The sequence below is a fragment of the Streptomyces sp. NPDC079020 genome (assembly GCF_044542225.1).
Taxonomy (GTDB): domain Bacteria; phylum Actinomycetota; class Actinomycetes; order Streptomycetales; family Streptomycetaceae; genus Streptomyces.
This window is the reverse complement of sequence record NZ_JBITUB010000005.1, coordinates 396,618-452,588: the sequence shown is the minus strand read 5'-3', so window position 1 is coordinate 452,588 and position 55,971 is coordinate 396,618. Positions and strand designations below refer to the sequence as shown.

General features: G+C 72.1%; 49 protein-coding genes and 2 pseudogenes (1 of these 51 cut by a window edge). 30 read left to right on the top strand and 21 right to left on the bottom strand.

Going from position 1 to position 55,971, the window contains the following annotated elements; genetic code table 11:
- The first annotated feature begins 121 nt into the window (after nt 1-121).
- The gene (locus tag ACIGJO_RS13780; RefSeq protein ID WP_399956797.1) at nt 122-685 is read left to right on the top strand and encodes an SMI1/KNR4 family protein; all 564 of its coding nucleotides are present in this window, start codon (nt 122-124) and stop codon (nt 683-685) included.
- A gap of 126 nt (nt 686-811) precedes the next feature.
- Here the strand turns inward: ACIGJO_RS13780 and ACIGJO_RS13775 are convergent, their stop codons facing one another.
- Complete coding sequence (locus ACIGJO_RS13775) at nt 812-1,816, bottom strand: alpha/beta hydrolase (protein WP_399956794.1); 1,005 nt, start codon at nt 1,814-1,816, stop codon at nt 812-814.
- A gap of 93 nt (nt 1,817-1,909) precedes the next feature.
- Here ACIGJO_RS13775 and ACIGJO_RS13770 point away from each other — a divergent pair, with 93 nt between their 5' ends.
- Together ACIGJO_RS13770 and ACIGJO_RS13765 are read left to right on the top strand one after the other, a co-directional pair.
- Nucleotides 1,910-2,326: a MerR family transcriptional regulator gene (locus tag ACIGJO_RS13770; protein WP_399956792.1), complete on the top strand. Its 417-nt coding sequence runs from the start codon at nt 1,910-1,912 to the stop codon at nt 2,324-2,326.
- A gap of 129 nt (nt 2,327-2,455) precedes the next feature.
- Nucleotides 2,456-3,658, top strand: coding sequence for an MFS transporter (locus ACIGJO_RS13765; RefSeq protein ID WP_399956789.1), 1,203 nt, complete (start codon nt 2,456-2,458; stop codon nt 3,656-3,658).
- A 171-nt stretch (nt 3,659-3,829) separates the two neighbouring features.
- Here the strand turns inward: ACIGJO_RS13765 and ACIGJO_RS13760 are convergent, their stop codons facing one another.
- Nucleotides 3,830-4,441 (bottom strand): hypothetical protein, encoded by a 612-nt coding sequence (locus tag ACIGJO_RS13760; protein ID WP_399956786.1) that lies wholly within the window; start codon nt 4,439-4,441, stop codon nt 3,830-3,832.
- A gap of 431 nt (nt 4,442-4,872) precedes the next feature.
- Here ACIGJO_RS13760 and ACIGJO_RS13755 point away from each other — a divergent pair, with 431 nt between their 5' ends.
- Nucleotides 4,873-5,787, top strand: a complete 915-nt coding sequence (locus ACIGJO_RS13755; RefSeq protein WP_399956783.1) for a diiron oxygenase — start codon at nt 4,873-4,875, stop codon at nt 5,785-5,787.
- A gap of 34 nt (nt 5,788-5,821) precedes the next feature.
- A complete protein-coding gene (locus tag ACIGJO_RS13750; protein ID WP_399956781.1) occupies nt 5,822-7,471 on the top strand; it encodes an FAD-dependent oxidoreductase in 1,650 nt (549 codons plus the stop codon).
- Between the two features lie 170 nt (nt 7,472-7,641).
- On the opposite strand, the gene ACIGJO_RS13745 is transcribed toward ACIGJO_RS13750, so the two are convergent.
- The 6 genes from ACIGJO_RS13745 to ACIGJO_RS13720 all read right to left on the bottom strand — a co-directional run bounded on the left by ACIGJO_RS13745 (nt 7,642) and on the right by ACIGJO_RS13720 (nt 13,932).
- On the bottom strand, nt 7,642-8,730 hold the full coding sequence (locus ACIGJO_RS13745) for a hypothetical protein (protein WP_399956778.1): 1,089 nt from the start codon (nt 8,728-8,730) through the stop codon (nt 7,642-7,644).
- A 302-nt stretch (nt 8,731-9,032) separates the two neighbouring features.
- Nucleotides 9,033-9,998 (bottom strand): aldo/keto reductase, encoded by a 966-nt coding sequence (locus ACIGJO_RS13740; protein WP_399956979.1) that lies wholly within the window; start codon nt 9,996-9,998, stop codon nt 9,033-9,035.
- A 179-nt stretch (nt 9,999-10,177) separates the two neighbouring features.
- Nucleotides 10,178-10,981 (bottom strand): class I SAM-dependent methyltransferase, encoded by an 804-nt coding sequence (locus ACIGJO_RS13735; RefSeq protein ID WP_399956775.1) that lies wholly within the window; start codon nt 10,979-10,981, stop codon nt 10,178-10,180.
- Between the two features lie 143 nt (nt 10,982-11,124).
- Complete coding sequence (locus ACIGJO_RS13730; RefSeq protein ID WP_399956772.1) at nt 11,125-11,856, bottom strand: response regulator; 732 nt, start codon at nt 11,854-11,856, stop codon at nt 11,125-11,127.
- A complete protein-coding gene (locus tag ACIGJO_RS13725) occupies nt 11,849-13,216 on the bottom strand; it encodes a sensor histidine kinase (RefSeq protein ID WP_399956769.1) in 1,368 nt (455 codons plus the stop codon). The genes ACIGJO_RS13730 and ACIGJO_RS13725 overlap by 8 nt, the downstream gene beginning before the upstream one ends.
- Before the next feature lie 74 nt (nt 13,217-13,290).
- A complete protein-coding gene (locus tag ACIGJO_RS13720; RefSeq protein ID WP_399956766.1) occupies nt 13,291-13,932 on the bottom strand; it encodes a hypothetical protein in 642 nt (213 codons plus the stop codon).
- A 310-nt stretch (nt 13,933-14,242) separates the two neighbouring features.
- Between ACIGJO_RS13720 and ACIGJO_RS13715 the strand changes: the two genes are divergently transcribed.
- Entirely contained in the window at nt 14,243-16,240 is a 1,998-nt protein-coding gene (locus ACIGJO_RS13715; protein ID WP_399956977.1) for an APC family permease, read from the top strand.
- A 90-nt stretch (nt 16,241-16,330) separates the two neighbouring features.
- Here the strand turns inward: ACIGJO_RS13715 and ACIGJO_RS13710 are convergent, their stop codons facing one another.
- Nucleotides 16,331-17,044: a class I SAM-dependent methyltransferase gene (locus tag ACIGJO_RS13710; RefSeq protein WP_399956763.1), complete on the bottom strand. Its 714-nt coding sequence runs from the start codon at nt 17,042-17,044 to the stop codon at nt 16,331-16,333.
- Between the two features lie 445 nt (nt 17,045-17,489).
- Here ACIGJO_RS13710 and ACIGJO_RS13705 point away from each other — a divergent pair, with 445 nt between their 5' ends.
- A complete protein-coding gene (locus tag ACIGJO_RS13705; RefSeq protein WP_399956761.1) occupies nt 17,490-17,741 on the top strand; it encodes a hypothetical protein in 252 nt (83 codons plus the stop codon).
- 13 nt (nt 17,742-17,754) lie between these two features.
- Here ACIGJO_RS13705 and ACIGJO_RS13700 read toward each other — a convergent pair whose 3' ends face one another.
- Nucleotides 17,755-19,401: a fatty acid--CoA ligase gene (locus ACIGJO_RS13700; RefSeq protein ID WP_399956758.1), complete on the bottom strand. Its 1,647-nt coding sequence runs from the start codon at nt 19,399-19,401 to the stop codon at nt 17,755-17,757.
- Between the two features lie 51 nt (nt 19,402-19,452).
- Nucleotides 19,453-19,575 (bottom strand): hypothetical protein, encoded by a 123-nt coding sequence (locus ACIGJO_RS13695; RefSeq protein WP_399956755.1) that lies wholly within the window; start codon nt 19,573-19,575, stop codon nt 19,453-19,455.
- A gap of 325 nt (nt 19,576-19,900) precedes the next feature.
- Between ACIGJO_RS13695 and ACIGJO_RS13690 the strand changes: the two genes are divergently transcribed.
- Complete coding sequence (locus tag ACIGJO_RS13690) at nt 19,901-21,115, top strand: PucR family transcriptional regulator (RefSeq protein ID WP_399956752.1); 1,215 nt, start codon at nt 19,901-19,903, stop codon at nt 21,113-21,115.
- Between the two features lie 27 nt (nt 21,116-21,142).
- Here the strand turns inward: ACIGJO_RS13690 and ACIGJO_RS13685 are convergent, their stop codons facing one another.
- Nucleotides 21,143-23,032, bottom strand: a complete 1,890-nt coding sequence (locus tag ACIGJO_RS13685; RefSeq protein WP_399956749.1) for an ABC transporter ATP-binding protein — start codon at nt 23,030-23,032, stop codon at nt 21,143-21,145.
- 158 nt (nt 23,033-23,190) lie between these two features.
- On the opposite strand from ACIGJO_RS13685, the gene ACIGJO_RS13680 reads away from it, so the two are divergent.
- The 3 genes from ACIGJO_RS13680 to ACIGJO_RS13670 all read left to right on the top strand — a co-directional run bounded on the left by ACIGJO_RS13680 (nt 23,191) and on the right by ACIGJO_RS13670 (nt 25,849).
- Nucleotides 23,191-24,309, top strand: coding sequence for a P1 family peptidase (locus ACIGJO_RS13680; RefSeq protein WP_399956975.1), 1,119 nt, complete (start codon nt 23,191-23,193; stop codon nt 24,307-24,309).
- Between the two features lie 126 nt (nt 24,310-24,435).
- Nucleotides 24,436-25,086: a DUF6629 family protein gene (locus ACIGJO_RS13675; protein WP_399956746.1), complete on the top strand. Its 651-nt coding sequence runs from the start codon at nt 24,436-24,438 to the stop codon at nt 25,084-25,086.
- A gap of 58 nt (nt 25,087-25,144) precedes the next feature.
- A complete protein-coding gene (locus ACIGJO_RS13670; protein WP_399956743.1) occupies nt 25,145-25,849 on the top strand; it encodes a ribonuclease H in 705 nt (234 codons plus the stop codon).
- A gap of 130 nt (nt 25,850-25,979) precedes the next feature.
- Here ACIGJO_RS13670 and ACIGJO_RS13665 read toward each other — a convergent pair whose 3' ends face one another.
- The gene (locus tag ACIGJO_RS13665) at nt 25,980-26,345 is read right to left on the bottom strand and encodes an ATP-binding protein (protein ID WP_399956740.1); all 366 of its coding nucleotides are present in this window, start codon (nt 26,343-26,345) and stop codon (nt 25,980-25,982) included.
- Between the two features lie 215 nt (nt 26,346-26,560).
- On the opposite strand from ACIGJO_RS13665, the gene ACIGJO_RS13660 reads away from it, so the two are divergent.
- From ACIGJO_RS13660 to ACIGJO_RS13645, 4 genes are all read left to right on the top strand, one after another.
- The gene (locus tag ACIGJO_RS13660; protein WP_399956737.1) at nt 26,561-27,397 is read left to right on the top strand and encodes a helix-turn-helix transcriptional regulator; all 837 of its coding nucleotides are present in this window, start codon (nt 26,561-26,563) and stop codon (nt 27,395-27,397) included.
- Between the two features lie 99 nt (nt 27,398-27,496).
- Nucleotides 27,497-28,588, top strand: a complete 1,092-nt coding sequence (locus ACIGJO_RS13655; RefSeq protein ID WP_399956734.1) for a PP2C family protein-serine/threonine phosphatase — start codon at nt 27,497-27,499, stop codon at nt 28,586-28,588.
- 120 nt (nt 28,589-28,708) lie between these two features.
- Nucleotides 28,709-28,963: a WhiB family transcriptional regulator gene (locus tag ACIGJO_RS13650; RefSeq protein WP_399956731.1), complete on the top strand. Its 255-nt coding sequence runs from the start codon at nt 28,709-28,711 to the stop codon at nt 28,961-28,963.
- Between the two features lie 123 nt (nt 28,964-29,086).
- Complete coding sequence (locus ACIGJO_RS13645) at nt 29,087-29,404, top strand: DUF1232 domain-containing protein (protein WP_399956728.1); 318 nt, start codon at nt 29,087-29,089, stop codon at nt 29,402-29,404.
- A 61-nt stretch (nt 29,405-29,465) separates the two neighbouring features.
- On the opposite strand, the pseudogene ACIGJO_RS13640 reads toward ACIGJO_RS13645, so the two are convergent.
- Nucleotides 29,466-31,790 (bottom strand): annotated as a pseudogene (locus tag ACIGJO_RS13640) (alpha-amylase family glycosyl hydrolase).
- 272 nt (nt 31,791-32,062) lie between these two features.
- Here ACIGJO_RS13640 and ACIGJO_RS13635 point away from each other — a divergent pair.
- The 6 genes from ACIGJO_RS13635 to ACIGJO_RS13610 all read left to right on the top strand — a co-directional run bounded on the left by ACIGJO_RS13635 (nt 32,063) and on the right by ACIGJO_RS13610 (nt 38,121).
- Nucleotides 32,063-32,479 carry an acyl-CoA thioesterase gene (locus ACIGJO_RS13635; RefSeq protein WP_399956973.1) on the top strand — a complete coding sequence of 139 codons (417 nt, stop codon included), beginning with the start codon at nt 32,063-32,065 and terminating at the stop codon, nt 32,477-32,479.
- Between the two features lie 505 nt (nt 32,480-32,984).
- Nucleotides 32,985-34,181, top strand: coding sequence for a cytochrome P450 (locus tag ACIGJO_RS13630; protein WP_399956971.1), 1,197 nt, complete (start codon nt 32,985-32,987; stop codon nt 34,179-34,181).
- A 13-nt stretch (nt 34,182-34,194) separates the two neighbouring features.
- On the top strand, nt 34,195-35,331 hold the full coding sequence (locus tag ACIGJO_RS13625) for a type III polyketide synthase (RefSeq protein WP_399956969.1): 1,137 nt from the start codon (nt 34,195-34,197) through the stop codon (nt 35,329-35,331).
- 104 nt (nt 35,332-35,435) lie between these two features.
- Entirely contained in the window at nt 35,436-36,632 is a 1,197-nt protein-coding gene (locus tag ACIGJO_RS13620; protein WP_399956725.1) for a S8 family serine peptidase, read from the top strand.
- A gap of 97 nt (nt 36,633-36,729) precedes the next feature.
- The gene (locus ACIGJO_RS13615; RefSeq protein ID WP_399956723.1) at nt 36,730-37,047 is read left to right on the top strand and encodes a cupin; all 318 of its coding nucleotides are present in this window, start codon (nt 36,730-36,732) and stop codon (nt 37,045-37,047) included.
- Between the two features lie 147 nt (nt 37,048-37,194).
- Entirely contained in the window at nt 37,195-38,121 is a 927-nt protein-coding gene (locus tag ACIGJO_RS13610) for a YihY/virulence factor BrkB family protein (protein WP_399956721.1), read from the top strand.
- 125 nt (nt 38,122-38,246) lie between these two features.
- Here the strand turns inward: ACIGJO_RS13610 and ACIGJO_RS13605 are convergent, their stop codons facing one another.
- Nucleotides 38,247-39,533: an MFS transporter gene (locus tag ACIGJO_RS13605; RefSeq protein ID WP_399956719.1), complete on the bottom strand. Its 1,287-nt coding sequence runs from the start codon at nt 39,531-39,533 to the stop codon at nt 38,247-38,249.
- A gap of 80 nt (nt 39,534-39,613) precedes the next feature.
- Between ACIGJO_RS13605 and ACIGJO_RS13600 the strand changes: the two genes are divergently transcribed.
- Nucleotides 39,614-40,513 (top strand): LysR family transcriptional regulator, encoded by a 900-nt coding sequence (locus ACIGJO_RS13600; protein WP_399956717.1) that lies wholly within the window; start codon nt 39,614-39,616, stop codon nt 40,511-40,513.
- 18 nt (nt 40,514-40,531) lie between these two features.
- Here the strand turns inward: ACIGJO_RS13600 and ACIGJO_RS13595 are convergent, their stop codons facing one another.
- Complete coding sequence (locus ACIGJO_RS13595; RefSeq protein ID WP_399956715.1) at nt 40,532-41,368, bottom strand: M12 family metallo-peptidase; 837 nt, start codon at nt 41,366-41,368, stop codon at nt 40,532-40,534.
- Nucleotides 41,369-41,546: 178 nt separating this feature from the next.
- On the opposite strand from ACIGJO_RS13595, the pseudogene ACIGJO_RS13590 reads away from it, so the two are divergent.
- The 7 genes and pseudogenes from ACIGJO_RS13590 to ACIGJO_RS13560 all read left to right on the top strand — a co-directional run.
- Nucleotides 41,547-42,101 (top strand): annotated as a pseudogene (locus ACIGJO_RS13590) (ABC transporter substrate-binding protein); the annotation flags it as partial.
- A gap of 159 nt (nt 42,102-42,260) precedes the next feature.
- Nucleotides 42,261-43,202 (top strand): carbohydrate kinase, encoded by a 942-nt coding sequence (locus ACIGJO_RS13585; RefSeq protein WP_399956713.1) that lies wholly within the window; start codon nt 42,261-42,263, stop codon nt 43,200-43,202.
- A 268-nt stretch (nt 43,203-43,470) separates the two neighbouring features.
- Nucleotides 43,471-44,472 carry a beta-ketoacyl-ACP synthase 3 gene (locus ACIGJO_RS13580; protein ID WP_399956711.1) on the top strand — a complete coding sequence of 334 codons (1,002 nt, stop codon included), beginning with the start codon at nt 43,471-43,473 and terminating at the stop codon, nt 44,470-44,472.
- Nucleotides 44,456-45,706: a beta-ketoacyl-[acyl-carrier-protein] synthase family protein gene (locus ACIGJO_RS13575; protein WP_399956709.1), complete on the top strand. Its 1,251-nt coding sequence runs from the start codon at nt 44,456-44,458 to the stop codon at nt 45,704-45,706. The genes ACIGJO_RS13580 and ACIGJO_RS13575 overlap by 17 nt, the downstream gene beginning before the upstream one ends.
- A 74-nt stretch (nt 45,707-45,780) precedes the next feature.
- Nucleotides 45,781-47,841, top strand: a complete 2,061-nt coding sequence (locus ACIGJO_RS13570; RefSeq protein WP_399956967.1) for an acyl-CoA dehydrogenase — start codon at nt 45,781-45,783, stop codon at nt 47,839-47,841.
- Nucleotides 47,842-47,963: 122 nt separating this feature from the next.
- A complete protein-coding gene (locus tag ACIGJO_RS13565; RefSeq protein ID WP_399956963.1) occupies nt 47,964-48,233 on the top strand; it encodes an acyl carrier protein in 270 nt (89 codons plus the stop codon).
- On the top strand, nt 48,230-49,453 hold the full coding sequence (locus ACIGJO_RS13560) for a beta-ketoacyl-[acyl-carrier-protein] synthase family protein (protein ID WP_399956707.1): 1,224 nt from the start codon (nt 48,230-48,232) through the stop codon (nt 49,451-49,453). Before ACIGJO_RS13565 ends, ACIGJO_RS13560 begins: the two co-directional genes overlap by 4 nt.
- A gap of 318 nt (nt 49,454-49,771) precedes the next feature.
- Here ACIGJO_RS13560 and ACIGJO_RS13555 read toward each other — a convergent pair whose 3' ends face one another.
- Complete coding sequence (locus ACIGJO_RS13555) at nt 49,772-50,782, bottom strand: PRC and DUF2382 domain-containing protein (RefSeq protein ID WP_399956705.1); 1,011 nt, start codon at nt 50,780-50,782, stop codon at nt 49,772-49,774.
- A gap of 353 nt (nt 50,783-51,135) precedes the next feature.
- Between ACIGJO_RS13555 and ACIGJO_RS13550 the strand changes: the two genes are divergently transcribed.
- Nucleotides 51,136-51,843 (top strand): adenosylcobinamide amidohydrolase, encoded by a 708-nt coding sequence (locus ACIGJO_RS13550; RefSeq protein WP_399956702.1) that lies wholly within the window; start codon nt 51,136-51,138, stop codon nt 51,841-51,843.
- A gap of 3 nt (nt 51,844-51,846) precedes the next feature.
- On the opposite strand, the gene ACIGJO_RS13545 is transcribed toward ACIGJO_RS13550, so the two are convergent.
- The 4 genes in view from ACIGJO_RS13545 to ACIGJO_RS13530 are tightly spaced (at most 50 nt apart) and all read right to left on the bottom strand, a layout consistent with a single transcriptional unit that may run on beyond the window.
- Nucleotides 51,847-52,329 carry a nuclear transport factor 2 family protein gene (locus tag ACIGJO_RS13545; protein WP_399956699.1) on the bottom strand — a complete coding sequence of 161 codons (483 nt, stop codon included), beginning with the start codon at nt 52,327-52,329 and terminating at the stop codon, nt 51,847-51,849.
- Nucleotides 52,330-52,379: 50 nt separating this feature from the next.
- Nucleotides 52,380-53,720 (bottom strand): sulfite oxidase, encoded by a 1,341-nt coding sequence (locus ACIGJO_RS13540; protein WP_399956697.1) that lies wholly within the window; start codon nt 53,718-53,720, stop codon nt 52,380-52,382.
- The gene (locus ACIGJO_RS13535) at nt 53,717-54,904 is read right to left on the bottom strand and encodes a homoserine O-acetyltransferase (protein ID WP_399956960.1); all 1,188 of its coding nucleotides are present in this window, start codon (nt 54,902-54,904) and stop codon (nt 53,717-53,719) included. The genes ACIGJO_RS13540 and ACIGJO_RS13535 overlap by 4 nt, the downstream gene beginning before the upstream one ends.
- Nucleotides 54,901-55,971: the 3' portion of a bifunctional o-acetylhomoserine/o-acetylserine sulfhydrylase gene (locus ACIGJO_RS13530; protein WP_399956694.1), read on the bottom strand. Its footprint extends 291 nt past the window's final position; only the last 1,071 of its 1,362 coding nucleotides appear in the window; its start codon lies beyond the right edge, outside the window; its stop codon occupies nt 54,901-54,903. The genes ACIGJO_RS13535 and ACIGJO_RS13530 overlap by 4 nt, the downstream gene beginning before the upstream one ends.

Here is a 55,971-nt window from a genome sequence, read left to right as displayed (position 1 = left end):
TTTTCTTGACGCCAGGCCCGGCCGGCCCCGCGGTACGGCGGTAGGCCGCGGTGCGCCCCGGCCGCACGGGCAGGTCGCAGGGCCTCGTACGATTGCGGGCGCATACGCGAAGGAGAACGTGGTGGGGTACTTCGAGGGCTTCGACAGCACCGGCTTCTGGGAGGACTCGGCGTACGCGCTGGACCACTACGTCGAGGGCCCGCCGTCGCCGGAACAGGTCGCCGCCCTGGAGAAGGACATCGGCGGCTACCGTCTGCCCGCCTCCTACATCGCCCTGATGCGCGCGCACAACGGCGGTATCCCGTCCCGCGACTGCTTTCCCATGACCGAGCCGACGTCCTGGGACGAGGACCACATCGCCATCAACGGGATCATGGGCATCGGGAGCACGAAGCCGAACTCGCTCGGCGGCGAGTTCGGCAGCCGTTTCTGGATCGACATGTGGGAGTACCCTGACATCGGCGTCTATTTCGCCGACACACCCTCGGCCGGTCACGACATGCTCGCCCTCGACTACCGCGCCTGCGGCAAGGACGGCGAGCCGTCGGTGGTGCACGTCGACCAGGAAGGCGATTTCGCCGTCACCCCGGTCGCGGAGACCTTCGAGGCGTTCATCGAGGGACTGGTCGAGGCGTCCGTGTCACCCGGGGCGCCATCGTGGAGACGGCCGAAGGGCACCGGATGACCGGGGCCGCCGTAGCCGTGATGATCGAGGAACTCACCGCCGCGGACCCGCTCGGCGGCCCGGCCCCGGCCGGGCGTCCGTGAGGCGCCCGGCCGGTCCATGGGTCCGGCGTACCGGCCGGTGGGGCTACCGGCGTGTGCCGGGCGGGGTGTTCAGGGCGCGGGCCAGGGCGTCCGTGCGGTAGCCGACGATGCGCGCACTGAGTTCGGCGTCGGGGGCGAGCAGTTCGCCGGCGTGGATGCCGCCGGGGTAGACGTGGAGCTCGACCGGAACGCCTGCCTGCATGAGCCGGTTGGCGAAGGTGATGTTCTCGTCACGGAACAGATCGAGTTCGCCCACGTCGAGAAACGTGGGCGGAAGGCCGCTCAGGTCCTCGGCGCGGGCGGGCGCGGCGTACGCGTCGACCTCGTCGGTGCCGGCCCGCTCGCCCAGCAGCGACTGCCACCCCTGGAGGTTGGCCGCGCGGTCCCATATCCCGATGCCGGTGATCTCGTGGCTGGACGGGGTGGTGTTGCGGTCGTCGAGCATCGGGTACGGAAGCATCTGGAACGCGAGCGGCGGAGTGCCGCGGTCACGCGCCAGCAGGGCCACCCCGGCGGCCAGACCGCCGCCGGCGCTGCCTCCGTACAGGGCCAGCCTGCCGGGGTCGATACCGAGAGCGGAGGCCTCGCCGGACATCCAGAGCAGAGCCGCGTAGCAGTCCTCGACCGGCGCCGGGTGGGGGTGCTCGGGAGCCAGCCGGTATTCGACGGAGACGACGACGGCGCCGATGGCCTCGACCAGGGGGAGCACCTGGCGGTGGTCCGTCGCGATGCTGCCGGTGATCATGCCGCCGCCGTGGATGTAGAGGATGCCGGGGAGCGGGCCGGTACCCCTGGTGCCGGTGGGCCGGTAGACCCGTACGGCCACATCCGGTGCGCCGGCCGGGCCGGGCACGGTGAGGTCTTCGAACTCGACGCGGTCGTTGGGCGGCAGCGCCGCCAGGGCCGCCCGGTTCATCTCCTCGTACAGCTCCCGCTGGCGCGGAATGGTGAAGCCGACCAGGCCGCGGGGGCCGGTCAGCTCGTGGAGGGCGTTGAGGCCTTGGTGGACCTGGGGGTCGATACGGCGGGTGATGCTGGGCTCGGACATGTGAGCGCCTTCCCTCGGGGTGACGTTGCCGGAGTAACGTAGAACCCTGACGTTGGCGTGAGGGTCAATCGGAGCATCCGTGAGGTGGGCCACATGAAGATCGGGGAACTGTCCCGGCTGACCGGGGTGAGTGTGCGGGCGCTGCGCTATTACGAGGAGGAGGGGCTGATCCTGCCCGCGCGCGGCGGCAACGGCTACCGCGACTACTGCGACGGTGCGGACGAGATGGTCCGGCAGATCCGCGGGCTGATCGAATGCGGACTGCCGACCCGGATCATCCGCGACATCCTTCCGTTCCTGGACGGTCCGGCCGACCTGCTGCCCCAGGTGCCCTGCCCGCGGATGCTCGACCAGGTGGCGGCGGAACGGGAACAGCTCGACCGCCGGATCCGGTGTCTCACCCGCAACCGGAAGGCCATCGACGCCTACTTGAGGGCCGCGCGGACCGCGGCCTCGGAGGCCGGGGGGCTCCGGAAGGAGGGCCGTTCCCCGGAGCCCGCGACCCCCTGACCGGACCCCGGTCGGCCCGGTGACGCGCGGACTCGCCGGGCAGTGCCGGGTGGCCGGGGACGGGCCGGCGGTCGTGGCGTCGGCGGGCATTTGACCCTCACGCAAACGTGAGGGTTTTAGTGTCCGGGCATGACCTCGACCACTGAGTTCCCCCCTGCCCAGGACGCCCCGTCCGGCACCGCCCGATGGCCGCTCGGCGGGCTGCTGGTGCTGGCCGGCGCCGCGTTCGTGACCATCCTGACCGAGGCCCTGCCGGCCGGTGTGCTGCCCGTGATGAGCGCGGACCTGCACGTGACCGAGGCCCGCGCCGGGCTTCTCGTCACCGTCTACGCCCTGGCCGCGGCCCTCACCGCCATCCCCGTGACGGCCTGGACGCTGATCGTGCCGCGCCGCACTCTGCTGATGGTGCTGCTCCTGGGCTTCGCCGCCACCAACGCCGTGACGGCGGTGTCCGCCGAATTCGCGCTCACGCTCGCCGCCCGCATCGTCTCGGGGGTGTTCGCCGGACTGCTGTGGGCCATGGTCCCCGCATACGCGGCGCGGCTCGCCCCGGAGCGCAGCGGCAAGGCGATCGCCACCGCGCTCGCCGGTATGACCGTCGGGCTCTCGCTCGGCATACCCGCCGGGACCGCACTCGGCGGGCTCATCGGCTGGCGATGGACGTTCGGACTTCTCACCCTGCTGGCCCTCGCCCTGGCCGCGGCGGCGCTCCGGCACCTTCCCCAGCTGTCCGGAGAACGGGCGCGGCGGGGCGGAGGTCTGCTGTCCACGATCAGAACCCCCGGGATCGCCGCGATCAACACCGCCTCGATCGCGACCGTCCTCGGCTTCTACGTGCTGTACACCTACATCGCCCCCTTCGTGGAGCGGTCGGACCTCGGTGTCGCTACCGGCACCGTGCTCTTCGTCTTCGGCCTGGGTTCCATGGGCGGCGTCTGGTTCGCCGGAGTCACCGCCGACCGCCGGCTGCGCACGGCGACACTCGCCCTGCTGACCCTGGCGACCGTGTGCCTGGTGTCCTTCGGCCTGTTCGGCGGCAGCGTGGTGGCCGTCCTTCTCGGCGCTCTGCTCTGGGGCGCGACGCACGGCGGCATCCCCACGCTGATGCAGACCGCGGGCGTACGAGCGGCCGCCCACGATCCCGACACCGCCAACTCCCTGTGGGTCACCGGCTGGAACATCGGCATGGCCGGTGGATCGCTGCTCGGGGGTGCGGTCCTCACCGGTGCCGGCGCCTCGGCACTGCCCTGGGTGGCGGCAGCGCTGCTCGCGGTGTCCGTCCTGACGGCCGCACTCGCCCGCCGGAACGGCTTTCCCCCCGCCGCCGGCTGAGGGGCCGGACGCCCGGCCGGGCCGGACGGATCCCGGCTCCGGGCGGCCGGGGGCTCGGCGGCGGGCCCGGGTCCCCGGCGGAGCCCGACGGTCCTCAGACGGCGGGCCTCGGGGGAGCGGGGGAACCGGACGGTGCGGGGCCCTCTCCTCCGCGTGAGCCGGCGCGGGCGGTCATGTGCGGGCGGGGAAGGCCTGGTCGAGCGTGGGCACGGTGAGCAGCCCGGAGGCCAGCGCCTGCCGGACGCCGTCCACCCGCAGATACCGCCCCTGCTGGATCACCGGCCGGACACTGCCGATCGTGCCCGCTTCGCTGAGGTGGAAGACGGTCCACGGCATCCGTGAGGCCTCCAGCGTCTGTCCGTCACGGATGATCCCGCGGGTCTTCGCGGTCGTGCCGCGGGTCCCCGGGACCTCCTGATTGACCGTCTCCACCGCCGTGACATCGAAGACCGTGCCCCGGCCTCCCGGCCGGTACGTCACCAGCATCCGGGGGCGCGCGAGCCCGACGTGGCTGCTGCTGAGCGGGCACAAGTACGCGCTGTGCGTGGCGAGTTCATCCTGTGCCAGGCGGTTGGCCGGCACGATCACCGCATGGTCGTGCAGTGTGCGGAACCAGCCCACCGCGGGCTCCTCCTCCCAGACGGACCTGCCGCGGTTGCGGTGGGTCGCGTCCGCGAGGAGCCCGCGGGCCGCCATCAGCTCAAGGCTGCGCCCTCCGCGGCCCGCGATGGACGCGAAGTCCGACCGTGTCAGGACCTCCGGCAGTTTCTCGAAGTAGGACAAGTAGGTGCCCTTCCGTGGAGTGGGGTTCGAGGAATCGGATCGCTCCTCCTCCAGCACGATAGGGATCCCGGAAGCGGGCGGACGATGTTCTCCGCGCTCGTCACCCTTTCCGGGGACGGCCGCCGGGCGCGGTGCCGGTACCTCCCGGCCTCCCGCCCCTCCGCGGTGGTCAACGGACCGGAATCATGGGCGGGTTGGCTTCCGCCTCGGCTGTTCCCGGACCGGCGCGACTGTTACTTACTGGGGGGTAGGCGAGCCGCTCCTCTTGTTATACCTTCTGTCTAACAAGAGGGTCGTGGCGGGCCCGGCGTGCCCCCGCCCGACCCTCTTGCCCGGACCCCGGCGGGCAGCAGCCGGCCAGTGCGCGAGCAGTGCGTACGAGCGGGCGGAAGCGAAGAGGAACGCACGCATCCGAGCCAAGGAGCCGCAGCATGGCAGGCAGCACTGTTCGGCCGGTCACACAGGACGACGCTCAAGGCGACGGTGTGTCCCGCAGGTTGCTCGACTCGGCAGCCGTGCTGTCGTACGACCCGGCCACCGAGGTCGACTGGGACACTCCGCTGGACCTGGACTGCCACGGAGCGAGCCCGGAGTGGAGCACGCTCTATGGCACCGCCTACTGGGCGGAGTTGACCGAGGCCCAGCGCAAGGCGCTGACCAGGCAGGAAGCCGCGTCGGTGGCCAGCACGGGCATCTGGTTCGAGATGATCCTGCAGCAGATGGTGCTGCGTGACGTGTATACGAAGGACCCCGCCGGCGACGAGGTCCAGTGGGCGCTCACCGAGATCGCGGACGAATGCCGGCACTCGATCATGTTCGCCAGGGGCGCCCGGAAGCTCGGCGCCCCCTCCTACCGGCCGTCCCGGCCGGTGATGGAACTCGGCAGGGCCTTCAAGACCCTGGCGTTCGGCGAGGCGGCGTACGCCGCGATCCTCGTGGCCGAAGAGGTTCTCGACGTCATGCAGCGTGACTGGATGCGCGACGAACGCGTGGTGCCGTTCGTCCGCACCATCAACAACATCCATGTGGTCGAGGAATCGCGGCACATGAAGTTCGCCCGCGAGCAGACGCGCAAACGGCTCAGGGGCGCGGGACGGATGCGCCGCCAGATCAATGCCTTCGTGGTCGCGGTCGCGTCGTACTGCATCGTCACCAGCATGGTGAACCGAAGGGTCTACGAGAACGCGGGACTCGACGAGAAGCGCGCCCTGGCCGAGGCGAAGGCCAACGAGCACCACAAGTCCATGATGAGGTCGAGCTGTTCGGGCCTGATGGAGTTCCTGGCCTCGGCCGGCCTGCTCACCGGGCCCGCCCTCGCCTTCTACAAGCGCGCCCACCTGATCTGAGCCGAGCCGAGCGGAACCGAGTCGAGCCGACGCCATGACCTATGCCATCACCCAGACCTGCTGCAACGACGCCACCTGCGTATCCGTGTGCCCGGTCAACTGCATCCACCCGACCCCCGAGGAGCGGGCGTTCGGCAGCACGGAGATGCTGCACATCGACCCGAAGACCTGTATCGACTGCGGGGCCTGTGCCGATGCCTGCCCGGTCGACGCGATCCTCCCCGTGGACAGCCTGCCCCCCTCGCAGCAGGAGTACGTCGCGATCAACGCGGCGTACTACGAGGAGGCGGCTCCCGTACCGCCCCCGGACGGTCCCACCTTCCACGCCTGGGGCGAGCCGTCCTTCTCCCGGATCCTGCCCTCGGACTTCGCGCCGCTCAAGGTGGCCGTGGTGGGCACCGGGCCGGCCGGCATGTACGCCGCGGAGGACCTGCTGCTGCACACGAACGCCGAGGTGACCCTGATCGACCGGCTCCCGGTCGCCGGCGGCCTGGTGCGCTACGGCGTGGCGCCCGATCATCCCGCGACCAGGAAGGCCGGCGACACCTTCGCGCGCTTCCACACGCATCCGCGCGTCAGGATGCACCTGGGAATCGACGTCGGCACCGATATCACCCCTGAGGAACTCGCCGCGCACCACGACGCGGTCGTGTACGCGGTGGGGGCGCCGGCCGACCGCCGGCTCGCCGTCCCGGGCGAGGAACTGGCCGGCAGCGTCTCGGCGCGTGCGTTCGTCGCCTGGTACAACGCCCACCCGGACGCGGCACGGGAGCCGGCCGACCTGTCGTGCGAACGCGTGGTCGTCGTCGGCAACGGCAACGTCGCCCTGGACGTGGCCAGGATCCTGCTCGCCGACCCCGGGGCCCTCGCCCGTACGGACATCGCCGATCACGCGCTGCGGGCACTGCGCGGGAGCAAGGTGCGCGAGGTGGTGCTGCTCGGGCGCCGGGGCCCCGAGGACGCCGCCTGCACCCGCTCCGAGCTGCTGGCGCTGCGCCATGTGCCGGGCGTCGAGCTGATCGTCGACGACCACGATCCCCGGATCGCCAGGGCCGTCGCCGAGGCCGATCCGAACGACAGGGCCGCGGTGCTGCGGGACGTGGCGACCGGCCGGCCGGACCTGGACGGGCCGCCCGCACCGGGCCGCCGCATCGTCCTGCGCTTCCGTTCGACGCCCGTCGAGATCATGGGCGGGGACCGTGTCGAAGCCGTACGGGTGGAGAGCGCGGCGGGGGAGCGCACCATCCGTGCGGGTCTCCTGATGCGCGCGATCGGCTACCGCGGGGTGCCGGTCGCCGGGCTGCCGTTCGACGAGAGTGCCGGAGTCGTTCCCCACGAGGGCGGCCGGGTGACCGGACAGCCGGGGAGCTACGTCGTGGGCTGGATCAAGCGCGGACCCACCGGCGGCATCGGCGCCAACCGGACCTGCGCCGCCGAGACCGTCTCCTCCCTCCTGGCGGACGCGGTGGCCGGCGCCCTGCCCGCGCCGACCCGTACGGCGAAGGCCTTTCGGCGACTGGTCCGGCGCCGCAACGGACATGTCGTCGATGCCCGGGGGCTGGCCGCCATCGAACGGGCCGAGGTCTCGCGCGGTCACCGCGACGGCCGGCCGCGCGTCAAACTCGCGACGGTGGAGGAACTCGTCTCGACGGCGAGAGGGAGCTTCGGCGGGCTGCTGCGCTGAGCCCGGCCGGCGTCGTCCCCGCTGCGGACACCGCACGGCGGGAACGACGCCGGCCGGCCCCGGCCCTCAGCCGATGGAGCGCGCCTCGGGGCGGTGGGCGGTCGGGCCAGCAGGGGCCGGTGCCACGGACGCCCCGGGCCGCCGGTGCCCGTGGATGCCCGGGCCGGCCGTCACGGAGGGCCGGAGCCGTTCAGCCAGAACGCTCCGTACACCGAGCTGATGACAGCCATCGCCGCCATCACCGCCCGGGCGAGGGCCGGGCGGGCACGTGCCATCCGGATGGCCAATGCCAGCAGAATGGGAAAGGCGGGTATGAGGAGACGTGGTTTCGATCCGAAATACCCGGAAGCTCCAACCGCCATCACGGTGATGATCGCGGAGTAGACGATCAGCGCGATCGGCTGCCGCTGCTTCCACGCGACCCAGTGCGGCCACGCGCAGAGGAGAACGAGGGCGGCCAGAATGCCCGCTGCGAATATTCCGGACTCCAGCACGGGTACGGCAAGGAATTTCGCGAAAGCGATGCCGCCGTCGAATCCGTTCCCCCATTCCGCCTGCACGTCCAGATAACCCAGGAACTTCTGCCGGCGATGCCCGACCCACAGAATGAAACCGACGGCACCGAGCGGGGAAATGAGACTGCTCGCGACGATGCGGATCCGTTCGTTCCCGCTGAGCTCGGACCTCCTGGTCACGAGCACCACGACCGCGGACACGACGATGGCCGCGCTGATCGCCACCCCGACGGGCCGGGCCAGTCCGGCGAGAACCGCGAGAAGGCTCGCCGTCATCCACCGGTCGCGCAGCAGGGCGAGGAGGGCCCAGACCGCCAGCGCGACGAAGAGCGATTCGCTGTACGCCATCGACTGGACGATGCCGACCGGAAGGGCCCCCCACAGAACGGCCAGGATCACTCCGGCCCGCGCGCTGTGCACCCGCTCGCCGAGCCGGAAGAGCCCCAGGGCGGCAACAAGCGAGGAAACCGCGCTGATCGCGAGACCGATATCGCCCGTACTCCAGGAGGTGAGGCGGGCTCCCGCCTGCTCCAGCCAGGGGAGGAGGGGGAAAAAGGCCATGCTGGAGAGGTTTCGCCCATCGGGAGCCTGAAGCGAAAACGCATAGCCGCTCTCGGCGATACGCGTGTACCAGAGTGAATCCCAGCGCCCGCTCAGCAGCGTATGGGCGCTCTTCCCGCGGGAAGCGGACCAGATGATCAGGACGACGAGACCGAGAATCTTGGTCGCCGCGAAGAGGATCACGGCCGAAGCGGCGCTGTCGAGGCGCCCCTTTACGGAAGCTGCCGGGGGCGGGCAGGGTTGTGATGTGTCGAGCGATGGTGCTTGGATTGCCAACCCCCGTATCATGACGGACTCTTTGGATCTTTGACTCTTTGCGGGAACTCTTTCCGGCGCGTTCCGGGTACACGGTACTCAACGAGAAGGAAGCGGCAGGCGGCAGCTCCCTCGCCCCGGCGGATCCGCCGTCCCGCCGATACGCCACCGGCCCCACCGCGCTGTCCGCGGTGGGGCCGGTCGGTACGCCGGGCCGGGGTGTGCGCCGGTCAGCTGTAGAAGTTGCGCTCCCAACGGTGCCTGGCCAGGACGGCGAGCCGGTCGGCGGACAGCGGGCGTCCGTCGCTCAGGGCCGTGTTGCGCTCGACATTGCGCAGAGTCCGCATCCCGGGGATGACGGTGGAGACCGCCGGGGAGCTCAGCACGAACCGCAGCGCGTTCTCCGCGATCTCGTCGGGGGCGATCCCGAGGTCGGCGACGATCGAGGCGACCCGCTTCTCGACCTGCGCCGGGCGGTCGTCGCGGAAGTAGCGGTTGCGCCAGTCGCCTTCGGGGAACGTCGTGCCGGCGGTGATCCGGCCGGTGAGGCCGCCCTCGTCCAGTGCCACCCGGACGATGACGCCGACGCCGTGCTCCTCGCAGGCCGGAAGCAGTGCGTCGGCGGGGCTCTGGTCGAAGATGTTGTAGATGACCTGCACACTGTCCACGCTGCCGCTGCGGACGAGTTCGAGTGCGCTGTCGGGCCGGTGATCGTTCACCGAGACGCCGAACAGGCCGATCTTCCCTTCCTGCTTCAGCTCGGCGATCGTCTCCAGCCAGTCGCCGCGGCCGACCCAGTCGTCGTTCCAGACGTGGAACTGAAGCACGTCGAAGTGGTCCAGGCCGGCCGCGAGCAGGCTGGTCTCCAGGCTCTCGCGGATGTGTGCGCCGGGGAAGGTCTCCGAGGGGTCCAGGCCGTCCGGCGCCGGCCACATGCCGTTCTTCGGCGGAACCTTGGTCGCGACACGCACCTGGTCACCGGTCCGCTCGCGGACGACGCGGCCGACGATCCGCTCGCTCTCGCCGTAGCCGCGGGCGGTGTCGATGAAGTTCACACCGAGGTCGATGGCGCGGTGCAGGGCGCGTACGGACTCGTCCTCCGAGGCGCCCACCCAGCCCGACTCACCGATGCCCCACGCGCCGTACCCGATCTCGGACACGGACAGACCGCTGCTTCCCAGCTCGCGGTAGCGCACAATCATCCTCCACGTCGTGGTTCCTGCCCCGGCGGAGCCGAGGCAAGCGCCGGGAATCACGTTGACGATAGGCGACCGGGAAGGCGGGGACAGGTGGGTTTCAAGCCCTTGGGGCAACGGCCGGAAAAACCACCTGACCTCGGGTTTCGAGCCGTGCCCCACGGGCTGGGCGGCGGTCTTCAGCCGTTCTCGGTGCCTCGGTCGGGTGCGTACACCCGGATCTTCGACTGGCCGTGCGGCCGCTCCTCCCAGTCGTCCATGAACCGGGCTTCGAGACCGTGCTCGGCGGCGAGGGCGATCAGCGTCTCGGTGCGGTAGTAGAAGTCCTCCCGCAGTACCGCGTGCTCGACGCCGTCGGTGCGGTCGAAGGTGAAGTCGAAGAAGCCCCCGGGAGCGAGGATCCGTTCGACGTGCGCCAGGCACTCGGCGATGACCTCGATCGGCGAGTGCGAGAACACGCTGTGCGCGTGCACCACATCGAAATGGCCCTGAGGAAGGAAGTCGAGGGTCAGATCATGCGTGATCGTGAGATGAGGGAGCTTGTCCTGCAGGTGGTACGTGCTGACCGTTCGCTTGGCGGAGATGAGGATGTCCGGCGAGATGTCGATTCCGTAGTAGTTCCCGGAATCGAGATAGTCGATGAAGCGCCAGCCGGCGCGCAGGTTGCCGCAGCCGATGTCGAGCATCCGGTGACCGGGCTTCAGCCCGTGCTCCGTCAGATAGTCGAACTGCATCGCACCGAGCGCGAGCCAGCGCTCGTGCGTCCGGCTTCCGACGGCCGCCTCGGGGTTGCGGCTGGTGTCCGAAGCCATCACCGCCCGGTAGTAGGCGACGTGGTCGCGGTGCTTGGCGCTGAGCCAGGTGTCGCGGACGGAACGGCGTACATAGGGAGCGATGCGCCCGGGGTTGCGCAGGGCATAGGACACGCGGTGGGACAGGGCGGAACGGTTGGCAGCCAGGGATGCGGGCGTCTTTTTCGGCATGGTGCGGCTTTCCTCAGGTGAAATGGGCATGCGGGGGTAGGGAGTTGGCGCCGTGAGGCGCAGGGGGAGGAGAGGGGGGGCAGGGAGGGGAGGGGAGCGGAGACAACGAGGGAGGGGAGTGCGCGGCGCGCGGACGCGCCGGTTCAGTCCCTGCCGCCGATGACCACCACTCCGTGCTCGTAGGCGTAGATGGCCGCCTGGGTGCGGTCGCGCAGACCCAGCTTCACGAGCACCTTGCTGACATGTGTCTTGACGGTGGACTCGGTGACGAAGAGATGGTCACCGATCTCGGTGTTGGACAGGCCCTGCGCGATCAGTGCCAGCACGGCCGTCTCGCGTTCGGTCAGTCCGGGAATGCCGGTCCGTGCCGGGGGCAGCGGTCCCGCGTGGGCGCTGCCCCCGTTTCCGGCACCGGTCCCGCCTCCGGCCCCGGTTCCGGCGAGGCGGGTGAACTCGGTGATCAGCCGCCGGGTGGAGGAGGGGGACAGCAGGGAGTCGCCCGCGGCGACCACCCGTACACCTTCCGCCAGCTGGCGCGCCGAGGCGTCCTTGAGCAGGAAGCCGCTCGCCCCGGCGCACAGCGCCTGATAGACGTACTCGTCCAGGTCATAGGTCGTGAGGATGAGGACCTTGGTGTCCGGGGTGCTCGCGACGATCCGCGCGGTCGCCTCCAGCCCGTCCATCTCCGGCATCCGTACGTCCATGAGGACGACGTCCGGGCACAGCTCGGCGACCTTGGCGAGGGCTTCGACGCCGTCCGCCGCGGTACCGGCGATCTCGATGCCGGGCTGCGACGCCAGGAGTACGGCGAAACCCTCACGCACCATCGCCTGGTCGTCCGCGATCAGGACTCTCACGGGGGGCTCCTCAGGCATGCTCGGCGTCCTCTTCGCGGGTCTGCGTCGCATCGGGCAGGAACGCGGTGACCTCGAACCCGCCCTCGGCGGTCGGCCGGGTCGTCAGCCGCCCTTCGAGCATGGTGATCCGCTCGCGCATCCCGATGAGACCGTGGCCGGCGCCCGGCGAGTCGCTTGCCGGACGCTGCGCGGGACCGTTGACCACCCGCAGCCCGAGCCCCGTCGTCACATAGGAGAGTTCGACGGCCACCGCCGCGCCGGGCGCGTGCCGCAGGACATTGCTGAGCGCTTCCTGCACGATCCGGTAGGCGGACAGCTCCACCCCCGGGGCCAGCACGCGCACCTTGCCGGTCACCGTCTTCGTCACCTCCGCCCCCGAGGCGCGCACCCCGGCGATCACCGGGCCGAGGCGGGCGAGGGTGGGCTGTGGAGCCCGGTTCCCGGGACCCGTCCCCGGCTCCGTGTCCGCCCGGATGACGCCCAGGATCCGGCGCATCTCGGCGAGTGCGAGCACGGCGTTCTCACGGAGGGTGGCAAAGGTCTCCGTCAGCTCGGGAGGGGGGTTCTCCACCCGGTACTGAGCCGCCTCCGCCTGAATCGCGACCACCGACATGTGATGGGCGACGACATCGTGGAGCTCCCGGGCGATGGCGGTGCGCTCCTCCAGCCCGGCACGCCGGTTGCGCTCGTCCTCGGCGGCCGACGTCTGCTCGGCCGCGCGCTTCCCCGCGCGCTGCCAGCCGCCCATCAGCACCGCGACGAATCCGGCGAGTGCGAGAGCGAGAACCTGGAACGACAACGGCGTACCGATGCCGAGGACTCCACCGCCTCCGAGCACGAATGCCCCGGTGATCAGCCACATCCAGAAGGCGGCCCACGACCCCAGCCGCATCGAGGCGACCACGAGCACCAGCGGGCACGTGAGAAGCAGGAGTGACAACCCCATGCCGCCGAGCCCCGCCAGGTCGGCCGACCCGACGAGGATCGCGAGCATCGTCAGCCACCAGGCCCCCACCGGCATGACCAGCGTCAGCAGCACAGGTGCGCCGGTCAGCAGGAGGACGGGGAGTCCGTGGGCGAAGCCCGAGACCCGGAACGAGGCCACCGCCGCCAGCAGCGCGAGCGCGACGACCGCGAGGTGCGGTACCCAGCGGGTGGCGTCGCGCAGTGCGGCCGGCAGTGCCGAGCGGGCGCGGATCAGCGCGGGCGAATCGCTCAGCGGGGGGAGGGGGCGGACGGCGAACGCGTGACGGAAGAGGTCGCCGCGCAGTGCGGCGAGGGCAGGGGAAGGGCCGCCGCCCGCGGCACTCTTCGTACCGCTGGGTGTGTCGCGCGCCATGGCCGCCGTCCGGGGTGGTTCGAGCAGATCGGGTTTCACAGGAACGACGCTAAAAGACGCCGGTCGTCGCGGCATCAGTCGCAGGTCCCGTTCGCCGATCTCATACTCACGACCTACGCGGGCGGCGGCACCCGGTCGGCCCGGCCGGTTCCCGGCTCACCGCGCCCGGCCCGCGGAGGCACCCGGCCGGGCGGCTGTTCGTCGAGCATCGAGATGCTGAAGACCGTGCGGGCGGTGGCCCCGTCGATGTGGCGCGACAGCTCCGAGAGCGCCGGCTCCCCGTACCGCAGATGCCCGTGCGCCTGCGACGAACGGGCCGCCGCGTCCACCCGATGCCAGAGCGCGGGGTTCGCGGCCAGCATCCGTGGGTCCAGCTCGGCCAGGCCTCCGACGGCATCGCGGATGACGAGCCGACGGACGACGCCACCGGACCACCGGGCCGAGACGAGCAGGTCGGTCCGCACCCGCCGCGTGCGCAACGGCCCGCGCGACTCCAGCCAGCCGTGCCCCGCGCTCACCCGGGGAGGCAGCAGGATCACGAACAGCAGCAGCGCCAGCCCGGTCCAGAGGACCACGCGGGGCGCGGTCAGTGTGCCGTCGCCCCCGTCGACGGTCAGCAGCAGTCCCAGGAAGAGCGCGGCACAGCCGCACGCCGCCCGGAACTCACCCGGCCAGCGGACGTCGTGGACCGTGCCGGGTTCCGCGGGATCTCCATCGGGCGGCCGGAAGCGCCGGGGTGCGGGGCGTTGTCGCATGAGGCGACACTAGGAACGCCTCGCCGCGATCCGGAAGGGGCTGATGCGCCCTTGACGCCGCGGTCGCCCGTCTTGACGGATGTCTGACACGGCCCGCTCCCCGACCGCGCGCCCCTCGCGGTCCACGGGCGGAACGTACTGCTCCGCGGGGGTCCCCGTGCCTCGTGTGCGGACAGGGCCTCACGGAGGGCCTCGCGGGCGAATTGCTCTGAATGCGCAAGTTCCGCATGGATTCTCACCCTGTGCGCCTTACGTTGGCCCTGTGCTCAACGTGCCGGAACTCCTCAAGCGCCTGCTGATCGGCCGGGCGATGCGCAGCGAGGCACTGGGCGGGACGCTGCTCCCCAAGCGGCTCGCCCTGCCGATCTTCGCTTCCGACCCGCTGTCCTCGGTGGCGTACGCGACCCAGGAGATCCTGCTGGTCCTGACCCTCGGCGGGCTGGCGTACCTTCACTTCACACCGTGGATCGCGGCCGCCGTCGTGGCCCTGATGACGGTGGTGGTCCTCTCCTACCGTCAGGTCGTGCACGCCTATCCGAGCGGCGGCGGCTCGTACGAGGTGGCCTCGACGAACCTGGGGCCGTCGGCCGGCCTGGTGGTGGCCGCCTCACTGATGGTCGATTACGTCATGACGGTGGCGGTGTCCGTGGCGTCGGGCGTGGACAACATCATCTCGGCCGTGCCCCGGCTGGCCGACTACCGGGTGCCGATGGCGCTGGTCTTCGTCGCCCTGCTGTGCGCGATGAACCTGCGAGGAGTGCGGGAGTCCGGCCGCGCGTTCGCCGCTCCCACCTATCTGTTCATCGGCGGTGTGCTGATCATGGTCGCCACCGGACTGTTGCGCTACGCACTGGGCGACGCGCCGGTGTCGGAGAGCGCGGCGTACGGCGTCACGCCCCGGCCGGGGGACGCCGATCTCATGGGACTGGCCCTGGTGATGCTGGTCCTGCGGGCGTTCTCCAGCGGCTGTACGGCCCTGACGGGCGTGGAGGCGATCTCCAACGGAGTCCCCGCCTTTCGCCGTCCCAAGCCGAGGAACGCCGCGACCACCCTGGCCGCCATGGGAGTCATCGCGGTCACCATGTTCGTCGGTGTGACCACACTCGCGCTGATCACCAAGGTGCACATCACCGACGACTCCTGCCGGCTCACCGGCCTCGGCGGCGACTGCGCGGGCCACACCCAGCGCACGGTCATCGCCCAGGTCGCCTCCGCCGTGTTCGGCAGCGACAGCGCCGGCTTCTACTTCATCCAGGCGGCCACCGCGCTGGTCCTGATCCTGGCCGCGAACACCGCGTACAACGGCTTCCCGCTGCTCACCTCGATCCTCGCCCAGCACCGCTACCTGCCGCGGCAGCTGCACAACCGCGGCGACCGGCTCGCCTTCTCCAACGGCATCCTGGCACTGGCCGTCGCCGCCGGTCTGCTGCTGTGGGGCTTCGGGGCCAATGTGACCAGCCTGATCCACCTCTACATCCTCGGCGTCTTCACCTCCTTCACGCTCTCCCAGTCGGGCATGGTCCGGCACTGGAACCGTCAACTGCGCACCGAGACCGGCGCAGCCGTGCGGCGCGGCCACCGGATCGCCCGGGTCATCAACGCCACCGGAGCGGTCGTCACGGGGCTGGTCCTGGTCATCGTCCTGGCCACCAAGTTCACCCAGGGCGCGTGGCTGGCCGTACTCGCCGCGACGCTGCTGTGGCTGATGATGCGGGCCGTACGCCGTCACTACGACAGCGTCGCCGCCGAACTGGCCGTCACGGACGCGCACAGCGAACTCGCCCCTCCCTCCAGGGTGTTCGCGATCGTGCTCGTCTCCACCGTGCACAAGCCGACGATGCGGGCCCTCGCCTACGCCCGCGCCTTCCATCCGGACCGGCTGGAGGCACTGACCGTCGCGGTCGACCCGGAGGGGGTGGCCGAGGTCCGGGGCAAGTGGCAGGAGTACGACATCCAGGTGCCGCTCACGGTCCTCGACTCCCCCTACCGCGAGATCACCCGGCCGGTGGTGGGGTACGTCCGCTCGATCCGGCGCGCCGGTCCGCGCGATGTCGTGGCGGTCTTCATCCCCGAGTACGTCGTCGGACACTGGTGGGAGAACGCGCTGCACAACCAGACGGCACTGTGGCTGAAGAGCCGTCTGCTCTTCACCCCCGGGGTGATGGTCATCAGCGTGCCGTGGCAGCTGCACTCCTCCCGCCACGCCGACCGTCCGGCGGGACGTGCCCCGGGCGCGGTCCGCCGCGGCGAACCCGCACCGCCGGGCCCGTCCGGCGGGGCGCCGACGGGCCACGACGGCCCGGCCTGACCCCGCCCGCTCCTGCCCCTGCCTTCCTGCCCCTGCCTCCTGCTCGCGCGCCGGTGCCGGCCTCAGCCGCGCGCCCCGCCGCGTCCGGGTTCAGAGCCGCCGGCAGTGCAGGAACAGGTGCGGCTCGGGTTCCCCCGCCGGGTGGTCGGGCGTGAACAGCGTGCTCAGCTGCCACTCGACCGCGAACCCGGCCTCCTTCACCAGCGCGGTGAACTCCTCGGCGCCGAAACTGGTCACACGCACCGGCTGCCCCATGAACACGCCGCTCACGTCCTCCACGTCCAGCGGCACCGTCGCCACGACCAGCCGCCCGCCGGGCTTCAGCGATTGGTGGAACCTGTGCAGCAGCAGGGACTGGTAGGCGCGCGGCATCTGGAGCAGCGAGAAATACGCACAGACCGCGTCGAACCCCGCTCCCGTGCTGCCCGCATCCGTCCCCGTCCCCGCGCCCGCATCCGCATCCGTCCCCGTCCCCGCATCCGCATCCGTCTCCGCCCCGTCCAGCGGCAGCGTACGGATGTCGGCGCACCGGAAGACCGCGTTCGGCACCTGCCGGGCCGCGATCCCCGTCATGACCGGTGAGACATCGACGCCCAGCACCCGGTGTCCCGCGTCCGCCAGCGTCTGCGCGGTCGGCCGGCCCGTACCGCTTCCCACGTCCAGGATCCTGCTGCCGGGCGCGAGCTGTTCCGTCAGCCGGCGCAGCGAGTCGTGGTGGGCCGGTGAGCCGGCGAAGGCCCGCTCGTACTCGGTTCCCAGCGCGTCGAACGCGGCTGCGGCCGAGAGTTCGTGACCTTCACCCATGAAGACGATCCTTACGTCGGTCCGGCATACCCCGGGATCGTCGCACCGATCACGGTGGCCTTCAACGGCCTTCGGGGAACGGGCCGTTCTCGCCGGGGAAGGTAGCCACGAAGGAAGCGCTCCAGTCTGGATCGTGCGACGGGACGATGCGGTGACTCACCCACGGCCGGGCTCCCGCCACGCGCGGGGCGGGGCGGAACCGGATCCGGGGGAGTACCGCAATCCTTCGTGAAAGGGAGCGCCGCGTCGTCGTGCGCACGCAGGCAGTCCCGGGTACTGCCATCGCCGTACCTGGGACTGGCGCGGACCGGCGCGAAAGGGTGTGTACGCGGCGTACTTCGGGCCCCGGCCCCTGTGCGGCGGCGGCGCGGCCTGAGTACATGCCGAGGCGAGGCTGAGTACCTTGCCCGATCCACCGGGGCCGGGCAGCTGTTGGGATGAGGCCATGAACAACGACCCCGGACCGCGGCGGCACCCTCGTATCCAGCACGTCACGACCGCCGGATCCGCCCTGGCCGTGACGCTGCTGCCGCTCGTGATCGGAGTCCTGCTGGCCAGGACGATGGCGGCGGACCCCATGACCTCGGTCAACGCGCTGGTCACCAACGGCGGGCATCGTGCCCGTGTGTCACCGAAGGAGTGGCGCACCTGCGGCAGGCACGCGCTGCGGCGGTGGAGGACCGCCGAGCGCGTGTAGCGTGCGCCCGGGGTCAGACCCCTGCCGAGTGCGACAGCCGTGCGACGGGGAGTTCACCCTCCGCGTACCGGCGGCGCAGCTCCTTCTTGTCGAACTTGCCGACGCTGGTCTTCGGGATCTCCGGCAGGGACGTCCAGCGCTCCGGGAGCTGCCAGCGGGCGACGCGCGCACCGAGGTGGGCGTGCAGACCGGTGTAGTCACCCGGGCCGCCCGGGTCCGCGGCCCAGACCACCACGGCGAGCGGGCGTTCGTCCCAGCGGTCGTCCGGGACGCCGATCACCGCCGCCTCCCGGACCGCCGGGTGGGCCATCAGATGGTTCTCCAGCTCGACCGAGGAGATCCACTCGCCGCCCGACTTGATGACGTCCTTCGCCCGGTCCGTCAGGCGCAGATAGCCGTCGGACGTGAGCGTGCCCAGGTCCCCGGTGCGCAGCCAACCGTCGTTGAACTTGTCGGCCGGTGCCCCGACCAGGTGGTAGGAGCCGGTGACCCAGGGACCGCGGACCTCGACCTCCCCCACCGTCGCGCCGTCGTCCGGCAGAACCGTGCCGTCCTCGCCCGTGAGGCGCAGCTCGACCCCCGCGGGGGGACGGCCCGCCGTGGACCGGTAGAGCATCGCGCCCTCCGGGGAACGCACATGGTGCGGCGCCCTCGCGACCGTACCGAGCGGTGAGGTCTCGGTCATGCCCCAGGCGGCGACGACCCGTACCCCGTGCCGCTCCTCGAAGCCGGTCATCAGCGAGGGGGGGCAGGCAGCACCGCCGACCAGGACCTCGCGCAGGGAGGAGACATCACCGCCGTGCGTGTCGAGGTGGGCCAGGAGCGCGGCCCAGACGGTCGGTACCGCGCCCGCGGTGTGCGGCTTCTCGGTGGCGATGAACTCGGCCAGGGGCTCGGCCTGGAGATGGGGACCGGGAAGGAGGAGGGAGGAGCCGGCCATGAAGGCGGCGTACGGCATTCCCCAGGCCATGGCATGGAACATCGGCACGACCGCGAGAGCGCGCCGCGTGTCGTCCAGGCAGAGGGTCTCCGGCATGCACACCTGCATCGAGTGCAGGTAGACCGAACGGTGCGAGTAGACAACTCCCTTGGGATCGCCGGTGGTTCCGGAGGTGTAGCACATCGCCGCGGCCGAGTCCTCGTCGATGTCCGGCCACTCGAAACCGTCGGGTGCCCCGGCGAGCAGTTCCTCGTAGCCGTGGACGCGCACACCGGGAAGGCCGGGCAGCGGCCCCTCGCCCACGACGACGACGTGTTCGAGATCGGGAAGTCCGGGCAGCAGCGGGGCGATCAGCGGCACCAGGCTCGCGTCCGCGAGGACGACACGGTCCTCGGCGTGACGGGCGATGTGACTCAGCTGATCGGCGGGCAGCCGCAGATTGAGCGTGTGGAGCACCGCGCCCATGGACGGGACGGCGAGATATGCCTCCAGGTGCTCCTGGTTGTTCCACATCAAGGTGGCCACCCGCTGGTCGCCGGTGATGCCGAGGCCGCGCAGTGCCGCGGCCAGTTTCGTCGCACGGCGGGCGACCTCGGCATAGGTGGCGCGCCGGGCCGCCCCACCCGTCCAGGTGACTGCCTCACTGCGGCCGTGCACAGTGGCGCCGTGGCGCAGCAGGGTGGTCACGGTCAGGGGATGACGCTGCATGGTGCTGAGCACAGGGGTCTCCTGGTGAACGGGAAGAGCGGCTTCGGGGCGGATGGTGCGGTGTTACGGGAGGATGCGGCAGCCTGTCCTGGTGGCGTTCGCCGGATCGAGGACGTTCATCACCTCGTGCAGCACCTCGGAGTCGATCTGCATCGTGGCGTGCTGGGCCAGGTCGTACCAGCACATGTCCTGGGTGTAGACGTTGCGGACGTTCGGGCCCTGGAGGCGCCGGTCGCGGCCAGCACCCCGTCGACGAAGGTCTTCAGCTCGGCGGCCGACCCCTCCATCGGGGCGATCGCGGCCAGCACCGGGATGTTGGGCATCCGGCCGTAGGTCGGCGCATATGGCAGCACCGCGGCGGCGCGACCGCGAGGGCCGGCGCGTGATCGGTTGCCGGGTACCAAGCAGACAGGTGCCGTGATGTGCGCCGTGCACAGTGGCGCGAAGCAATTGTGGTCGGGGGTCTCCCTTTTCCGGCCGGGTCGTGCCACCCTCACCGGCCATGGAGCCGATGGCGCTGTCACCCCGCACATCCGGTGCACCGCCCGTCGGCGTGCCTCTGCTCATCGAGGAGGTACGGGACGAGCTGCGGAGCCGGTTCGAGCCGGCGGCCGACCGGCTGGCCGCGCGGATCCTCGCCGAGGACCCCGCGTACGCCAGGCTGATCGGCCGCAAGGAGCTGGGCGACCGGATCCATCGCAACCTGTGCCAGGCACTGTCCGGCATCGCCCAGGCGGCGCGGGACCAGCCGGTGGACCTCCACGACGCCATGAGCACCGGGAGCCGCCGCGTCGAACAGGGGCTGCCGCTCCCCTCGCTGTTGCAGAGCTACCGCCTGGGCGGCAGGCTGCTCTGGGAGACGATGTACGAGGTGGTCGCCGAGCGTTTCCCCACCGCGCTGCCCACCCTGCTGCCCGCCGCCGCGGTCGTCTGGGACGTACTGGAACAGATCACCGGCGCGGTCGCCGAGTCCTACCGGCAGGCCGAGGCGGCCCGCGCGGCGCGCGACCAGGAGCGGCGCCACTCACTCCTCGACGCCCTGCTGGACGGCTCGGGGGTGGCCGCCGGGCTGGCCTCCGAGGCCGCCGCCCGGCTGGGGCTCCCCGAGCGCGGCCGCTACGCCGTCATCGTCCTGCGCACGGCCCCCGGCGCGCTGCCGCCCTCGTCCGACCCCGCCGCCGAGCCGCTGTCCGGTCTGCGCGTCCTCTGGCGGATCAGGGCGGACGGCGAGACCGGTCTGGTGCCGCTGGGGAGCCGCAGCCCGGAGGACCTCCGCACGGTGCTGGCCGGGTACGACGTACGGGCCGGGGTCAGCCCGGTCGTGGGCTCGCTGGCCGACCTCGGGCGGGCGCGCTGGCTGGCCGAACTGGCCCTGCGGACCTGGCGGCCCGGCGCGGCGCCGGCCGTACTGCTCGACGAGCGCCTGCCCGAGGCCCTGATCGCGGCCCAGTCGGACCTGGCCGGACGGCTGCGTACGGTGGTGCTGGGGCGGGTGCTCGCACTGCCCGCCGAGGAGTGCGGCACCCTGCTGACCACGCTCGGCGTCTGGCTGGGGGCCGGGGGCTCCTCGACCGTCGCGGCCGAGCGGCTGTACTGCCACCGCAACACGGTCTCCAACCGGCTGCGCCGTCTGGAGCAGCTCACCGGACGGACGCTCACCGACCCCGCCGGCGTGGTCGAGCTGTCACTCGCGCTGGCGGCCGTGCAGCAGTTCGGCGCGCGCTGAGCCGCGGGGCCCGCCCGGCCGGGGGAGTCAGCCGACGGGGTGTCCCTCGGCGGCGGCCGGGCGCTCGAACTGGGTGCGGTGCAGTTCCTCGTACCGGCCGTGGGCGGCCAGCAGCTCGGCGTGCGTACCGCGTTCCACGACCCGGCCCTCCTCGATGACCAGGATCAGATCGGCGGCCCGGACGGTCGACAGCCGGTGGGCGATCACCACGGCTGTCCGGCCCGCCAGAGCCTCGGCCAGCGCTTCCTGAACCGCCGCCTCCGAGGTGGAGTCGAGATGCGCGGTCGCCTCGTCGAGGATGACCACCCGCTGCCGGGCCAGCAGCAGCCGGGCGATGGTCAGCCGCTGCCGTTCGCCGCCCGAGAGCCGGTACCCGCGCTCGCCCACCACCGTGTCCAGGCCTTCGGGCAGGGAGGCCACGAGCCCGTCGAGCCGTGACCTGCGCAGCGCGTCCCAGATGTCGTCCTCGGTGGCCCCGGGGCGGGCCAGCAGCAGATTGGCGCGTACGGACTCGTGGAAGAGATGCCCGTCCTGGGTGACCATGCCGAGCGTCTCCCGGATCGAGTCGGCGCTCAGATCGCGTACGTCGACGCCGTTCAGCCGTACGGAACCGCGGTCCGCGTCGTACAGCCGGGGCAGCAGCTGGGCGATCGTGGACTTGCCCGCCCCCGAGGAGCCGACCAGGGCGATCATCCGCCCGGGTTCGGCGCGGAAGGAGACATCGTGCAGGACCTCGGTGCCGCCGCGGTTGTCGAGCGTGGCGACCTCTTCGAGGGAGGCGAGGGAGACCTTCTCGGCGGAGGGGTAGCCGAAGGAGACGCCGTCGAACTCCACCGAGACCGGCCCTTCCGGCACCCGGCGGGCGTCCGGCTTCTCCTCGATCAGGGGCTTGAGGTCCAGGATCTCGAAGACCCGCTCGAAGCTCACCAGCGCGCTCATCACCTCGACCCGGGCACCGGCCAGCGCGGTCAGCGGGGCGTAGAGCCGCGTCAGCAGCAGGGCGAGGGCCACGACGGCGCCCGGTTCCAGGCTGCCGCGCAGGGCGTAGAAGCCGCCGAGCCCGTAGACCAGGGCGAGGGCCAGGGCGGAGACCAGGGTGAGGGCGGTGATGAACGTGGACTGGGCCACGGCCGTACGGATGCCGATGTCCCGCACCCGGCCGGCCCGTGCGGCGAATTCCGCGGACTCGTCGGCCGGGCGTCCGAACAGCTTGACGAGTGTCGCGCCGGGTGCGGAGAACCGCTCGGTCATCTGTGTGCCCATGGTGGCGTTGTGATCGGCCGCCTCGCGCTGAAGTGCCGCCATCCTGGCCCCCATCCGGCGGGCGGGCACGACGAACACCGGCAGCAGGACCAGGGCGAGAAGGGTGATCTGCCAGGAGATGGTGAGCATCACGACGAGGGTCAGCAGCAGGGTGACGACATTGGAGACGACGCCGGAGAGCGTGTTGCTGAAGGCGCGCTGGGCGCCGATCACGTCATTGTTGAGCCGGCTGACGAGCGCACCGGTCCGGGTCCTGGTGAAGAAGGCGACCGGCATCCGCTGGACGTGGTCGAAGACCGCGGTGCGCAGATCGAGGATCAGACCCTCGCCGAGCGTGGCCGACAGCCATCGGGTGAGCAGGCCGAGCCCGGCCTCGGCCACCGCGATGGCGGCGATCAGCAGCGCGAGCCGGCTGACCCTACCGGAGTCCCGGCCCTCCACGATCGCGTCGACCACCTGCCCCGCGAGCACCGGTGTGGCCACCGCGAGCAGCGCGGTCACCACGCTGAGCAGCAGGAAGCGGTTCAGCCGGCCGCGGTGCGGCCGGGCGAAGGCCATGATGCGCCCCAGGGCGGCCCGGGAGAAGGGCCGCCGGTCCTGCTGGGCGTTCATCGCACTGTGCATCGATGTCCATGCTGTGACTTCCATGTCCATGGGGCGCTCCGGAATCTGGTGGCCGACGTGCGGATCCCGCCGACCGTACGGCCTCGGGTACGGACAGCACGCTAGGACCTCGGGCAAGGTTGAGGTCAACCGGGCGCGCGGCGGAGGGCCGTCCCGTACCCTCTGGGCGCATGACGATGGAACACCGCATGCGGGTACGTGAGTTGGGCATCGATCTGACCGGCGAGCCGGGGCCGTGGAACGCGATCACCGATGTGCCGGGCGTGGAGGTCGGCTATGTGACCCTGGTCGAGGGCGACGGCATACGGACCGGAGTGACCGCGGTACTGCCGCGCGGCCGGGACGGTGTGGGCGTGCCCTGCTCGGCCGGGTGGCACTCCTTCAACGGCAACGGCGAGATGACCGGCACCGCGTGGATCGAGGAGAGCGGCTCGCTCGCCGTGCCGGTGGTCATCACCAACACCTACGCGGTCGGGCCGGCGCACCGCGGGGTCATCGAGTGGGTGCGCGCCAACTGCCGCGGAATGGCGCCCGAATGGCTGCTTCCCGTGGTCACCGAGACCTGGGACGGGCACCTCAACGACATCCACGGTGCGGCGGTGGGCCCCGGCCACGCGGCGGCGGCGATCGACGCGGCAGTGACGGGACCGGTCGAGGAGGGCTGTGTCGGCGGCGGCACGGGGATGCGCTGCTACGGCTTCAAGGGCGGCTCGGGCACGGCGTCCCGGGTGGTGGAGTACGGCGCGGACCGCTACACGGTCGGCGCGTTCGTCCAGGCGAACTTCGGCGCGCGGCGGGAACTGGTGATGGCCGGGGTGCCGGTGGGGCGCGCGCTGACCGACCCTGCGGGCGAGGCGGCGGACGCCGCCGGGGCGGTGGCGGACGGAGAGCGTCCGGTGCCGCCCGGGGCGGGCTCGGTGATCGTCGTGGTGGCGACCGACGCCCCGCTGCTGCCGGGCCAGTGCAAGGCCCTGGCCCGGCGGGTGCCGCTGGGCCTGGCCCGCACGGGAACCACCGGCAGCCACTTCTCCGGAGACATCTTCCTGGCCTTCTCCACGGCCAACCGGGGAGCGCTGACCAGCACGTTCCCCGAGGCGGACGGGCCCGCGGGCGCGCCGTACGAGTCCCTGCGCTTCGTGCCGTGGGGGCGGATGGACCCGTTCTACGAGGCGGTCGTCGAGTCGGTGGAGGAGGCGGTGCTCAATGTGCTCACCGGGGCCCGCGCGATGACCGGCCGTAACGGCCACCATGTGCCCGCGCTCCCGCTGGACCGGGTCGGTGAGCTCCTGGCGGCACGGACGCGCTGAGGGAGGGCCGGAGGAGCACGAGGGGCGCGCGGGGCTCCGGGCGCCGTGCGGGCGGCGTCCGGGGCCGGGGCGCCGTAGCGTGGCCCGGAAGCGACCGATGCGTGAGTCCGGGCCCGGGGTGACGCCATGTGCTGGAGTGCGACCGCCGACCTGGTGGCGGGCACGGGCATCGCGGTGATCGGCGCCGCCGCCGTCGCGAGCACCCGACGCGCCCGCGATCTGCCGCTGGCCGCACTGCCCCTGCTGCTCGGGGCCCACCAGATCATCGAGTCGGCCGTCTGGCGCTCCGACGGAGGGACCGGCCCGGCCACGGTCGCCTGGGCGGTCATCGCGCTCCCGCTGCTGGCCGTGTGGGTGCCCCTCGGCGTGTACTGCGCGGCGCGGCACCGGGTCCGCACCCGGCTGCTGGTGCCGCTCGCGGCCGGAGCCGTCACCGCCGTGTTCCTCGGGTACGCCCTCGCCTCCCGTCCGGTGACGGCCGAGGTCCGGGGCCACACCCTCGGATACGTACTCGACCTGCCGCACCCGCAGTGGCTGATCGCGGGCTATCTCCTGGCCACCGTGGGCTCGCTGCTGCTGTCGGGCGACCGTCGCCTGGTCTTCCTGGGGGTGCTCGTCGCGATCGGTGCCGCGGTCTGCGCGGCGCTGTGGCGGCTGGAGTTCATCTCCACGTGGTGCGCGTTCGCGGCGGTGTGCTCCGTCGTCCTGTTCGACTGGGCCCGGCGGCGCCCGCGGGCCGTCACCGGGGACCGGCCCGGCCCGGTGAGCGGCGGCTGACCGCGCACGGCCGGATCGGCGGGCCGGAACGGTCATGCGGTGCTGGCATGATCAAGGGATGGACGAGTGCATCATCGCCGCGTGTGACGGGGCGTCGAAGGGTAATCCCGGGCCGGCCGCCTGGGCGTGGGTCGTGGCCGACGGACAGGGGCGCCCGGAGCGCTGGGAGGCGGGCCCGCTGGGCACCGCCACCAACAACGTCGCGGAGCTGACCGCACTGCGGGAGCTGCTGGAGTCGACCGATCCCTCGGTACCGGCCGAGGTGCGGATGGATTCCCAGTACGCGATGAACGCCGTGACGAAGTGGCTGCCGGGCTGGAAGCGCAACGGCTGGAAGACCTCGGGCGGCAAGCCGGTCGCCAACCGGGACCTGGTCACGCGCATCGATGACCTGCTGAGCGGCCGGAGCGTGACCTTTCGCTATGTGCCCGCCCACCAGGTGAACGGGGACCCGCTGAACGCGCTGGCCGACCAGGCCGCCAGCGAGGCCGCGGTGTCGCAGCGGGCGGCGGGTACGGCGCACGGTTCCGCGGAGCTGCCGGTCCCCGCTCCGGCCAGGGCGGTCAAGGGCCGGTCGGAGGCCTCGGGCGGCGGAACGGCGCGGGAGGCGGCGGGAGCCGCGCGCGCGGGGCGTTCCACCGGCACGATCCGGGCCAGATTCGCGGGCCGGTGCCACTGCGGGAAGCCGTACGCGGCCAAGGAGATGATCGCGAAGAATCCGAACGGCTGGGGTCACCCGGAGTGCCGGACCGCCGCGGGCTGACCGGTACGGGAGGGCGGGACGGGTCCTGCCCCGTGGGTGCGGCCGGTACCGGCCGGCCGGTGCGCGCCCGGGAGAACCCGGCGGGCAGCGGCGCACAGCGGAGTGAGGGCGGTGCGGTCCGATCCCGGGATCAGATGTCGGCCCAGACGAGCCGGCCGGCCAGGGCGGCGCGTGTTCCCCACCGCGCCGCCAGGGCGTCCACCAGCAGCAGGCCCCTGCCGCCCTCGGACAGCGCGGCGATCCCGGCCGCTGGGCCGGAGTCGTCGGTCGCGTCCGTAGCGCCCGGTGATGCCGCTGCCAGGTCCCCGGGTGGGGCCGGAGCCGGGATATGAGCCCGCCCCCGGTTCCACACGCAGATCCGCACCCCGTCCGCCGAGCGGAGCAGTCGGCAGCGAATCCGCCGGGTACTGGTGTGCTGGACGGCGTTGGCGACCAGTTCGGTCACTATCAGCGCCGCGGTCTCGACGCGTTCCGCGGGTTCTCCCCACGCCCGCATCGCCTCCTGTACGCGGTGGCGGGCATCCGGAACGCCTTTGGCGATGCGGGGGACCCACCAGCTGTGTGCCCTCGGGCCGCCCGAATCATCTGGAGCGCGTTTCGCGCAACTGACTATTTCCGACATGTATGTACTCTCGGTGCAAAGCGCATACTTTGCAAGCGACAGAATGTGCACCGCGCTCCACATCGGGGCCCAGCGAGGAAGGTACGAGCATGCGACCCCGATCCGGTCCCACCGTGGAGCACCGCGTCCTGGCGGTACGGCTCCGGCTGCTGCGGGAGCGGGCAGGCGTCAGTCTGCAGACCGCCGCAGAGGCGCTGGACGCCCACCCGGCCACGGTGCGGCGCATCGAACGGGCCGAGACCGGACTGGACGCCCGGCAGGTCGGAGAACTCCTGGACTGCTACGGGGTCCCGGCCGCGGTCGCCGAACCGATCATGGCCGGTCTCGGAGCGGCGAACCTGCCCGGATGGTGGCACCGGTGGCGGGACGCGATGGAGTCCTGGCAGCAGGACGTCATCGGCGTGGAATCCTCCGCCAGCCTCGTACGGACCTGGCACCCCGCCCTCGTACCGGAACTGCTGCGCACGCCCGCGTACGCCGCCGCCCTGTTCCGGACGCAGTACCCCGGCGACACCCCCGCCCAGCTGGACCGTCGCGTCGAGTTGCTGCGGGAGCGCCAGCGCCGTCTGCGTGAGCGGGGCGCCGCGCTGTGGGCGCTGATGCCCGCCGCCGCCCTGCACACCACGGTCGGCGGCCGCGCCGTCATGGAGGAGCAGCGCGAGAAGCTGACCCAGGCCGCGCGCCTGGCGCACCTCACCGTGCAGGTGGTGCCGCTCGACCATCCGCCGCACGCCATGACCGGCGTACCGCCCCTGCATCTGCTGCGGGTGCCCGCCCCCGAGATCGGCGACCAGGCCGTGCTGGAGACCCCCGGCGTCCGGGTGGACATCGTCGACGACCCGGAGACCGTGATGAACCACCGCATCCGGCTCGACGCGGCGTGTGCGGCCGCCCCGCATCCCGGCATGCCGCTGCCCGGGAACTGAGCCACACCCTGTGGCCCTCCCCGCGCCCCCGCGGAGCCTCCGTAACACCCCTGCTGGACCGGGATGGCGGTGCGGGCCGGTGCCGGACAGGGTGGGGGAGTGGTGCAGCAGCGCAGAGCCCAGTGGATCCCCGTCGGGGTCATCGTGCTGGCCGTGGTGGTCGACCTGGTGACCCCGACCGCAGTGACCTCCGCGCCGCTGCTCGTGGTGGCACCCGTCTCCGCCGCACCGCTGCTGGGGATCCGGGGCATCATCGCCGTGGGCGTGGCGTCCATGGCCGTCCACGCGGCACTCGCCCAGGTCGACAGGACGTTCGACTGGCAGCGCGGTGTGGCCAACCAGCTCACCCTGCTGGCCGTAACCGTGCTCGCCGTCTTCATCCACCGCACCCTGGAGGGCCAGCACGCGACGACCCGGCGCGCCCGTCAGGTCGCCGCGGTGGCCCAGAGCGCCGTGCTGCCCAGGCCGCCGTCGCGCCTGGGCGACCTGCTGATCGCGGCGCGGTACGTGCCCGCCGAGGACGAGGCCATGATCGGCGGCGACCTCTACGTCGTCCAGGACACGCCGTACGGCACCCGTGTCATGGTCGGGGACGTACGCGGCAAGGGACTCGGCGCCGTGAGCGCGGTCACCGCCGACCTGGGAGCCTTCCGGTTCGCCGCGGACGAGGCGGAGGACCTGCCCGGCCTGGTGGGGTCCCTGGAACAGGCGCTGCTGCGCGAGGGCGGGCGGCGGGGCGGCCAGGAGCAGGAGGAGGGGTTCACCACGGCCCTGATCGCGGAGTTCGCCGCGGACCTCACCTTCGTACGCGTCGTCAACCGCGGACATCCGGCGCCCGTGCTCCTGGACGCACGGGGGACCGCCACCGTGCTGGAACCGTCGCAGGAGGCACCTCCGCTGGGGATGGGCGCGCTGGGAGCCTGGACGGCGCCCGTCGACACCTTTCCCTTTCCGCCCGGCGCGACCCTGGTGTGCTTCACGGACGGGGTCACCGAGGCCCGGGACGGCGCCGGAACGTTCTACGAACCCGCAGAGCGCCTGCCGGTCCTGGTCCGGCATCGCGCGCTGGTCGGCGACCCGGCCACCCCGGCGCAGATCCTGCAGGCCCTGATCGAGGACGTGGGACGCCACACCGGCGGCCGCGCCCAGGACGACCAGGCACTTCTCGCCCTGCACCGTCCCCGGCACTGACCGGGACCGGGCCGCCCGTACGGGTGCCGCCCCCGTTCCTGGTTTCAGGTGCCCGTTGCCGGTCACCCGCACCGGTACGGACCGAGCAGAACCGAAACCCGAACCCCGGGAGTGAGTCACATGGACAACTGGCGCATGGACGCGGCCTGCCGCGAGGAGGACCCCGATCTGTTCTTCCCCATCGGGAGCACCGGCCCGGCGCTCGTGCAGACGGCGGACGCCAAGGCGGTGTGCGCGAACTGCCCCGTACGGGAGCCGTGCCTGCGCTGGGCTCTGGAGAACGGCCAGGATTCCGGCGTCTGGGGCGGCCTGGGCGAGGACGAGAGGCGCGCGCTGAAGCGCCGCGCCCGCCGGCGCGCCAGGGAGAACGGCTGACCGCCGCCACACCGGCACCCGCGGCACAGGCACCCGCGACACCGCACCCGGGCCGGCCGCCTGCCCGCCGGGCGTGGCGGGTCCGCCGGGCGTTACGGGCTCTGCGGGGTGCACGATGAAGACATGGACACCACCGCTTGGCTTCTCCTCGGCGCTGCCGTCGCGCTGCTCACCCTGGGCGTGGCGGCGGTACTCCTGGTCCGGGTCGTCAGGGCCAGGAAGCTGCTGCTGGCCGCGGGGATCCCGCTGCGCGACAAGGCGCTGGTCTGGGCGGCGGTGATCTACACGGTGTCCCCGGTGGACCTGCTGCCGGATCCCGTCTACCTCGACGACATCGGGTTCCTGATGCTGGCCCTGCGCGCGCTGCACGCCGCCGCCTCGGACCGGACGGCCGCGGTACCGGCCGCCCTTGGGAAGCGGGGAACCGCCGGGGACCTGTGAACATGAGAGAGTGCCGGCCGGATCATCCGGTCGGCACCACCCGAACGCGGTCCCTCAAGGGTTACTTGAGATAGGGGCCCGCCGTCCCGATCTTCCCCGGGGCCGCGTTCTTTCCGCCGAGGTCGAGGACGTACACGCGCAGGTTGCCCTTGCCCGGTGCGGGGACGGCGAGCGTGCCGCCCGTCACGACCCGGGTGTCACCGGTGACGGCGTCCCGGTAGGTGCCGTCGGGGATGCCGGTGTACGTCGCGCCGCCGGACACCGTCACCAGGGCGAAGCTGTCGGTGCCGCTCGCGGCGTCCGTGTAGCGGCGCTTGTACGCCATCGACCCGGTGATGCCCTCGGTGGAGTACTGGCCCATCTGGAGCGCGGGCACCGCCCGGCGGATCTCGTTGAGCCGCTGGACATGCCTGGCCAGGGTGCCGGCGACCGCTCCGGTGGCGGAGGTGACCTTGCTGAAGCCGGACACCTCCATGTCACCGGCGAGATGGTCGCCGGAGTAGGCGCGTCCGGTGGTCGCCAGTGGGCAGGAGGGCCCGCAGTCGATCTTCCTGCCCGCCTGGAATTCGATCTCCGATCCGTAGTACAGGGTCGGGATGCCGCGGAACGTCCACATCAGGGATATGTTCTCGGCCCAGGCGTCGGTGCCGCCCGAGTAGCGCTCGCTGCTCTTGTTCGGTCCGTAGTCGTGGCTGTCGACGTAGACGACGTTGTACGTGGCGTCGTTGTAGCTGTCGTCGGAGTCCTTGCCGTTGCTGTAGGCGTTGTTCGCGTCACCGAAGTTCATGTGCATCCGCATGTCGATGACGTTCATGCCGGAGAACTTGCTGTGATCCGGCGTGTGGTACGCGTTGCCGTTCAGGAAGGCGTTGTCGGAGACCGGCTGCGAACCGGTGCCCTGCCGCTGTTCGTGGTCGTACATCTCCAGGGCGGCCTTCCCGTCGTCCGCGCTGTACTCCGCGCGTTCCTTCCAGGTGTAGAACTGAGCCGAGTGATTGACCGAGCCGCGGTTCCACTTGTCGTTGACGAACGCGGCGACCTCACCGAACACGGAGAAGTTCTTCGCGGCCCCGGCGCCGAACCGCTCGGTGACCCGTTCCTGGATCGCCGGCAGGAAGCGGCGGTTCCAGGTCGTCCGGGGAATGTGCACGGCCGTGTCGACCCGGAAGCCGTCGACCCCCATGTCGATGTACCTGTCGTAGGCGCCGATCAGATAGTTCTGGACGGGCGCGCTCTCGGTGTTGAAGTCGGCGAGGTCCTCGTGGAGCCAGCAGCTGCGCGAGTCCTCGCCCTCCCAGTTCCCGATCCAGCAGTTGTGGTAGTAGGCCTTGGGGAACATTCCCGAAGTGGGGTAGGGCCACTGGCAGTTGTAGATCCGGTACCCCTCCGGCGAGGAACTGCCGGTGGGTTTGCCCCAGTTGAGACAGGTGTTGCCCGACGGCTCGGCCGTCGACCACAGATCGCCGTTGTAGTAGGACTTCCCCGACTTCGGCTCGACTGTCAGGCCGTCGTACTCGAATCCCTCGTCGCGCTCGTCGTAGTACCAGCTCCACTGATCGTCCCGCACCCCGTAGGTCTTCGGGGTGAACAGTCCCTTGGCGCCCCAGCGCGACGAGTGGTTGTAGACGACGTCCTGGTAGATCTTCATGCCCTTGGCGTGGGCCGCGTTGATCAGGTCCTGGTACGAGGCGCCCGCGGACTCCAGCCGGGGGTCGACCCGGTAGAAGTCGTAGCCGTGGTAGCCGTGGTAGTCGTAGTCGGACCGGTTCAGGACCACCGGGGTGATCCAGACGGCGGAGAACCCGAGGCCCTTGATGTAGTCGAGCTTGTCGACGAGCCCGCGGAAGTCGCCGCGGAACATGATTGGTGGTGCTCCAGCCGACCGCGGTGGTCGAGTAGAAGACCTCGGCCGTGCCGGAGCCGCCGCCCGGGGTGGGCGTGGGGGTGGGGCCCGGACCCGTGCCCGCGCACGGGTCGCTGTGGGCCACCGCCCCGTCCTTGACGGTGATGTTCCCGGTCCCCAGTCCGTAGTTCTTCCCGGCGTTGTTGTCCCAGACCCCGGAACCGTCGGTGAACGTCGCGGTCAGCCCGTCGGCCGAGCCGAGATCGACCGTCCGTTTCACCCAGTCCGTGCAGGCGGCCTCCATCCGTATCCCGGGTACGGAGGTCCAGGCGCCGCCGTCCGGCGCGTAATGCAGGTTGTACGCGGACCAGTTCCTGGTCTTGGTGTAGTGGAAGACCGTCGCGGTGTTCTCCGCCGCGGCCACGGGCGCGACGGCCGCGGGGCCGGGGGACCGGGCACGGCGGTGATGAGCCCGATGAGCCCGGCGACGGCCACGGCCGCGGCCAGGGGGCGTCTCAGCAGCCGGTGTGGGGTGCGTTTCATGTGTGTCTCCAGGGAGGGGCCGGGGGTGGTTGGCCGCGGCTGCCGTCGGCGCCGGTGCTCCACGAGCACCGGCGTGGACCCCGCCGGAGAACCCTGACGCGCCTCGGGGTTCGGGCGAGCGGTACGTTCCGACAGCAAGGACTGTCAGAACTTTTCTGCAACCTCTTGCGGGGGGAAGGTACCGGTGCATGCCATGGGCGTAAAGGGTTCCGGCGGGGCGGTGTGCGGCCGGAGCGAGGAATGGCGCGATGCGCGCCGGTGTTGCCACCGTCATGACGTTCTCTGTTGACGTGGCCGTCCGGGGCTACGAGCTCGACACCCAGGGCCACCTGAACCAGGCCGTGTATCTGCAGTACGCGGAACACGCGCGCTGGGAACTGCTGCGCGCCGCCGGACTGCCGCAGGAGAAGCTGCTGGCGAGCGGCGTGGGGCCGGTACAGCTCGAAGTGCGGGTGAAGTATCTGCGGGAGCTGCGGGGCGGTGAACGAGTCCGCGTGACCTGCCGTTTCGACTACGGCACCGGAAAGACGTTCACCATGGAGCAGCAGATCCTCAAGGAGGACGGCACGGTCGCCGCCGAGATCTCGGGAGTGGCGGGCGTGCTCGATCTGACGGCCCGCAAGCTCGTCGACGACCCGAAGGGGCGGCTGGCCGCGCTGGCCGGCAATCCGGACCTGCTCACCGGCTGAACGCACACCGAGGGTGGTAGCGCCCGGCGCCGAGGGGGCGCGCCGGGCGGCGGCGAGCGCCGGTCTCCTGCCGGAGCTCGAATCCGCGCCCGAGAGGCTGCCCGGGACGACCCGCGCCACTCTTCGTCCGTGCCGCTCCCGACTCCTCCCGCCCGCGCGTCGCGGGATTCAACCGGGCCTGGGGCACGGGCTGTTGGGTGCGGTGATGACGCCGCACCGCCCGACTCCACCCCCCTGCCGGCCGGTGGCCGGAGCGGCCCCGGCAAGCGCCCCGGCCGGCTCGCGAGGCTCCTGAGGCGGGGCGCGCAATGTCATTCGCCTGCGCGGCGAGCTCCCTTGTCAGCCCTGTCGCTCCGTCAGATCCCCCTCTGATCGGTTGATTACTGAGTGTGGGTGACATGTTCCAATGGGTTATGGGGGAGGTAGCGGGGGTCTGTTTCCGGACCCGGAGCCGGCACCCCCTGAATGCCCCGAACCGGTCATTGGGAGAACCTCGGTGGAGAACATGGAATCCGTACGGAGCTGTCCGTTCGACTATGCCCAGCAACTGGATTTCGATCCCCAGCTCCGGGAGCTGCTGACCGAAGCGCCGGTGTCCCGCATCCGTATGGCATACGGGGAGGGCGAGGCCTGGCTCGTCACCCGCTACGAGGACGTCCGGACGGTCACCACCGACCGGCGCTTCAGCCGCAGCGCGGTCCTCGGCCGCGACTTCCCGCGCATGACCCCGGAACCCATCGTCCAGGCCGAGTCCATCAACCTGATGGACCCGCCCGACAGCAGCCGCCTGCGGAGCCTGGTCGCCAAGAGCTTCACCCCGCGCCGCGTGGACCACATGCGCCACCGGACCCAGCGCATCGTGGACCAGCTCCTCCAGGACATGGAGGACAGCGGATCCCCTGCCGACTTCGTGGCCGGAGTGTCCGCACCGCTGCCGCTGATCACCATCTGCGAGGCGCTCGACATCCCCGAGGCGGACCGCCCGTGGCTCCGCGCCCACGCCCTGACCATGATGAACACCGGTGCCGCGGGGAAGGACGACGCGGTACGCGCCAAGGCCGAACTGCGCGCGTACTTCGCCGAACTGACCGCCGACCGGCGCCGCTCACCCGGCGAGGACCTCATCAGCACGCTGGCCACGGCCAGGGACGGCGCCGAACTGCTCGACGACAACGAACTGGCCGTCATGGCCATGGTGCTGCTCATCACCGGGCAGGACACCACGACGTACCAACTCGGCAATATCGCCTACACGCTGCTGACCAGGCCCGCGCTCCTGGAGTCGCTCCGGGCGGCTCCGGAACTGCTGCCCCGCACCCTGGAGGAGCTCCTGCGGTACATCCCCTTCCGCAAGGGGGTCGGCATCCCGCGGATCGCCACCGAGGACGTGGAGCTCAGCGGAGTCCTCATCCGGGCCGGTGATGTGGTCCACGTGTCCTACCTGACCGCGAACCGGGACGGCAGGAAGTTCGAACGCCCCGACGACCTGGACCCGGACCGGCCGTCCATCCCGCACATGACATTCGGCTGGGGCGCGCACCACTGCCTGGGTGCGCCGCTCGCCACGATGGAACTGGAAGTGGCCTTCTCATCGCTGCTGACCCGATTCCCGGCCCTGAGCCTCGACGTACCGCCCGAGGAAGTCGAGTGGAACACGACCTCCATCTGGCGCTATCCGCTCGCCCTGCCCGTCACGTGGTGACGAGAGCCTCCGCATCACAGAACGAGGAGAACCCATGGCGACTCTGTGCCGGCCGGCCATCGCTGTGCCCGAACACGTCATCACGATGCAGCAGACCCTCGACCTGGCGAGGGAGATGCACGCCGACCACCCGCAGCGCGCCCTCGTCCTGAGACTCATCCAGAACACCGGTGTACAGACCCGCCACCTCGTCCAGCCGATCGAGGAGACCCTGAGGCACCCCGGATTCGAGGTGCGCAACAGGCTCTACGAGGCGGAGGCGAAGCGCCGCGTCCCCGAGGTCGTCCGGGGGGCCCTCGCCAACGCCGAACTGGAGCCCGCCGAGATCGACCTGATCGTCTATGTGTCCTGCACGGGCTTCATGATGCCCTCCCTGACGGCATGGCTGATCAACTCGATGGGCTTCCGCTCCGAGACCCGGCAGCTCCCCATCGCCCAGCTGGGCTGCGCCGCGGGCGGCGCGGCGATCAACCGCGCACACGACTTCTGCCTCGCCTACCCGCGGTCCAACGTCCTCATCGTGTCCTGCGAGTTCTGCTCGCTGTGCTACCAGCCCACCGATATCGGGGTCGGTTCGCTGCTCTCCAACGGGCTGTTCGGAGACGCCGTCTCGGCGGCCGTGGTCCGCGGACAGGGCGGCAGCGGCATGCGCCTGGAGCGCAACGGCTCCCATCTGGTGCCCGACACCGAGGACTGGATCTCCTACGCGGTACGTGACACGGGATTCCACTTCCAGCTCGACAAGCGGGTGCCCGGCACCATGGAGATGCTCGCGCCCGTCCTGCTGGATCTCGTCGACCGGCACGGCTGGACGGTCCCGGCCATGGACTTCTTCATCGTGCACGCCGGCGGACCGCGCATTCTCGACGACCTCTGCCACTTCCTGAACCTGCCGCCGGAGATGTTCCGCTACAGCAGGGCGACCCTCACCGACCGGGGCAATATCGCCAGCTCGGTCGTCTTCGACGCGCTCGGGCGGCTGTTCGCGGACGGCGGTCCGGCGGAGTCCGCCCAGGGGCTGATCGCCGGGTTCGGCCCCGGCATCACGGCAGAGGTGGCGGTCGGCCGCTGGGGCAGACATACGGAGACCTCCCTGGAGGGCGACCGTACGGACCGGGACCTCGCGCCGAGCGTTGCGCTGTCCGGCTGATACGGCTAAGGCGCCCCTGAGGTGGGGACGAAGGAACGGGTGTTCGTGCTTCGCAGAACCGTCCCTTCCCTTTCCCGAACGATTCCCCACCCCGAGGAGAACGCATGCGCCTGCGCGCCCGCTGGGCACCAGCCGCTCTGCTGCTGATCGTCCCCCTGATCGGCACCACCGAGGCCACCGCGGACACCGGATCGGGTGGTGTTCCGGTGCGGCAGTCCGCCGGCGCCGTCCCCGGTCAGTACATCGTGACTCTTGGGCCCGAACTGTCGACGGACACCGTCCTGCGGCAGTTCGGGCTGCGCCCGATGTTCACGTACGGCGATATCGCCCGCGGCTTCGCCGCCACGCTCACCCCCGGCCAGCTCAGTGCGGTGCGCGCCTTTCCCGGCGTCCGTTCCGTCGAGGAGAACGGCGCGGTCGCCGTCGTCCCCACGGCCTCCGACGCCGGGGCGGCCGGACTGCGGACCTCCGCCGCGACCTGGGGCCAGGACCGGATCGATCAGCGGCTGCTGCCGCTGGACGACACCTTCACCACGGCCGCCACGGGCCGGGGAGTCACGGCGTACGTCGTCGACACGGGGATCGAGACCGGGCACAGCGAGTTCGGCGGCCGCGCGGTCAGCGGGTTCGACGCCGTCGCGGACGGCCGGGACGGTCAGGACTGCAACGGCCACGGCACCCATGTGGCGGGCACGGTCGGCGGAGCGACGTACGGCGTCGCCACGTCCGTCTCGCTCGTCAGCGTGCGGGTGCTCGACTGCGACGGCCAGGGCACCTGGGCCGGGATCCTCGCGGGGCTCGACTGGGTGGTCAAGGACGTCGCCGCCTCCGGGCGTCCCGCCGTACTGAACGCCTCGCTCGGCGGGGACGCCTCGCAGACGGTCGACGACGCGATCGACGCCGTCGCGGAGGCGGGTGTTCTGCCCGTCGTCGCGGCGGGCAACGACAACACGGACGCCTGCGACGTATCCCCGGCCGGCGCCGGCCGTGCGGTGACCGTGGGCGCGACCGACGACCGGGACCGGCAGACCGCGTTCAGCAACTGGGGCACCTGCCTGGAGCTGTACGCCCCGGGGCAGGGCATCGTCTCGGCCAGGCTCGGCGGTGGCTCCGTCGCTCTCGACGGCACCTCCATGGCGAGCCCGCACGTCGCCGGAGTCGCCGCACTCCAGAAGGAGGCGGACCCGGCGGTGAGTCCCGAGACGCTGGCGAAGCGGCTGGCCGACGAGGCGACGCCGGGCGTGCTGACGTCCCTGAGCCCGGGTTCGCCGGACCGGCTGCTGTACACCGGCGGACTCTGAGGGTCCTCCCGTACAACGCCCCTACGCCGCCCGGACCGGGTCCGGGCGGCGTACGGCAGGATCGCGGGGGAGCGGGCGCTGCGGCAGAGTGGGGCGTATGGATGACCTCAACACCCTCGCCGACGAGCATCTGGCCGCGGCCCGTGAATCCGCCCATGGACGCAGTGCCCACCTCCTGCTCCAGCAGCCGCCCCTGCGCCAGTCGGTGATCGCGATGACCTCGGGGACGGCTCTGGACGAGCACAACGCGCCGCGCGCCGCCTCCCTCCAGGTCCTGCGCGGCTCGGTCCGGCTGACCGCGGGCTCCGGCGATGTCGAACTGACCGCCGGGACGCTGTATCCGATCCCGCAGGAACGCCACGGACTGCTGGCTCTCGCGGACGCCGTGGTCCTGCTGACGGCGGTCAACGACTGACCCCCACCGCGACCGGCGGGGTGCGGCCGAAGGGACCGGTGTGCGCCGCCGGGCAGGAGGCATGAGAGAAAGGTGGAGCCGGGGGCGTCCGAGCAGCGGACGAAGGATCCCGGCCCCGCCGCATCTCCCACGACCCGGAGTACGAGCTTGCCCAGCCGGACCGTCACACCCGCCGCCGAACGCACGCCCCGCGCCACCGGGCACACCGGGCACACGGGGGTGTCGGCCCGCTGGTTCGGCGCCCTGCGCCGCACACCCGTCGCGATCTGGAACGACGACATCTCCGACTGGGCCGCAGCTCTGACGTACTACGCCATACTCGCCCTGCTGCCGGCCCTCCTCGTCACCGTCTCGGTGATCGGCCTGGCGAACCCCGGGGCCACGAGTGCGCTGATCTCCGACATCACCTCGTTCGCGCCCGCGGAATCCGGCGCGGCGCTCCGCCAGTCACTGGAGGCGGCCACCCATGAGCGCACCGCTGTCTGGCTGCTCGTCGCGACCGGGACCGTGAGCGCGGTGTGGTCGGCGTCGAGCTATCTGGCCGTCTTCCGCCGGGCGCTGCACGCGATGCACCATGTCCAGGACACCCGGCCGGCGCCGCGCAAGGCCCACATCATCGTCGCCTCGGCCGTCGGACTGCTGGTGCTGCTGATGGCCAGCGCCTTCGCTCTCGTCCTCACCGGTCCGCTGGCCCGCTGGCTCGGGCACCGGATGGGCCTGGCCCACGCGGGCGAGGCGCTGTGGGCGGTCCTCAAATGGCCCGTTCTGCTCTGCCTGGTCGCCTGCCTGATCCTGGTGCTGTTCCGTACCGGTCCGCGCTCGGCCCGGGGGATGAACCAGGGGCTGCCCGGCGGCATCCTGGCAGCCTTCCTCTGGCTCGTCGCCTCGGCGGGATTCGCGTTCTACGCGACCCACATCGCCAGTTACAGCCGGCTCTACGGTTCCCTCGCCGGTCTGGTCGTCTTCCTGATCTGGGTCTGGTTCACCAATCTCGCCCTGCTGGCCGGGGCACAGTTCAACGTGGAACTGGCCCGCTCCGCACGGGAGCCCTCCCGCACGGCCGCCCCCGACTGAGGGGCGGCCGCGTGGAAGGGCGAGCGGGACCGGGACATCCACCGGGCCGGGACGCCGGGCCGGGACATCCTCCGGGCCGGGACGCCGGGCCGGAACGCCGGGCCTGACCACCGTCCCGGAGCGTTTCACCGGTTCCGCGCCCGCTCCCGGACCCGCTCCAGTACCCACAGGGCCGCGCTCACCGCGGCCAGGGCCGCTCCCAGGGCGCAGACACCCGGCCAGCCCGCACGCGCCCACACCACCGCGGTCAGGGAAGCGCCCGCCGCACCGCCGGCGAAGAACAGCGTCATGAAGGCGGAGTTGATCCGGTTCCGGGCCTCCGGGTTGAGCGTGTAGATCACGTTCTGACTGCTGTTGAGCCCCGCCTGCTGGGCGATGTTCAGCACGATCACGCCGGTCGCGAGCCACCACAGTGATGTCCCGCCCGCGAGCAGCGGCAGCCAGGCCAGCGTCAGGAGAACGCCCGCGGCGCCGGACACCGCCTGGACGTGGCCCCGGTCGCCGAGGCGCGCCGCGAAGTTCATGCCCACCACGCCGATGACTCCCAGCAGCCCGAAGAAGCCGATGCCGACCGCTGTCCACCCGTAGGGCCGCTGGGTGAGCAGAAAGGTCAGCGCGGTCAGCTGCACGCTGTACGAGGCCATGGAGAAGGCGCCGATCGCGGCCCGTGAGCGCAGCAGGGGTTCCTGGCGCAGCAGGGCGAGCGTGGAGCGGATCAGTCCGCCGTACGACACCGGCACCGTACGGGCCGCCGGGGACAGCCGGGGCAGCTTGAGGTGGAGGAGCACCGCCATGGCGATCATGAGAAGGGCGTTCACCCAGTAGACGGTCCGCCAGCTGCCCAGCTCGGACAGGGCGCCGGCCGCCGTGCGCCCCAGCAGGCCGCCGAGCAGCACTCCGGACATGACGATGCCGACGATCCGGCCCCGGGCCTCCGGGGCGGCGAGCGTGGCCGCGAAGGGGACGACGACCTGGGCGCCGACCGAGGTGAGGGCGACGAGCGCCGTGCCGGCCAGGAGGACCGGCCCGGAGGGGGCGGCGGCCGCCAGCAGCAGGAACAGCGCCGTCGCGGCGAACAGTCCCACGGCCAGGCGGCGCCGCTCGGTGATGTCGCCGAGCGGCACCAGCAGGATCAGGCCCAGCGCGTAGCCGGCCTGGGCGGCCGAGACGATCAGCCCGGCCATGGTGACGCCGATGTGCAGATCCTGGGTGATCAGGTCCAGCAGCGGCTGCGCGAAGTAGTTGCCCGCCGCCGACAGTCCGGCCGCCAGCGCCATCAGCAGGATGAGACCACGCCCGAGGGAGGGGCTCGCGGCGCTGGTGGCGGCAGCGCCGCCGGTGGCCGTTCTCGCGGGCGAAGGGGGCCGAGGGCTCCGGAGCGGGGTGCGGGAGGTGGGAGAGGAGGGGGACATGGACATCAGCGTCCCGTGTCACCCGGCGATCGGTCCAACACATGTTTTTCATTCCAGCCATCGTGATTCACGATGGTCGGATGGAACTGCAGCAGATGCGCTACGTCCTCGCGGTCGCCGAGACGAGGAACTTCACGCGGGCCGCGAAACGGTGCCTGGTCGTCCAGTCGGCGCTCAGCCATCAGATCGCCCGGCTGGAGAAGGAGCTCGGAGCCCGGCTCTTCGACCGCTCCAGCCGTCATGTGCGGCTGACCGCGGCGGGGGAGGCCTTCCTGCCGGCCGCCCGGCAGGCACTGGACGCGGCGGAACGGGCCCGCGCCGAGGTGGCGGCGGCGGCCGGCGAGATCAGCGGGCGCCTGGCCATCGGGGCGATCCCCACGGTCACCGCGGTCGACATCCCGGGCGCGCTGGAGGAGTTCCACCGCCGTCATCCGAAGGTGGGGATCGTCCTGCGCGACGGGGCGAGCAAGGACCTGGTCGAGGACGTCCGCTCGGGCGCGCTCGACCTGGCCTTTCTCGGGGTGCTGCCCGACTACCGGCCCAAAGGGGTCAGCGACCACGAGCTGGCCCGGGGCGAGCTGGCCGCGATCACGGCCGTCGGCCATCCGCTCGCGGACGAGACCGAGGTGGACCTGGTGAGTCTCGCGCGCGAGACGTTCGTCGACTTCCCCGACGGCACGGCGGCACGGGCGCAGTCCGAGGAGGCGTTCACCGCGATGGGCCTCGCCCGGAACGTCGCGTACGAGGTCAGCGGCGCCGACTCCATCGCCCGCCTGGTCCGCAAGGGGCTGGGGGTGGCCCTTCTGCCCGCCGCGTTCGCCGACGAGGTGCCGGGGGTGCGGGTGCTGCGGGTGCGCAACGCGCCGGGGCGGGTGGAACGGCTCGTCTGGAGCCGCTTCCGCCCCACGCCGGCCGCCGCGGCGTTCCTGGCCGGCCTGGGGGTCGGGCCGCGTGGCGCCGATGCCGCGGGTGCGGGATGAGACGCAGCGGGGCGCCCGTCACCTCCCGCCGCGGTATCCGGCGACGATGGGCAGGGTCGCCCGCAGCACGCGGACACTGTCGTTCTCCGTGTCGCCCAGCCGCCGGCCCCGCCAGGCACCCTCCGCGCTGGAGAACCTGCTGATCCGCTTGCACTCGCCGCCGCACGAGGAGCGGTAGGCCATGATCGTGTAGTACCTGCGGTCCTCGGTGACCCAGCCGGTGTTGTACGGGCGGGTGTGGCTCACGTCCATCGAGCCGTGCGCGTTCTCCTCGATGGTGACGCGGTCGTGGGCGAGGCCGAGGTTGTGGCCGATCTCGTGGCTCACCGAGTCCAGGGAGATGCCGTCGACATCGGCGACCGAATAGGCGTACTCGTCCGATGTGCTGTCGAGCGCCGCCGCGTAGTCCGCGGTGCCGCCGCCGCGCTCGGGCGGGTCCACCAGGAGGGTGACCAGATCCGCCCCGTACCGGTCGCGCCGTGCGTCGGCCTCCCGGCCCAGGGCGGAACCGGTGCGGTCCTTGAGGCCGCGGTACGCCGCGTGGAACTGCTCCGGACCGTCGTACCCGGTGGCGGTGTACGGGTGGATGATCCGGATGGCCCCGCAGACCCCGCTCTCGCGGAGGGAGCGGTTCATCCGGGTGGCGATCTGCTGGGCGGAGGCCGCTACCCGGTGCACTCCTCCCACCCGCGCGGCGGCCTTGGGGGTGTAGACCGCCAGGACGTCGACAACCGGGCAGTGCGCCGCGGTGTGGCGGGTGGGGGTGGCCCGCGGCGCCGCGTCGAAGGACGGGGCCGCGTAGAGCGACGCGCCGAGGGAGACGGCCAGGGCGGCCTTCAACAGGGTCGATCTCATGGGGAGTTGTCTCCAACCGGAGCAGCTGGGCAGACGATGACACGGAGTGCGTAATTTCTAACAGCCGGTGACGGGTCCTGCCTGCTGTGCCCGTTGCCGGGTGCGGCGCGGGGAGGCCGGCGCCCGTTCGCGCGACATCGCTTTCACGGAACTCCCACGCCGGCGCCCGGGGCCGCGGCTGGAGGAGCGGGTCCCCGTCGTCGTCCTCGATGTGGGCCGGGCCCGCACGTTCGCCGGGACCGGTGAGCGCTTCGCCGAGCTGGCACGCTCGCTCGGTGCCGAGCCCCGGCCCGCGGCGGACGGCGCGCTGGAGACCGCCCGGCAACGGCTGCGCGCCGTCGTGGGCGAAGGGCCCGCCGACGCCGTCCGGGTACTCGCCCTGTCCCCGGCCGGTCCGGCCGAGGCCCATGTGGCCCGCCCCGGGATGTGGCCCGAGCTGCGGGTCCTGGCCGAGCTCGGCGTACACCTCGTGGAGCCGGCCGGGGGGCCCGGTGCGAACTGGTCCACGCTCGGCTGGGCCTCGGTGGCGTCGCTGCGCCCGGATGTCGTGCTCACCGACACCCGGTCCAACGCCACCCCGCTCGATGAGCTCCGGGGGGTCGCCGACTGGTCGATGCTCCGCCGGAGCGCGCCCATCGTGCCGTGGAACCCGGAGCCGCTGTTCGGCCCGGGAGCGCACGCCCGTTTCCTCGGCCTGGTGACGGAAGCGGTCGGGGCCGTCCGCAACGCGTGAGCGTTCCGCTCACCCCGCGGCCCCGTTCTCGCCGGGGCCCCGTTCTCGCCGGGGCCCCCGTTCTTGCCGGGGCCCCGCACCCGGCAGGATCGGACTCACCAAGTCCGGGGCCGCGCCGCCCGCCAGGACACCGTCGTCACGGCACTCCAGGAGGCCCCCATGTCCCGCGAGCTCGACGGACCCGATCTGCTGGTCATCGGCGAAAGCGTGGCCGACATCGTCCGGCTGCCGGGCGCCGCCGACCGGGTGCACCCCGGCGGCAGCCCGGCGAACGTCGCGTACGGTCTGTCCCGGCTCGGCCACGGCGTGACCCTGCGCACCCAGCTCGGCCCGGACGCCAACGGCCGGCTGATCCGCGGCCACCTGGAATCCGCCGGAGTCGCGGTCCGGACCGACGCGTCGGCCGCGCCCACCCCGTCCGCGGCCGTGACCCTGGACGCCGCGGGCCGGGCCACGTACACCTTCGAGATCACCTGGACGCTGGGCCCGGCAGCGGCGGAAGGGTCACCCCGTCATGTGCACACCGGATCGATCGCCGCGGTGATGGCACCCGGCTCGGCCGCCGTCCTGGACGCCGTCGGTGCGCTGCGCAGTACCGCGACCGTCAGCTACGACCCCAACGTACGGCCGGAACTGATGGGCGATCACGCGGAAGCGGTGCGCCGCGTCGAACAGTGCGTCGCGCTCAGCGATGTGGTCAAGGCCAGCGACGAGGACCTGGCGTGGCTGTATCCGGGGGAGGACCCGCGGTCGGTCGCCGGGCGCTGGCTGGGCCGCGGTCCGGCCATGGTCCTCGTCACCCGGGGCGGCGACGGCGCCCTGGCCGTGATCCCGGACGCGGAGGCCGAGGTGGCCGCGCCGCGTACCGAGGTCGTCGACACCGTGGGCGCGGGCGACGCGTTCATGTCGGGCACCCTGGACGCCCTCGCCCGGCGGGGGCTGCTCGGGGCCGACGGCCGCGCACGGCTGTACGCGCTGGACCGGGACACCGTCGCCGATGTGCTGCGCCACGCGGTGGCCGCCGCCGCTGTGACGGTCTCCCGCGCGGGCGCCAATCCGCCCGACCGGGGGGAACTGACGGAGGCACTTGCCCGTACGTGACACACGACCCCGCAGCCGCGTTGGTCAACTCGGTTTAAGTCGCGTGGAATGGGGCATAATTTTTTGCCGATTCCCCCGTTTGGCCCAATCGAACGCACCCCCGCCGAGCGCTTCACCGTTCGTCAACCGGTTGGCACGTTCGGCAAGGGAATCGGGGCAGTGGGTGGCGAGACGAGGCGCGGTCGACAGCGGTACGGGGCCGGGTGCCCAACGGGGTGTCCTACGGACCGGCACACGCACGGCGGTACTGGAGAGCGTGGCGGGGTGAGTGCCGGGGGAACCGGTCGGCAATGACCAACTGCCCGCGGCATGGGGGGTGGACGACTCCTGGGTGCGCTCCCGGACGGGCATCGGCAGCCGTCACCGGGCGGGGCCGGGCCTCGCGACCGGCGATGTGGCGTTCGAGGCGGCCGGCCGGCTGCTCGGCAGGTACCCGGTACCCGGACCCGTGGACGCCCTGGTCCTCGCCACCGCGACCCCCGACCACCTCTGTCCGGGAACGGCACCCGCCCTGGCCGCACGGCTGGGGCTCGGCACCGTCCCCGCGCTCGACATCGCGGCGGTGTGCAGCGGCTTCGTCTACGGACTGGCGGTCTGCCACGGGCTGGTGGCCTCGGGGCTGTACGAGCGGGTGCTGCTCGTGGGCGCCGATGTCTACTCCGCCTGGCTGGACCCGGCGGACCGCTCGGCCGGTGTGGTCTTCGGCGACGGGGCGGGGGCGGCTCTCGTGGCGGCCGGGCGGACCGGGGCGCCGGGCGAGCTGCTCGCGTTCGACCTGGGCAGCGACGGCACCGGGTACGACCTCATCACCGTACCGGGCGGCGGCGCCCGCGCCCGGTCGACGGACCGGCCCGCCGCGGCGGGCGACGAGTTCTTCCGTATGCAGGGCCCCACCGTGTACCAGCACGCCGTTCAGCGGATGACGGGATCGTGCCGCGAACTGCTCACCAGGGTGGGCTGGGACGCCGCGGAGGTCGACCACTTCGTGCCGCACCAGGCCAACGCGCGGATCCTGCGCGCGGTCGCCGAACGCGTCGGCATCGGGCCGCAGCGCTGTGTCACCCATCTGGAGCGGGTCGGCAACACCGGTGCGGCCTCCATTCCTCTGGCCCTGGCGGACGCCGAAGGACGGGGCCGGCTCAGGGCCGGGGACCGGATCCTGATCACCGCCTTCGGGGGCGGATTGACCTGGGGTTCCGCGGCACTTCGCTGGCCGGGCACCCCGCAGACGATTTCTATGAAAGGAACACGGAATGGTGCAGTCCGCTGACAAGGACACCGGAGCCGGCAGCGCGGTCGCGGTGACGGGAGTGGGCGTGGTGACTCCCGCGGGGGCGGACGAGCACAGCTTCTGGGAGGGGCTGTGCTCCGGATACTCCACCGCCCGCCGCTGCGAGGAACTGGCGGGGCTGCCGGTCGACTTCGCCTGCCCGGTCGACGGCCTGGACCTGGACGCGGCGGTGGGCGGACGCTCGGTGTGGCGGATGGCCCGGTTCGTGAAACTGGCCGTGGTCGCCGCCCGGCAGGCGGTCGCGGACGCCGGGTTCGACCCGGCCCGCTGGGACGGTACCCGGGTCGGTGTGGTGCTGGGCGTCGGCGTCGGCGGCGTGTCCGTACTCGTCGACAACGTCGCCAGACTGGCATCCGGCGGGCCGGACGCGGTGTCCCCGCTGCTGGTCCCGATGATGATTCCCAACGCGGCCGCCGGAGAGGTCGCCATCGCGCTCAAGGCGTACGGCCCCAGCCTGGCGCCCGCCACGGCGTGTGCCTCGGGCGCCACCGCGATCGCGGTGGCGCGCGATCTGCTGCTCGGCGGCAGCTGCGACGTGGTGGTGGCCGGCGGCGCCGAGTCCGTACTGACGCCGCTCGTGGTCACCGCGTTCGCGCGGATGGGCGCCCTGTCCACCCGGAACGACGATCCGGCGGGCGCCTCACGCCCGTTCGCCGCGGACCGGGACGGCTTCGTGATCGGTGAGGGCGCGGCCATGCTCGTCCTGGAACGCGCGGACGGGGCCAGGGCCCGCGGCGCCCGCGCCCGCGCCCTGCTCACCGGGGCCGGGTCCAGCACGGACGCCCACCACCCCACCGCGCCGGAACCCGGCGGCCGGGGTGCCCAGCGGGCGGTGGAGGCGGCCCTGCACCAGGCGGGCTGGACGCCGGGCGATGTCGACCACATCAATGCCCACGGCACCTCGACCCCGCTCAACGACGCGATGGAGACCACCCTCATCTCCCGGCTCTTCCCGCACCGCCCCCCGGTCACCGCGCCCAAGGGCGTCACCGGGCACACCCTGGCGGCGGCGGGCGCGATCGAGGCGGTGGCCACCGTGCTGACGCTGGAGCGGTCGCTCATTCCGCCGATCGCCAACCTGGACTCCCTGCCGGACGCCTTCCCGCTCGACTGCGTGACCAAGGAAGCCCGCCACCAACCGGTCGGGACCGCGGTGAGCCACTCGTTCGGATTCGGCGGCCACAATGTCGCACTTGCTTTCCAACGGGTCTGAAAGGTGCACATGTCCGGGAACGGCGAGGGGTGTCCTCGCCGTTCCTTGATCGTTCTACGTCCGTGACCGTAACCATGAACAGCGTGGCCCCTCCGTCCACCAAGGATCTGCTGACCCGGGTGCTCTTCGGCGACAACTTCCGCCAGGAGCACGGGTTCTGGCGTCGGCTGATCACCACAGAACCGTTCCGCCGTCTCGCGACCGGCACCCCCGAAGAGCGCCTCGCCCTCTCCTACGACCGGCTGAGGATCCTCAACGATTCGCTCGACAACCCCGCCCGGCTGGCCTCCGACGCCCGCGCCCTCGCCGCCCTGCACGAATGGCTCGGCCCGGTCGACGCGACTCTGATCACCGTCGCCGGCATCCACTACAACCTCTTCCTCGGCAGCCTGCTCGACCACGACCCGGTCGACCGCGACCTGTCCGACTTCATCCGGCTGCGGCGCACCGGCACCTTCCTGTGTACGGAGGTGGCGCACGGCAATGACGCGCCCGCCGTCGAGACCACCGCGACGTACGACCGCGAACGGGACGGCTTCGTCCTGGACACCCCGCACTGCGGGGCACAGAAGTTCATGCCCAACACCAGCCCGGCCGGGGGCCCCAAGTCCGGCGTGGTGGCCGCCCGGCTGCTGGTCGACGGCACCGACCACGGCGTCTTCCTCTTCCTCGCACCGCTCACCGACGAGGCGCGCGCACTGCCCGGCGTACGCGTGCGGCGGCTGCCGGCCCGGATGGGCAGCCCGGTCGACCACTGCCTGACCTCCTTCGACCGGTTCTTCGTGGGGCGCGACGCCCTGCTCGCCGGAGCGCACGGGCATCTCGGCGAGGGCGGGGAGTTCAGCAGCGAACTGGCCAACCGCAGGCGCCGGTTCCTCACCTCCATCGGGCGGGTGGCCCCCGGCAAGATCTCCATGAGCGCCTGCGCGGTCGGCTCCGCCCGCATGATCCTGGCGATCGCCGTCCGCTATGCCGGCCACCGCTTCATCTCCGGCGTACGCGGCTCCCAGCGGGTTCCCGTGTACGCCCACCGGACCCACCACGGCCCGCTCGCCGGGGCGATGGCCACGGTCTTCGCGATGAGTCTGCTGCACCGCCGGGCGCTCCAGTGCTGGGAGGAGCGCACCGATGCGAACCGGGACGACGCGGAGCGCCTGGTCGCCGTGGCCAAGGGCTGGATCACCTGGCAGGCCCGCAGTGTCATCGTCGAGTGCCGGGAGCGGTGCGGGGCGCAGGGGCTGTTGGAGAACAACGGCATGACCGAAGTGTTCACGGGGGTGGAGGGAGTGATCACCGCCGAGGGCGACAACCTCGCCGTCCACGCCAAGGCCGCCGCCGAGATGCTGTTCGGCGCCGCGCGGCAGAACGGGGCCGCCGCTCCCGCCGAGCCCGGCGACCTGAGCGACCCCCGGTTCCTCGGCCGGCTGCTCGCGGCCGTGGAGGACATCTGGTTCGCCCGGGCCGGGGAGCAGATGAGCGGAGCCCCCAACGGTGACCTGCTCAGCCGCTGGAACGCGGCGTCCGGCTCCGCCCTGCGTGGTGTGGAGGCGTACGCGTACCGGCAGGCGGCCGAGGCGTACGCCCAAGCCGTGGCCGGGCTGCCGGCGGGGCAGGCGCGGAACCGGCTGTCCGAGCTGGAACGGCTGTTCGCCCTCCAGTGGGTGGCCCGCAACAGCGGCGACCTGCTCGCGGCGGGACGCCTGACCGTCGAACAGGTGAACGCGCTGCCGGATGCCATCGAGGAGCTGATCGTGGCGGTCGCCGAACACGCGCCCGCGCTGATCGAATCCTTCGCGGTGCCGGAGGAGCTGCTCGCGGACCGGCCGATCGCGGGGCCCGGCTACGCGGACGCCTACGACGATCCCGAGGGTCCGTGGCACGGCGGCGGGGACCGGGCGCCCCGGGGCGGAAGGGCGCCGGGGAGCGGGCGGGCGGCGAGTCCGGCGTGGCCGGTGCAGCCGGTCCGGTCGGTGCGCAGGCGTCTGCGGGACCGTGGCCGGCCGCTGCGCGAAGCCGCGGCGTCGCTCGGTGTCGGAGGTCTTCTGCTGGCGTACTGGGGGACGACGTCCCTGCTCTCCCGCTGGTTGGAGAAGCCGCAGGTGAGCGTAGATGAATCGGTTCGCCGGAAGGCGTAACCGGAAGAAAGGCATCCAGTTACTTCGTTGGTGGATCGCTGCGTTTACCGCCCACCGCCGAGGTACCTGCCGATGAGAGGAAGACCGTGAAGACCGCGAGTACCGTGAATACCGCGAATACGATGGAGAGGGAACGGGTGATCCACCCGACGATCACCGAGGTGCTGACCGGGACCTTCAAGGTACCCGCTGTCGAGATCCTCCCGGACTCCACGATGGACAGCCTGGAGATGGACTCCCTGGCCATCGCCGAATTCGCCGTCATCATCAAGGAGACGCTGGGCGTCGAGGCCGACTCGGACAAGCTCTACAAGGACGCCACGCTCACCGACATCTCGGAGTTCATCCGCGAGGGCGTCGCCGGTGCGGTGCCGGTGAGCCACGCGCGATGAACAAGCCCGCCATCGCTGTCACCGGCCTGGGGATGATCACCCCGGCCGGCAATGACACCGACACCACCTGGGACGGCGTCTGCGCCGGGGTCTCACCGGCCCGCACCGTCCCGGAACTCGAAGGCTGCGCGGTCGACTTCGCCTGCACGGTCTCGGGCATCGATCTGGACGCCGCGGTCGGAGGCCGTACGGCGTTCCGGATGGGCAGATACGTCAAGTTCGCCGTACTCGCCGCCCGGGAGGCGGTCGCCGACGCCGGACTCGACCCCGCCGGCTGGGACGGGAGCCGGGTCGCCGTGGTCGTGGGCACCAGCAGCGGAGGCTCCGCCGGTCTGACCGAGCAGGCCGTCGCACTGGAACGGCGCGGCCCCGCGGCGACCTCGCCCTCGGGCATCCTGCTCACGATCCCGAACATGCCCGCGGCGGAGATCGCCATCCAGATGAAGGTGACCGGCCCCAGCCTCGCGCCGTGCACGGCGTGCTCGTCCGGGGTCACCGCCCTCTCCGTGGCCCGGGACCTCCTGGCCACCGGCCAGTGCGACATCGCGATCGCGGGAGCCACCGAGTCGATCGTGTTCCCGGTCGCCATGACCGGCCTCGCCCGCTCGGGAGCCGCGGCGCTCCGGGACGGCGATCCGTCCCGGCTCTGCCGGCCGTTCGCCGCCGACCGGGCCGGACTCGTGATGGGCGAGGGGGCCGCCATCATGGTGCTGGAACGGGCCCAGGACGCCCACACCAGGGGCGCGACCCTCCGGGCGCTGGTCGCGGGCACCGGTGCCACGACCGACGCCCACCATCCCACCAGCCCGCACCCCTCGGGCACCATCGCCCGCGCGGCCGTCGACGCGGCGCTGCGGGATGCCGGATGGCGGGCCGAAGACGTCGACCACGTCAACGCGCACGGGACGTCCACACCGCTCAACGACGCCACCGAGGCCGCACTCATCGGCCGGGCCTACCCGCACCGGCCGCCCGTCACCGCCCCCAAGGGCGTACTGGGACACTGCATGGGGGCGGCCGGTGCCATCGAGGCCGGGCTGACCATCCTCACGCTCCAGCACGGTCTCGTACCGCCGATCGCCAACCTGGACGCTCCCGCGCCCGGGTTCGACATCGACTGCGTCACCAAGGTCCCGCGGCGGCTGCCCGTACGGCGGGCCGTCAGCCACTCCTTCGGCTTCGGCGGCCACAACGCCGTGATCGCCCTGCGACGCCCCTAGGGGCTGTACGGCTCAGCGCGGGCGGCCGAAGAGGCCGCATGGCCGGTGCGGCCGGGACGACCTCCCGGCCGCACCGGCCGCAGTCGTACCGGCGTCACACCGCCTCCCAGCCGCGACCACGCGCGGGACGGCCGGCCCGGGCTCCCGCGCAAAAGCCAACTCGCCGGCCGGGGCGCTCACCCGGCTCCGGACACCGGCGACCGCTCCGGGCCACCGCACCGGTCGGGCACCCGCGGGCGTCGCAGCCGGACGGGCCGTGAGCACGGACCGTCCGGCTGCCGAGGACGTGGGAGCGGCCTCCGGCCGCGGTGCGCGGAATCAGCGGCGGCGTCCCTGGCCGAACTCGCCGCCCATGTCCTTGCCGGTTCCCATGTCCTTGCCGTCCGCGTAGTCGATCTTCTCCTTGCGGATCTCGGCGGAGACCTCCTTCTGCTCGGTGACCTTGTTGGTCTCCAGGCGGACGCGCTCCACCGGGACGGCTTCCTTGCGGACGGTGGCCCGTTCGGCGTGCAGGGTCACCTCGACGTCCTGCTCACCGATGCTGGTCGTCCCGGTGCTCTTCTCACCCGGCTGCAGCGGCTCGCGGACCACCCGTACCTCTTCGTGGTAGACCGGCACGGTGCGGGTGATGTTCTCGGTCACGACGTACTTGCGCAGTCGCGCCTTCCCGCTCTCGTACTCCTCCGTGCCGACGTGCAGCTGTTCCTCGGAACGGATCATCTCCTCCTTGCCGCCGGGGACGGCGGCGGACCGTTCGGCCCCCGCACCGGCGAGCGGCCGCGACGTCGCGGAGGTGTCCATGGCGGGGTTCTTGCCCATCGGGGTACCGGCTCCCGCCATCCCTGTGCCGGCCGCCCCGGAAGCAGTCGTTCCGGTGGTCGTGGCCCGGCCGGTCGCGGCGCCCGCCGCTCCGGCCGCGCCCGCTCCGGCCGCGCCCATCGCGCCGGTTCCGGCGGCGGTCGGTGCGCCGGGGCCCGTACGGGCCTTGTTGCCGAGATTGCCGGCCTTCCTGGTCAGCCCGTAGTGCCGGTACAGTTCCTCCTCCTCCGAGACGGACAGGTGCGCGTCCGCGTCCACCCTCGGGGCGTCCTTGACGCTGTCCTTCGGATGCGAGATGTGCAGGTCCGAGGCCACACGCCGGGCTCCGGCGAGCGGGACGAAGCTCTCCTTCATGCCGAACAGGCCGGTCTTGACCGTGACCCAGTCGGGCCTGCCGGTGTCGTCGTCGACGTACACCCGGCCCACGCTGCCGACCTTCTCCCCTTCGTTGTCATAGACGGTCAGACCGTCCAGCTCCCCGGAATCCGTGAAACCGTCAGCGGCTCCCATGGCCGATTCCTCCTCGCCCGGACACGCCCTGTGGGTGGATCCACCAGGTGAGGCGCCTCCGGCTTCCATCGCGCCTCACCCGGATGGACGCTGCAACCTCCCGGCTCACGGGGCCACGGGGCCGCGGCCCCGGTGATGGGTCCAGGGCCCGTACGACACCGATACGGTTCCACGGCTCCGATTAGGCCGATCGGGTGAGCGGCGGGCCGCCGCGGTCACGGGTCCCCCGCGTGACGCGCTCCGCGCGGCTTCTATCATCGACGGACGGCTGTCGGCCGTTGTCCTGACGTACCACCCGGGGGTGCCCCATCCGTTCCGCCAGTACACGTCTGCCCGGACAGCGCGGTGCGCTGTTGTCCCGGCGGGAGGACGGACAGGACCTGCACCATCTGGTGTGGCAGCTGGGACCCGGCGTACGGGTGTGCAGCAGCGCCGTACTCGGCGGCGGGATCGGCACCCGCGAGTGGATCCTCAACGCACAGGTGCCCGGCGGCTATCCGCGCCTGGACCCCGACCGGCACCTGGCCGGGATCGCCGCCGCGGAAGGGCTCACCGGACCGGGCGCCGGGCTGATGACGGCGGCCGATGTCACCGCCCGCGCGGAAGCCTCCGACGAAGGGGTCACGGCGACCGCCACCTGCGGCCTCGGTGTCCGGGGCTGGGCGGCCGCACCGGCCGGAACCGCCGGCGCGGTGCCGAGGCCCGGCACCGTCAACATCGTGGTCACCGTTCCCGTCGCCCTCTCCGACGCCGCCCTGGTCAACGCGATCGCCACCGCCACCGAGGCCAAGGTCCAGGCGCTCCTGGACGCCGGCCTCGACTGCTCGGGCACACCCACCGACGCCGTGTGCGTCGCGGCCCCGGAGCCGGGTCCCGGCGGCGGTGAACCCTTCGCGGGGCCACGCTCGCCGTGGGGGTCCCGCATCGCCAGGGCGGTGCACGCCGCCGTCCTGGCGGGAGCGCGTGCCGAAGGCGGCTCGCGCCCGGATCGCCCCGTGGCCGCGGGGGAGGGCCCGGTCCGGGACGACGGTCCGGACCCGGCCCGGGTGAACTCCGCCTGAGTGTCAGGCGGAGGCCGGGGGCTCCGCGATCCGCTCCGTCGCGCCGCCGAACGCCAGCACCAGAGTGCGCGAGGCGAGCAGCCAGACCCCATCGGTCCTGCGGAAGGTGTCCTCGTAGTGACCGACGTTGGCCGGCAGGCGCGGGGCGGGCAGGGCGTCCGTCGCGCCGTCGACCCGGTAGGTCGCGAAATACGTCGTCGACGAGGCCGTGGTGGGCGAGTCGACGGTCACCAGGATGTTCGTACACATCCGACGGGAGCGGCGGTCCGCGGGGCGGGAGCCGAAGTAGGACCGCAGCGCCTCCCGCCCCTCGACGCGGCGCCCGCCCGCGGGCCATTCCCACCGGCCGTCCGGGGTGAACAGCTCGGCGACGGTGGGCGGATCGCCGAGGTCGAGCCTGCGGACGAACTCGATGACGAGCCGTTCGCAGGCCCGTTCGGCCAGCAGCTGTTCCAGCGGGTCGAGTGGGTGCGCTCCGGGAATCATGACGTGTTTCTACCAGCCGCGCGCCCTCGCTCGCACACGCGTTTCCCCGGTCACACGACCGTCACCGGATGCCGGACCACCGCGTCGAACAGATAGCCCTGGGTGTTGTGGACCGCGGTCTCGGGCTGCGTACGTCCGGAGCGGTCCGTCGCGCGGGCGAGGAGCACCCCGGCCCCCCGTTCCCGGGGTACCCAGTCGGCCGACCACCGGACCCAGCTGCCGGCCCGCGGCTCGTCCCGCAGCCGGGCGCGGTGCCAGCGGGTGCCGCCGTCGGTGCTGATCTCGACCGAACGTACGGGCGCCCCGCCCGACCAGGAGCGGCCCGTCAGCAGGACCGGGCGGTGCGCCGGGAACGAGGCGCCCGGCTCCAGTTCGAAGGCGCTCTTCAGGCTCTGGCGGGTCAGCGGAGCGCTGCCCTCCGGCGGATAGCCGGGGCCGAACAGCCGGTACAGCCCCGTGTTCCACGGAGTGAGCAGCGGTTCCTCGCTCACCTCGATGTCGCCGACCCACTTGATGTTCGCGATCCCCACCCACGACGGGACGATCAGACGGACCGGAAACCCGTGATCGGGCGGCAGCGGCTCACCGTTCATCTCATAGGCGAGCAGTACGTCGTCCAGGGCCTTGTCCACCGGCAGCGGCCTGCGCACCCGGCCCAGATTGACCCCGTCGCTGATGACCTCGTCGTCCAGACCGCGCGGCAGGACGTCCACCGCGTTGCGGCCCAGCCCCGCCCGGCGCAGCACATCGGCGAGCCGCACCCCGCGCCAGCGCGCCGTGCCGATCGCGCCCAGCGTCCACGCGGTGCCGCTGACCTGCTGGTTCTGCTGCGAGGCATAGAAGTTCCGGGCGTTGCCCGCGCACTCCACGAACGCCGTGCGGGTGACGGCGGGCAGCGCGCGCAGATCGGCGTACGAGAAGTCCACCGGATCTCCCGTCAGCCCGCTGCCCCAGACGGTCAGCCGCCAGCCGGACACATCGATACGGGGTGTGGCGGTGTGGTTGCGGACGAAGAAACGGTCGGCCGGGGTGAGCAGGCCCGTGGAACGCAGCGCCGCGAAGTTCGTCTCGGCGTTGGTGCCGCGCACCGTGAACAGCTCGGGGGGCAGCGGTTTCACCACTCCCGGCACCGGCGCCACTCCCGGCACCGGCTCCGGCTCGGCCGCCCGCGCGGGGGAGGCGGCCGAGGCCAGCGGCCCCGCCACCGACGCCGCCGCGACCAGTTTCAGCAGGTCCTTGCGGTCGATACCGGCGGAGCGCGCGTCGTCCCGCTCCCACTGGCGAAGCCGTATCCGGTCGTACTGCTCCTCGGCGTCTAATGCGGTGCCGTTGCCACTGCTGGTACCGGGATCCGGGCTGTTGCCCGGGCCGGACAGGGGTGCGGGACTCATGGGCGCTCCTGAGGAAGGTGGGAGGGGCGGGGCTGAGGAAGCAACTCCCTCACCATCATGCCCACTTGGCCGGTCTCGATGAGGAATCCGTCATGTCCGTACGGTGATTCGACGGTCCTGGGCCGGTCCGCTCCGGGCAGCAGCGCCGCCAGTTCCGCCTGCTGCGCCAACGGGTAGAGCCGGTCCGAATCGACACCCGCGACCAGGGCGGGCATCCCCGCGCGGCGCAGTGCCGCGGCGACACCGCCCCGGCCCCGGCCGACGTCATGGCCGTTCATCGCCTCCGTCAGCACCACATAGCTGCCCGCGTCGAACCGGCGCACCAGCTTGGCCGCGTGGTGATCGAGATACGACTCCACCCGGTAGCGGCCGCCCCGGCCCGGCCGCTCACCCGGCTGCGGCTCCCTGCCGAACCGGGAATCCAGCTCGGGTTCGCTGCGGTAGGTGACATGGGCGATCCGCCTCGCCTGGCCGAGACCCCGGTGCGGGCCCTCGCCCGGGAGCGCGTCGTGGTAGTTCCCGCCCCGCCATCCCGGGTCCGTACGGATCGCGGAGATCTGCACCGACCCCCACGCGATCTGCTCGGCGGACGCGGCTGCCGGGGCCGCCAGCACGAGCAGGGAGCCGGTGCGCTCCGGGCGGCTCACCGCCCATTCGAGGGCACGCATGCCGCCCATCGACCCGCCGATGACGGCCGCCCATCGCCCGATGCCGAGCGCGTCGGCGAGCGCCGCCTCGGCCGCCACCTGGTCACGGACCGTCAGATACGGGAAACCGCCGCCCCATCGGGCACCGTCCGGCCCCCGGGACGAGGGGCCGGTGCTGCCCTGGCAGCCGCCCAGCACGTTCGGCGCCACGACGAACCAGTGATCGGTGTCCAGGGCCCTGCCCGGTCCGACCAGCGCGTCCCACCAGCCGGCGGTCGGATGCCCCGGGCCCGCGGGCCCGGCCACATGGCTGTCCCCGGTCAGCGCGTGCAGGACCAGCACCGCGTTGGCCCCGTCGGGTGCCCGCCGCCCCCATGTCTCGTACGCCAGGCGCACGCCCGGCAGGGCGGCCCCCGATTCCAGCGGAAGCGGCCGGTCCAGGACCACCCAGGAGCGGCGGCCGGGCGGATCCCCCTCCCGCCGGCCTCCGGCGGCCGGCGGGAGGAGAAGCGTGCGGGGGGTGGCCGCGGGGTTCAGGACGCAGCCTTCGCGGCCCGGAACCCCGCCTCCAGATCGGCCTTGAGGTCCTCCACGTTCTCCAGCCCGACCGACAGCCGCACCAGACCCGCGGTGGCGCCGGTGGCCGCGAGCTGCTCCTCGGTCAGCTGGCTGTGGGTGGTCGACGCGGGGTGGATGATCAGGCTCCGTACATCACCGATGTTGGCGAGGTGGCTGAACAGTCCGACCGCGTCCACGAAACGCCTGCCCGCCTCGGCCCCGCCCCGCAGCTCGAACGACAGCACCGCCCCGGCACCGCGCGGCAGATAGCGCTGCCCCGCCCCGTACCAGCGGTTCGACTCCAGACCGGCGTAGTGCACGGCCGCCACTTCGTCGCGCTGCTCCAGCCACCGGGCGAGCACCAGTGCGTTGGAGGTGTGCCGCTCCAGCCGGAGGCTGAGTGTCTCCACCCCCTGGAGCAGCAGGAACGCCGAGTGCGGCGAGAGCGCGGGCCCCAGGTCGCGGAGCAACTGGACGCGCAGCTTCACGGCGAAGGCGCTCGGTCCGAGGTCCGGCCAGTAACGCAGCCCGTGGTAGCTCGGGTCCGGGGTGTGGAAGTCGGGGAAGCGCTCGGAGTACGTGCCGAAGTCGAAGGTGCCGCCGTCCACGACCACCCCGCCGAGGGTGGTGCCGTGCCCGCCGAGGAACTTGGTCGCGGAGTGGACGACGATGTCCGCGCCGTGCTCGATCGGCCGCAGCAGATAGGGCGTGGGCACGGTGTTGTCGACGATCAGCGGCAGCCCGGAGGCGTGTGCCACGTCCGCGACGGCGCGGATGTCCAGCACGTCACCGCGCGGATTGCCGAGCGTCTCCGCGAACAGCGCCTTGGTGTTGGGCCGGATCGCGGCCTGCCACTGCGCGGTGTCGTCGGGGTCCTCGACGAACGACACCTCGATACCGAACCGGGGGAGCGTGTGCCGGAACAGGTTGTAGGTGCCGCCGTAGAGCGAGGTGGAGGAGACGACATGGTCCCCGGCCCCGGCCAGCGTCAGGATCGCCAGGGTCTCCGCCGCCTGCCCGGAAGCGAGCGCGACGGCCGCGACGCC

Bases quoted from the DNA above. Each gene is read 5' to 3' on its own strand.
- ACIGJO_RS13775 (WP_399956794.1), bottom strand. From the start codon at position 1,816: ATGTCCGAGCCCAGCATCACCCGCCGTATCGACCCCCAGGTCCACCAA.
- ACIGJO_RS13770 (WP_399956792.1), top strand. From the start codon at position 1,910: ATGAAGATCGGGGAACTGTCCCGGCTGACCGGGGTGAGTGTGCGGGCG.
- ACIGJO_RS13765 (WP_399956789.1), top strand. From the start codon at position 2,456: ATGACCTCGACCACTGAGTTCCCCCCTGCCCAGGACGCCCCGTCCGGC.
- ACIGJO_RS13755 (WP_399956783.1), top strand. From the start codon at position 4,873: ATGGCAGGCAGCACTGTTCGGCCGGTCACACAGGACGACGCTCAAGGC.
- ACIGJO_RS13750 (WP_399956781.1), top strand. From the start codon at position 5,822: ATGACCTATGCCATCACCCAGACCTGCTGCAACGACGCCACCTGCGTA.
- ACIGJO_RS13735 (WP_399956775.1), bottom strand. From the start codon at position 10,981: ATGCCGAAAAAGACGCCCGCATCCCTGGCTGCCAACCGTTCCGCCCTG.
- ACIGJO_RS13730 (WP_399956772.1), bottom strand. From the start codon at position 11,856: ATGCCTGAGGAGCCCCCCGTGAGAGTCCTGATCGCGGACGACCAGGCG.
- ACIGJO_RS13720 (WP_399956766.1), bottom strand. From the start codon at position 13,932: ATGCGACAACGCCCCGCACCCCGGCGCTTCCGGCCGCCCGATGGAGAT.
- ACIGJO_RS13715 (WP_399956977.1), top strand. From the start codon at position 14,243: ATGCGCAGCGAGGCACTGGGCGGGACGCTGCTCCCCAAGCGGCTCGCC.
- ACIGJO_RS13710 (WP_399956763.1), bottom strand. From the start codon at position 17,044: ATGGGTGAAGGTCACGAACTCTCGGCCGCAGCCGCGTTCGACGCGCTG.
- ACIGJO_RS13705 (WP_399956761.1), top strand. From the start codon at position 17,490: ATGAACAACGACCCCGGACCGCGGCGGCACCCTCGTATCCAGCACGTC.
- ACIGJO_RS13695 (WP_399956755.1), bottom strand. From the start codon at position 19,575: ATGTGCTGGTACGACCTGGCCCAGCACGCCACGATGCAGATCGACTCC.
- ACIGJO_RS13690 (WP_399956752.1), top strand. From the start codon at position 19,901: ATGGCGCTGTCACCCCGCACATCCGGTGCACCGCCCGTCGGCGTGCCT.
- ACIGJO_RS13685 (WP_399956749.1), bottom strand. From the start codon at position 23,032: ATGGACATGGAAGTCACAGCATGGACATCGATGCACAGTGCGATGAAC.
- ACIGJO_RS13680 (WP_399956975.1), top strand. From the start codon at position 23,191: ATGCGGGTACGTGAGTTGGGCATCGATCTGACCGGCGAGCCGGGGCCG.
- ACIGJO_RS13675 (WP_399956746.1), top strand. From the start codon at position 24,436: ATGTGCTGGAGTGCGACCGCCGACCTGGTGGCGGGCACGGGCATCGCG.
- ACIGJO_RS13670 (WP_399956743.1), top strand. From the start codon at position 25,145: ATGGACGAGTGCATCATCGCCGCGTGTGACGGGGCGTCGAAGGGTAAT.
- ACIGJO_RS13665 (WP_399956740.1), bottom strand. From the start codon at position 26,345: ATGCGGGCGTGGGGAGAACCCGCGGAACGCGTCGAGACCGCGGCGCTG.
- ACIGJO_RS13660 (WP_399956737.1), top strand. From the start codon at position 26,561: ATGCGACCCCGATCCGGTCCCACCGTGGAGCACCGCGTCCTGGCGGTA.
- ACIGJO_RS13650 (WP_399956731.1), top strand. From the start codon at position 28,709: ATGGACAACTGGCGCATGGACGCGGCCTGCCGCGAGGAGGACCCCGAT.
- ACIGJO_RS13645 (WP_399956728.1), top strand. From the start codon at position 29,087: ATGGACACCACCGCTTGGCTTCTCCTCGGCGCTGCCGTCGCGCTGCTC.
- ACIGJO_RS13635 (WP_399956973.1), top strand. From the start codon at position 32,063: ATGACGTTCTCTGTTGACGTGGCCGTCCGGGGCTACGAGCTCGACACC.
- ACIGJO_RS13630 (WP_399956971.1), top strand. From the start codon at position 32,985: ATGGAATCCGTACGGAGCTGTCCGTTCGACTATGCCCAGCAACTGGAT.
- ACIGJO_RS13620 (WP_399956725.1), top strand. From the start codon at position 35,436: ATGCGCCTGCGCGCCCGCTGGGCACCAGCCGCTCTGCTGCTGATCGTC.
- ACIGJO_RS13615 (WP_399956723.1), top strand. From the start codon at position 36,730: ATGGATGACCTCAACACCCTCGCCGACGAGCATCTGGCCGCGGCCCGT.
- ACIGJO_RS13605 (WP_399956719.1), bottom strand. From the start codon at position 39,533: ATGTCCCCCTCCTCTCCCACCTCCCGCACCCCGCTCCGGAGCCCTCGG.
- ACIGJO_RS13600 (WP_399956717.1), top strand. From the start codon at position 39,614: ATGGAACTGCAGCAGATGCGCTACGTCCTCGCGGTCGCCGAGACGAGG.
- ACIGJO_RS13595 (WP_399956715.1), bottom strand. From the start codon at position 41,368: ATGAGATCGACCCTGTTGAAGGCCGCCCTGGCCGTCTCCCTCGGCGCG.
- ACIGJO_RS13585 (WP_399956713.1), top strand. From the start codon at position 42,261: ATGTCCCGCGAGCTCGACGGACCCGATCTGCTGGTCATCGGCGAAAGC.
- ACIGJO_RS13575 (WP_399956709.1), top strand. From the start codon at position 44,456: ATGGTGCAGTCCGCTGACAAGGACACCGGAGCCGGCAGCGCGGTCGCG.
- ACIGJO_RS13570 (WP_399956967.1), top strand. From the start codon at position 45,781: ATGAACAGCGTGGCCCCTCCGTCCACCAAGGATCTGCTGACCCGGGTG.
- ACIGJO_RS13565 (WP_399956963.1), top strand. From the start codon at position 47,964: ATGGAGAGGGAACGGGTGATCCACCCGACGATCACCGAGGTGCTGACC.
- ACIGJO_RS13560 (WP_399956707.1), top strand. From the start codon at position 48,230: ATGAACAAGCCCGCCATCGCTGTCACCGGCCTGGGGATGATCACCCCG.
- ACIGJO_RS13555 (WP_399956705.1), bottom strand. From the start codon at position 50,782: ATGGGAGCCGCTGACGGTTTCACGGATTCCGGGGAGCTGGACGGTCTG.
- ACIGJO_RS13545 (WP_399956699.1), bottom strand. From the start codon at position 52,329: ATGATTCCCGGAGCGCACCCACTCGACCCGCTGGAACAGCTGCTGGCC.
- ACIGJO_RS13540 (WP_399956697.1), bottom strand. From the start codon at position 53,720: ATGAGTCCCGCACCCCTGTCCGGCCCGGGCAACAGCCCGGATCCCGGT.